This window comes from Pseudoalteromonas sp. BSi20439 (genome assembly GCF_000241165.1).
Lineage (GTDB): Bacteria > Pseudomonadota > Gammaproteobacteria > Enterobacterales > Alteromonadaceae > Pseudoalteromonas.
This window is the reverse complement of the sequence record NZ_BADW01000217.1, coordinates 1-57,671: the sequence shown is the minus strand read 5'-3', so window position 1 is coordinate 57,671 and position 57,671 is coordinate 1. Positions and strand designations below refer to the sequence as shown.

At 40.4% G+C, this 57,671-nt stretch carries 59 protein-coding genes, 2 tRNA genes and 2 pseudogenes (1 of these 63 running past the window's edge); 35 read left to right on the top strand and 28 right to left on the bottom strand.

Going from position 1 to position 57,671, the window contains the following annotated elements:
- The 4 genes in view from hemC to cyaY are tightly spaced (at most 58 nt apart) and all read right to left on the bottom strand, a layout consistent with a single transcriptional unit that may run on beyond the window.
- Positions 1-580 carry the 5' portion of a hydroxymethylbilane synthase gene (hemC, locus tag P20439_RS16700; protein WP_008109042.1) on the bottom strand. The gene continues 359 nt to the left of window position 1, outside the view, so the window shows 580 of its 939 coding nt (coding positions 1-580); the start codon lies at positions 578-580; its stop codon lies off the left edge, out of view.
- Positions 581-638: 58 nt separating this feature from the next.
- Positions 639-1,538, bottom strand: coding sequence for a DUF2914 domain-containing protein (locus tag P20439_RS16695; RefSeq protein ID WP_008468581.1), 900 nt, complete (start codon positions 1,536-1,538; stop codon positions 639-641).
- A gap of 23 nt (positions 1,539-1,561) precedes the next feature.
- Positions 1,562-2,218: an alpha/beta hydrolase gene (locus P20439_RS16690; protein ID WP_008109038.1), complete on the bottom strand. Its 657-nt coding sequence runs from the start codon at positions 2,216-2,218 to the stop codon at positions 1,562-1,564.
- On the bottom strand, positions 2,215-2,538 hold the full coding sequence (gene cyaY / locus P20439_RS16685; protein ID WP_008109036.1) for an iron donor protein CyaY: 324 nt from the start codon (positions 2,536-2,538) through the stop codon (positions 2,215-2,217). The genes P20439_RS16690 and cyaY overlap by 4 nt, the downstream gene beginning before the upstream one ends.
- Positions 2,539-2,686: 148 nt before the next feature.
- Between cyaY and P20439_RS16680 the strand changes: the two genes are divergently transcribed.
- From P20439_RS16680 to P20439_RS16650, 7 genes are all read left to right on the top strand, one after another.
- The gene (locus tag P20439_RS16680) at positions 2,687-2,866 is read left to right on the top strand and encodes a lipoprotein (RefSeq protein WP_008468579.1); all 180 of its coding nucleotides are present in this window, start codon (positions 2,687-2,689) and stop codon (positions 2,864-2,866) included.
- Positions 2,867-4,120 carry a diaminopimelate decarboxylase gene (lysA, locus tag P20439_RS16675; RefSeq protein WP_008468577.1) on the top strand — a complete coding sequence of 418 codons (1,254 nt, stop codon included), beginning with the start codon at positions 2,867-2,869 and terminating at the stop codon, positions 4,118-4,120.
- 64 nt (positions 4,121-4,184) lie between these two features.
- Complete coding sequence (gene dapF, locus P20439_RS16670; RefSeq protein ID WP_008468575.1) at positions 4,185-5,015, top strand: diaminopimelate epimerase; 831 nt, start codon at positions 4,185-4,187, stop codon at positions 5,013-5,015.
- Complete coding sequence (locus P20439_RS16665) at positions 5,012-5,623, top strand: DUF484 family protein (protein WP_008468574.1); 612 nt, start codon at positions 5,012-5,014, stop codon at positions 5,621-5,623. The genes dapF and P20439_RS16665 overlap by 4 nt, the downstream gene beginning before the upstream one ends.
- Entirely contained in the window at positions 5,620-6,564 is a 945-nt protein-coding gene (locus tag P20439_RS16660) for a tyrosine recombinase XerC (protein ID WP_008468572.1), read from the top strand. Before P20439_RS16665 ends, P20439_RS16660 begins: the two co-directional genes overlap by 4 nt.
- A 10-nt stretch (positions 6,565-6,574) precedes the next feature.
- Positions 6,575-7,279, top strand: coding sequence for an HAD-IA family hydrolase (locus P20439_RS16655; RefSeq protein ID WP_008468570.1), 705 nt, complete (start codon positions 6,575-6,577; stop codon positions 7,277-7,279).
- A 74-nt stretch (positions 7,280-7,353) separates the two neighbouring features.
- The gene (locus P20439_RS16650; protein ID WP_008468568.1) at positions 7,354-7,713 is read left to right on the top strand and encodes a HopJ type III effector protein; all 360 of its coding nucleotides are present in this window, start codon (positions 7,354-7,356) and stop codon (positions 7,711-7,713) included.
- Between the two features lie 14 nt (positions 7,714-7,727).
- On the opposite strand, the gene P20439_RS16645 is transcribed toward P20439_RS16650, so the two are convergent.
- On the bottom strand, positions 7,728-8,147 hold the full coding sequence (locus tag P20439_RS16645) for an N-acetyltransferase (protein ID WP_008468566.1): 420 nt from the start codon (positions 8,145-8,147) through the stop codon (positions 7,728-7,730).
- Between the two features lie 40 nt (positions 8,148-8,187).
- On the bottom strand, positions 8,188-8,493 hold the full coding sequence (locus P20439_RS16640) for a DUF6482 family protein (RefSeq protein ID WP_008109023.1): 306 nt from the start codon (positions 8,491-8,493) through the stop codon (positions 8,188-8,190).
- 91 nt (positions 8,494-8,584) lie between these two features.
- Here P20439_RS16640 and P20439_RS16635 point away from each other — a divergent pair, with 91 nt between their 5' ends.
- From P20439_RS16635 to P20439_RS16625, 3 genes are all read left to right on the top strand, one after another.
- A complete protein-coding gene (locus tag P20439_RS16635; protein ID WP_008468563.1) occupies positions 8,585-9,274 on the top strand; it encodes a pseudouridine synthase in 690 nt (229 codons plus the stop codon).
- Positions 9,275-9,391: 117 nt separating this feature from the next.
- Positions 9,392-9,766 carry a BlaI/MecI/CopY family transcriptional regulator gene (locus P20439_RS16630; RefSeq protein ID WP_008109021.1) on the top strand — a complete coding sequence of 125 codons (375 nt, stop codon included), beginning with the start codon at positions 9,392-9,394 and terminating at the stop codon, positions 9,764-9,766.
- Positions 9,767-9,775: 9 nt separating this feature from the next.
- Positions 9,776-10,987, top strand: a complete 1,212-nt coding sequence (locus tag P20439_RS16625; protein WP_008468561.1) for a TonB family protein — start codon at positions 9,776-9,778, stop codon at positions 10,985-10,987.
- Positions 10,988-11,062: 75 nt separating this feature from the next.
- Here the strand turns inward: P20439_RS16625 and P20439_RS16620 are convergent.
- Positions 11,063-11,439 (bottom strand): annotated as a pseudogene (locus P20439_RS16620) (MAPEG family protein).
- Between the two features lie 242 nt (positions 11,440-11,681).
- Between P20439_RS16620 and P20439_RS16615 the strand changes: the two are divergent.
- Positions 11,682-12,563: a DMT family transporter gene (locus tag P20439_RS16615; RefSeq protein ID WP_008468552.1), complete on the top strand. Its 882-nt coding sequence runs from the start codon at positions 11,682-11,684 to the stop codon at positions 12,561-12,563.
- 40 nt (positions 12,564-12,603) lie between these two features.
- On the opposite strand, the gene P20439_RS16610 is transcribed toward P20439_RS16615, so the two are convergent.
- The 4 genes from P20439_RS16610 to P20439_RS16595 form a co-directional block, all read right to left on the bottom strand.
- A complete protein-coding gene (locus tag P20439_RS16610) occupies positions 12,604-12,921 on the bottom strand; it encodes a multidrug efflux SMR transporter (protein WP_008109014.1) in 318 nt (105 codons plus the stop codon).
- The gene (locus tag P20439_RS16605) at positions 12,921-14,453 is read right to left on the bottom strand and encodes a bifunctional GNAT family N-acetyltransferase/carbon-nitrogen hydrolase family protein (protein ID WP_008109012.1); all 1,533 of its coding nucleotides are present in this window, start codon (positions 14,451-14,453) and stop codon (positions 12,921-12,923) included. Before P20439_RS16605 ends, P20439_RS16610 begins: the two co-directional genes overlap by 1 nt.
- An 88-nt stretch (positions 14,454-14,541) precedes the next feature.
- Entirely contained in the window at positions 14,542-15,390 is an 849-nt protein-coding gene (locus tag P20439_RS16600) for an MBL fold metallo-hydrolase (protein ID WP_008109010.1), read from the bottom strand.
- Between the two features lie 75 nt (positions 15,391-15,465).
- Positions 15,466-17,754 (bottom strand): penicillin acylase family protein, encoded by a 2,289-nt coding sequence (locus tag P20439_RS16595; protein ID WP_008468550.1) that lies wholly within the window; start codon positions 17,752-17,754, stop codon positions 15,466-15,468.
- A gap of 156 nt (positions 17,755-17,910) precedes the next feature.
- Here P20439_RS16595 and ycaO point away from each other — a divergent pair, with 156 nt between their 5' ends.
- The 7 genes and pseudogenes from ycaO (at position 17,911) to folX (ending at position 26,493) form a co-directional block, all read left to right on the top strand.
- Positions 17,911-19,671, top strand: a complete 1,761-nt coding sequence (ycaO, locus tag P20439_RS16590) for a 30S ribosomal protein S12 methylthiotransferase accessory factor YcaO (RefSeq protein WP_008468548.1) — start codon at positions 17,911-17,913, stop codon at positions 19,669-19,671.
- A 117-nt stretch (positions 19,672-19,788) separates the two neighbouring features.
- A pseudogene (locus P20439_RS16585) lies at positions 19,789-23,123 on the top strand (ATP-binding protein).
- Between the two features lie 41 nt (positions 23,124-23,164).
- The gene (locus tag P20439_RS16580) at positions 23,165-23,797 is read left to right on the top strand and encodes a YceH family protein (RefSeq protein ID WP_008468543.1); all 633 of its coding nucleotides are present in this window, start codon (positions 23,165-23,167) and stop codon (positions 23,795-23,797) included.
- Between the two features lie 73 nt (positions 23,798-23,870).
- On the top strand, positions 23,871-24,707 hold the full coding sequence (nadE, locus tag P20439_RS16575) for an ammonia-dependent NAD(+) synthetase (protein WP_008468541.1): 837 nt from the start codon (positions 23,871-23,873) through the stop codon (positions 24,705-24,707).
- Between the two features lie 126 nt (positions 24,708-24,833).
- Positions 24,834-25,553 (top strand): dihydromonapterin reductase, encoded by a 720-nt coding sequence (gene folM, locus P20439_RS16570; protein WP_008468539.1) that lies wholly within the window; start codon positions 24,834-24,836, stop codon positions 25,551-25,553.
- 25 nt (positions 25,554-25,578) lie between these two features.
- Positions 25,579-26,133: a GTP cyclohydrolase I FolE gene (gene folE, locus P20439_RS16565; RefSeq protein WP_008108996.1), complete on the top strand. Its 555-nt coding sequence runs from the start codon at positions 25,579-25,581 to the stop codon at positions 26,131-26,133.
- Between the two features lie 3 nt (positions 26,134-26,136).
- On the top strand, positions 26,137-26,493 hold the full coding sequence (gene folX / locus P20439_RS16560) for a dihydroneopterin triphosphate 2'-epimerase (protein WP_008108994.1): 357 nt from the start codon (positions 26,137-26,139) through the stop codon (positions 26,491-26,493).
- Here folX and P20439_RS16555 read toward each other — a convergent pair.
- From P20439_RS16555 to P20439_RS16540, 4 genes are all read right to left on the bottom strand, one after another.
- Complete coding sequence (locus tag P20439_RS16555) at positions 26,470-26,910, bottom strand: YqaA family protein (protein WP_008468537.1); 441 nt, start codon at positions 26,908-26,910, stop codon at positions 26,470-26,472. The two genes, folX and P20439_RS16555, sit on opposite strands and share 24 nt — an antisense overlap.
- Before the next feature lie 123 nt (positions 26,911-27,033).
- Positions 27,034-27,399, bottom strand: coding sequence for a DUF4870 domain-containing protein (locus P20439_RS16550; protein WP_008108988.1), 366 nt, complete (start codon positions 27,397-27,399; stop codon positions 27,034-27,036).
- Between the two features lie 161 nt (positions 27,400-27,560).
- Positions 27,561-29,732: a S9 family peptidase gene (locus P20439_RS16545; RefSeq protein ID WP_008468535.1), complete on the bottom strand. Its 2,172-nt coding sequence runs from the start codon at positions 29,730-29,732 to the stop codon at positions 27,561-27,563.
- Between the two features lie 128 nt (positions 29,733-29,860).
- Complete coding sequence (locus P20439_RS16540; RefSeq protein WP_008468533.1) at positions 29,861-33,331, bottom strand: S8 family serine peptidase; 3,471 nt, start codon at positions 33,329-33,331, stop codon at positions 29,861-29,863.
- A 233-nt stretch (positions 33,332-33,564) separates the two neighbouring features.
- Here P20439_RS16540 and P20439_RS16535 point away from each other — a divergent pair, with 233 nt between their 5' ends.
- Together P20439_RS16535 and P20439_RS16530 are read left to right on the top strand one after the other, a co-directional pair.
- On the top strand, positions 33,565-34,035 hold the full coding sequence (locus P20439_RS16535; RefSeq protein ID WP_008468529.1) for a DUF2721 domain-containing protein: 471 nt from the start codon (positions 33,565-33,567) through the stop codon (positions 34,033-34,035).
- 78 nt (positions 34,036-34,113) lie between these two features.
- Complete coding sequence (locus tag P20439_RS16530; protein WP_008108980.1) at positions 34,114-34,566, top strand: cytochrome c; 453 nt, start codon at positions 34,114-34,116, stop codon at positions 34,564-34,566.
- A 51-nt stretch (positions 34,567-34,617) separates the two neighbouring features.
- Here P20439_RS16530 and P20439_RS16525 read toward each other — a convergent pair whose 3' ends face one another.
- Positions 34,618-35,274: a cytochrome b/b6 domain-containing protein gene (locus tag P20439_RS16525; RefSeq protein ID WP_008468528.1), complete on the bottom strand. Its 657-nt coding sequence runs from the start codon at positions 35,272-35,274 to the stop codon at positions 34,618-34,620.
- A 105-nt stretch (positions 35,275-35,379) separates the two neighbouring features.
- Here P20439_RS16525 and P20439_RS16520 point away from each other — a divergent pair, with 105 nt between their 5' ends.
- The 3 genes from P20439_RS16520 (at position 35,380) to P20439_RS16510 (ending at position 36,961) form a co-directional block, all read left to right on the top strand.
- The gene (locus P20439_RS16520; protein WP_008468526.1) at positions 35,380-36,081 is read left to right on the top strand and encodes an AzlC family ABC transporter permease; all 702 of its coding nucleotides are present in this window, start codon (positions 35,380-35,382) and stop codon (positions 36,079-36,081) included.
- On the top strand, positions 36,081-36,380 hold the full coding sequence (locus P20439_RS16515) for an AzlD domain-containing protein (protein WP_008108977.1): 300 nt from the start codon (positions 36,081-36,083) through the stop codon (positions 36,378-36,380). Before P20439_RS16520 ends, P20439_RS16515 begins: the two co-directional genes overlap by 1 nt.
- An 89-nt stretch (positions 36,381-36,469) precedes the next feature.
- Positions 36,470-36,961 (top strand): glutathione peroxidase, encoded by a 492-nt coding sequence (locus P20439_RS16510; RefSeq protein ID WP_008468524.1) that lies wholly within the window; start codon positions 36,470-36,472, stop codon positions 36,959-36,961.
- Between the two features lie 120 nt (positions 36,962-37,081).
- Here P20439_RS16510 and P20439_RS16505 read toward each other — a convergent pair whose 3' ends face one another.
- A complete protein-coding gene (locus P20439_RS16505; RefSeq protein WP_008108975.1) occupies positions 37,082-37,267 on the bottom strand; it encodes a PA3496 family putative envelope integrity protein in 186 nt (61 codons plus the stop codon).
- 388 nt (positions 37,268-37,655) lie between these two features.
- Here P20439_RS16505 and P20439_RS16500 point away from each other — a divergent pair, with 388 nt between their 5' ends.
- The 5 genes from P20439_RS16500 to P20439_RS16485 all read left to right on the top strand — a co-directional run bounded on the left by P20439_RS16500 (position 37,656) and on the right by P20439_RS16485 (position 40,656).
- Positions 37,656-38,450, top strand: a complete 795-nt coding sequence (locus P20439_RS16500; protein WP_036934532.1) for a YggN family protein — start codon at positions 37,656-37,658, stop codon at positions 38,448-38,450.
- A 758-nt stretch (positions 38,451-39,208) separates the two neighbouring features.
- Entirely contained in the window at positions 39,209-39,349 is a 141-nt protein-coding gene (locus tag P20439_RS18700; RefSeq protein ID WP_008113257.1) for a hypothetical protein, read from the top strand.
- 221 nt (positions 39,350-39,570) lie between these two features.
- Positions 39,571-39,661: transfer RNA gene (locus P20439_RS16495), tRNA-Ser, on the top strand.
- A 54-nt stretch (positions 39,662-39,715) separates the two neighbouring features.
- Positions 39,716-39,808: transfer RNA gene (locus P20439_RS16490), tRNA-Ser, on the top strand.
- 359 nt (positions 39,809-40,167) lie between these two features.
- On the top strand, positions 40,168-40,656 hold the full coding sequence (locus tag P20439_RS16485) for a DUF4124 domain-containing protein (RefSeq protein WP_008468515.1): 489 nt from the start codon (positions 40,168-40,170) through the stop codon (positions 40,654-40,656).
- Here the strand turns inward: P20439_RS16485 and P20439_RS16480 are convergent.
- Both P20439_RS16480 and P20439_RS16475 read right to left on the bottom strand, forming a co-directional pair.
- Entirely contained in the window at positions 40,640-41,764 is a 1,125-nt protein-coding gene (locus P20439_RS16480; RefSeq protein ID WP_008468514.1) for an aminotransferase class V-fold PLP-dependent enzyme, read from the bottom strand. The two genes, P20439_RS16485 and P20439_RS16480, sit on opposite strands and share 17 nt — an antisense overlap.
- Before the next feature lies 1 nt (position 41,765).
- A complete protein-coding gene (locus P20439_RS16475; protein ID WP_008468511.1) occupies positions 41,766-42,935 on the bottom strand; it encodes a monodechloroaminopyrrolnitrin synthase PrnB family protein in 1,170 nt (389 codons plus the stop codon).
- A 137-nt stretch (positions 42,936-43,072) separates the two neighbouring features.
- Here P20439_RS16475 and P20439_RS16470 point away from each other — a divergent pair, with 137 nt between their 5' ends.
- The 3 genes from P20439_RS16470 to P20439_RS16460 all read left to right on the top strand — a co-directional run bounded on the left by P20439_RS16470 (position 43,073) and on the right by P20439_RS16460 (position 47,559).
- A complete protein-coding gene (locus P20439_RS16470; protein ID WP_008468510.1) occupies positions 43,073-43,528 on the top strand; it encodes an Lrp/AsnC family transcriptional regulator in 456 nt (151 codons plus the stop codon).
- Positions 43,529-43,600: 72 nt separating this feature from the next.
- Positions 43,601-46,327, top strand: coding sequence for a CHASE domain-containing protein (locus tag P20439_RS16465; protein WP_008468506.1), 2,727 nt, complete (start codon positions 43,601-43,603; stop codon positions 46,325-46,327).
- A gap of 92 nt (positions 46,328-46,419) precedes the next feature.
- A complete protein-coding gene (locus P20439_RS16460) occupies positions 46,420-47,559 on the top strand; it encodes a GNAT family N-acetyltransferase (RefSeq protein ID WP_008468503.1) in 1,140 nt (379 codons plus the stop codon).
- On the opposite strand, the gene P20439_RS16455 is transcribed toward P20439_RS16460, so the two are convergent.
- Positions 47,536-48,126 carry a DUF938 domain-containing protein gene (locus tag P20439_RS16455; RefSeq protein ID WP_008468501.1) on the bottom strand — a complete coding sequence of 197 codons (591 nt, stop codon included), beginning with the start codon at positions 48,124-48,126 and terminating at the stop codon, positions 47,536-47,538. The genes P20439_RS16460 and P20439_RS16455 overlap by 24 nt on opposite strands.
- A 192-nt stretch (positions 48,127-48,318) precedes the next feature.
- Between P20439_RS16455 and P20439_RS16450 the strand changes: the two genes are divergently transcribed.
- The 4 genes from P20439_RS16450 to P20439_RS16435 all read left to right on the top strand — a co-directional run bounded on the left by P20439_RS16450 (position 48,319) and on the right by P20439_RS16435 (position 51,139).
- Positions 48,319-48,504, top strand: coding sequence for a hypothetical protein (locus P20439_RS16450; protein ID WP_008468498.1), 186 nt, complete (start codon positions 48,319-48,321; stop codon positions 48,502-48,504).
- Positions 48,505-48,720: 216 nt separating this feature from the next.
- On the top strand, positions 48,721-50,100 hold the full coding sequence (locus tag P20439_RS16445; RefSeq protein WP_008468495.1) for a lyase family protein: 1,380 nt from the start codon (positions 48,721-48,723) through the stop codon (positions 50,098-50,100).
- A gap of 108 nt (positions 50,101-50,208) precedes the next feature.
- Positions 50,209-50,727, top strand: a complete 519-nt coding sequence (locus P20439_RS16440) for a hypothetical protein (RefSeq protein WP_008468493.1) — start codon at positions 50,209-50,211, stop codon at positions 50,725-50,727.
- A gap of 10 nt (positions 50,728-50,737) precedes the next feature.
- Entirely contained in the window at positions 50,738-51,139 is a 402-nt protein-coding gene (locus P20439_RS16435; protein WP_008468492.1) for a hypothetical protein, read from the top strand.
- 15 nt (positions 51,140-51,154) lie between these two features.
- Here the strand turns inward: P20439_RS16435 and P20439_RS19060 are convergent, their stop codons facing one another.
- The 8 genes from P20439_RS19060 to P20439_RS16400 all read right to left on the bottom strand — a co-directional run bounded on the left by P20439_RS19060 (position 51,155) and on the right by P20439_RS16400 (position 57,291).
- Entirely contained in the window at positions 51,155-51,340 is a 186-nt protein-coding gene (locus P20439_RS19060; protein ID WP_008468491.1) for a hypothetical protein, read from the bottom strand.
- Between the two features lie 64 nt (positions 51,341-51,404).
- On the bottom strand, positions 51,405-51,725 hold the full coding sequence (locus tag P20439_RS16430) for a hypothetical protein (protein ID WP_008468489.1): 321 nt from the start codon (positions 51,723-51,725) through the stop codon (positions 51,405-51,407).
- Complete coding sequence (locus P20439_RS16425) at positions 51,722-52,360, bottom strand: hypothetical protein (protein ID WP_008468487.1); 639 nt, start codon at positions 52,358-52,360, stop codon at positions 51,722-51,724. The genes P20439_RS16430 and P20439_RS16425 overlap by 4 nt, the downstream gene beginning before the upstream one ends.
- Positions 52,361-52,431: 71 nt before the next feature.
- The gene (locus tag P20439_RS16420) at positions 52,432-53,124 is read right to left on the bottom strand and encodes a PspA/IM30 family protein (RefSeq protein ID WP_008468485.1); all 693 of its coding nucleotides are present in this window, start codon (positions 53,122-53,124) and stop codon (positions 52,432-52,434) included.
- An 89-nt stretch (positions 53,125-53,213) separates the two neighbouring features.
- Complete coding sequence (locus P20439_RS16415; protein WP_008113284.1) at positions 53,214-53,627, bottom strand: YjfI family protein; 414 nt, start codon at positions 53,625-53,627, stop codon at positions 53,214-53,216.
- Positions 53,628-53,707: 80 nt separating this feature from the next.
- Positions 53,708-55,429, bottom strand: coding sequence for a polyamine aminopropyltransferase (locus P20439_RS16410; protein ID WP_008113286.1), 1,722 nt, complete (start codon positions 55,427-55,429; stop codon positions 53,708-53,710).
- A gap of 4 nt (positions 55,430-55,433) precedes the next feature.
- Positions 55,434-56,333 carry a DUF350 domain-containing protein gene (locus tag P20439_RS16405; protein WP_036934523.1) on the bottom strand — a complete coding sequence of 300 codons (900 nt, stop codon included), beginning with the start codon at positions 56,331-56,333 and terminating at the stop codon, positions 55,434-55,436.
- Positions 56,334-56,358: 25 nt separating this feature from the next.
- Positions 56,359-57,291 (bottom strand): hypothetical protein, encoded by a 933-nt coding sequence (locus P20439_RS16400; RefSeq protein ID WP_008113289.1) that lies wholly within the window; start codon positions 57,289-57,291, stop codon positions 56,359-56,361.
- Positions 57,292-57,671: the final 380 nt, after the last annotated feature.

The window sequence follows — 57,671 nt, the reverse complement described above, 5'->3', positions numbered from 1 at the left end:
ACACTTCTGGTTCAATAAAGTCACGAATACGCTCGCCCATCTCTAAACGAATTAGCCCTGCTGCTGCGAGTATAATGGCATCATATTGGCCGCTATCAAGCTTTGCTAAACGTGTATTGACATTGCCGCGTAAGTCACGAATTTCTAAATCCGGACGCAGCGCTCTAATTTGACACTGGCGACGTAAACTTGAAGTCCCCACAATAGCGCCTTGTGGTAGCGCATCAATATTGGCAAAGTTATTTGATACAAACGCATCACGCGGGTCTTCACGCTCACAAATAACGTGCAGTTCTAAATCATCCGGAAACTCTACTGGTACATCTTTCATTGAATGCACAGCAATATCTGCACGGCCATCAAGCATGGCTTGCTCTAGTTCTTTTACAAATAAACCTTTGCCACCAATTTTAGCCAATGGCGTATCTAAAATAATATCGCCCTGAGTCGACATTGGCACGAGCTCTACGCGCACGTCATCATGAAAATGCTCTAGCTGCGCTTTTACAAATTCAGCCTGCCAGAGTGCCAATGCACTTTTACGAGTGGCAATGCGAACTAACTTTGTTTTTTCGGTCATAAAATATCCATTAATAATTACAAGCTTTAGGATTAAAATTTATTCAATCTAAGGCGATTTAATTTGCTAAAACTCTAAATTCTTTTTGAGCGATGAGTAGCCCGTTTTCATCAACTACATCAACGCGCCAATGCCCTATTTGAGTATCCATAATATTTTTAGTTGAGTACGTTCTGTAACGTGGAGAAGTAACCTTAAGTGCCACTGCGGCCATTACTTCACCTTCAAATAGCCACACATGTTTTACCTGCTGGCCCTGTAAATTTTTAAGCTCACTAAAAAATGACAGCGACTCTTCAAATTGATTTAAACGCACATCAGCGGCAAATACGTTAGTTGGCTCACGGTTACTGACACTGCGAGTCAGAACTGCACGACTTATGGTAGCGGTATCTATTTTGGCACCAATGGCCACACTGGCAATATTTGCAGATGCAGCAAATTCTTTTTGCTCAGCGGGTTTTGCACTCACAACGTCAGGGGCTGGAGTGGCTATTGCTGCAATGACTGCTTCTTCAGGCTCAGCTGTGGTCGTTGGCTCTACTTCTTGCTTAATAATATTTTGTTGAACTTCAGGCTCCGATGGTGCCTGTTCAGTAATAGGCGCTGGCATTTGCTCATTGGAGGAAATGGTTTTAGGGTCTGCAATCGCGACACTGCTCACCGGCTCCTCATCAGCATCTGTGGCTTTTTCACTCTCTACTGATGCTGCATTATCATCGCTTAGCGACACAATTGCTGTTTGTTGCTCAGTTAAATCAGACTGCTCATTAGGATGCGGCGTCCCTTGATCAGCATTTACAGCACTAGACAGGCCGTAAATAACCGCTGCAGAGGTCATAATCACCAACATAGAAATACTCACAATCCGACGCCAATGCCACTCATAGCTCACGTTGGGTTTGCTAGTAGATGGTTCGCGTTTTACATTTGCTGTTATTACTATTTTTTGACTCATTTTGACCCTCAGCGGCTCCTAAACTAACTTAAGCGAGAAATTAACCATTGGCGCACAGCTTGTAACTCTTGTGTACAAACCTGATGCCCCATTGGGTATTCTTGCCAACTTACATCCATGTTATGCGTTGATAATACTTCAAACGCACTTCTACCCGCGCTATGCGGTACAACGTCATCTTGGCTACCATGAGCCATAAATATATTTAACTGTGTTTGTTTTGCTTCATCGGCCAATTTATGTGGCACACACATGTAGGTTGACAGCGCCATTACACCAGCCAGTTTTTGCTCTAAACGCGGTGCTAAATGCAGCGATACAACGCCACCTTGCGAAAATCCCGCTAAAATAATTTTACTCGCAGGTATGCCATTGGCAATTTCTTGTGTGATGAGTTGCTCAACTTTCGCTGCTGATTCTCTAACCCCTTGCTCATCGGCGCGTTTATCTAAATCCATAGATTTAATGTCGTACCATGAGCGCATTTGCATACCGCCATTAACTGTAACAGCCTGCATAGGCGCGTGCGGAAAAATAAAACGCACTCCTAACTCAGTAGGTAAATCGAGCTGCGGGGCAACTGGTGCAAAACCATCACCTGAATCACCTAAGCCATGTAGCCAAATCACCGTGGCTTTATGGGCACTTTGTGCCGGGTATTCTACAAACCCTAAACTCATAGCGTTGATTGCCACTTAATTTCTTGACCCGCTTGACGTGTTGACGCTTCATTGATGAAACTCCAAAACTCTGCACCCGAGCGGTTATCAATCCATTGACCATCACGCATTTCAAAATGATGTCCATTGAATTTTGTTGCTACCCATACCTGGTGCAAAGGGGCTTGCTTATTAATCACAATCTTACTGCGATCTGGAAAAATAATTTCTAAAATACCTTGAGCCGATTCATAATCTAAATCTGCTTCACAATCATCAACTTGTTCTTCAATAGTGAACATAAGAGCTTCTGCTAACTGGTGATATTCGTGATCAGTCATCGTTAATTTCCTTTGCAGGCGAGGCGCCTAAATAATGGGTGCATGTTTATAGAGCTAGTGTAACAGGAATAAAATCATCCGCGAATAGCTGCATTTTTTAGATATTCTGTTACTCTGCGATTATAAAGCCAGCAACCGTATTAATCTAATGAAAGCGACATATACCTTACAATTAAAACAACTATTAATCAGCACCGTATTGTTGTGTGCGTTAGCTGGCTGTGGTCAAAGCGGCCCGCTGTACTTACCCGAGCAGCCTACTGAACAAAACCAGTCAACTGACACCCCTAATAAACAAACACCCGTAGAGCAACAACAGGAGCAATAAATGGATTTTTTTAATTATAAAAACAACCAACTATTTGCTGAAGATGTCAGCGTAGCCACTATTGCACAACACTATGGTACGCCGTGTTATGTGTATTCAAGAGCCACGTTTGAACGTCATTATTTAGCGTTTGCTAATGCGGCTAAAGATCACAAAAGCCTAGTGTGTTATGCCGTTAAAGCAAATTCAAATATTGCGGTGTTAAATATATTGGCACGACTTGGTGCGGGTTTTGATATTGTCTCAAAAGGCGAATTAGCTCGGGTGATCAAAGCCGGAGGCGCTGCTAATAAAGTGGTATTTTCTGGGGTTGCTAAAACGGCTGACGAAATTGCTTATGCGTTAGAATTAGGTATTAAATGCTTTAATGTTGAGTCAATCTCAGAGCTTGAGCGCATTTCTGAAGTGGCCTGCGAGCTTAATTTAGACGCGCCAATTTCTATTCGCGTTAACCCCGATATTGATGCCAAAACACATCCATATATTTCTACTGGGCTTAAAGAGAACAAGTTTGGAATTGGTATCGAATCTGCTTTAAGCGTGTATCAACATGCTGCGTCGTTACCTGGCTTAACGATTGTTGGCGTAGATTGCCACATTGGCTCACAGCTTACACAAACCAAACCGTTTTTAGAGGCGCTTGAGAAGCTACTGGCATTAATTGATGAGTTAAAGAATGCAGGTATTGAGCTAAGCCATCTAGATATTGGTGGAGGACTTGGAGTAACCTACGATGATGAGCACCCCCCGCATCCAAGTGAATATGCAGCACAAGTAACGCAACGCCTTGCGAATTACCGTCACCTAGAACTCATTTTTGAACCAGGGCGAGCCATTGCCGCAAACGCGGGGATTTTAGTAACACAAGTTGAGTTTATTAAACAAAACCAAGACAAATATTTTGCGATTGTCGATGCGGGTATGAACGACATGTTGCGCCCATCACTGTATCAAGCATGGCAAAAAATTATTCCTGTATCAGTGCGTGATGACGAAACACCGACCCATAATTACGACGTAGTTGGGCCGGTGTGTGAAACAGGTGACTTTTTAGGTAAAGACCGCCCATTAGCACTCAAACAAGGTGATTTATTAGTACAGCGAAGTGCTGGAGCCTATGGTTTTACTATGAGTTCAAATTATAACTCACGCCCACGGGTTGCTGAAATAATGGTTGATGGTGAGCAACATCACCTTATTCGCGAACGCGAAACTATCGAAAGCCTATACCAAGGTGAGAAAGTTTTACCATAAACGTTTTTGCCAACTAGCTGCTCTGTGGCATGATTAGCACAGAGCAAAACCGAATTAGAGCGCTATGTTAGTTAATTTTTCCAAAATGCACGGCTTAGGTAACGACTTTGTTGTGATTGATAATATTACACAAAACGTTTTTTTATCCCGTGATCAAATCAAAAAGCTGGCCGATCGCCATTTCGGCATTGGGTTTGACCAATTATTGATGGTTGAAGCCCCTTACTCACCGGATCTCGATTTTCACTATCGTATTTTTAACGCTGACGGCCACGAAGTAGAACAATGTGGTAACGGTGCGCGTTGCTTTGCCCGCTTTGTACGCATGAAAGGCTTAACCAATAAACATAAGATTAGCGTGTCGACTAAGTCAGGTAATCTCACCCTGTATATTGAAAAAGACGGTCAAGTAACGGTTAATATGGGCCACCCTAATTTTGAGCCGAGTAAAATTCCACTCAAAGCAACCAAACGTGAGCTGACTTACATTATTCGCGCAGAAGAACATACCGTTTTTAGTGGTGCCGTATCTATGGGCAACCCGCATTGTGTTATGGAAGTAGACGATATAGAAACAGCCCAAGTGGATACCCTAGGCCCATTGCTTGAAAACCATGAACGTTTTCCGCAGCGCGCGAACATTGGCTTTATGCAGGTTATCTCTCAAGAACACATTAAACTCAGAGTATGGGAGCGTGGTGTAAGCGAAACGCTTGCTTGCGGTACCGGCGCGTGTGCCGCCATGGTGATTGGCTTTATCCAAAATAAGCTCACCAGCACAGTACAAGTTGATTTACCCGGCGGTAGCTTACAAGTTCGCTGGAGTGGCGAAGGCCATCCAGTGCGTATGACTGGCCCCGCTGAACATGTATTTGATGGGCAAGTGGCACTATGAGTGAATTAACTAAACAGCAAGTAATAGACTACTTACAACAGCATCCTGATTTTTTAATTAATCAACCTGAGTTATTAGCACAACTTGAGTTACAACAGCAAGTTCAAGGTGCAACTTCGTTAGTGCATATTCAGCAGCGCCAATTACGCGAGCACAATACACAGCTAAAAAATCAAATAGACAGCATGAGCAAAAATGCGACCCAGAATGAACTGGTTTATCGTTTATTTAGCCAATGCCACCGGCAGCTGTGGAGTAATTACGACTTTAATACGCTGGCCAGTAACTTACGTAATATTATTTGTATGAGCCCGACTATTAATGAGTGCAAACTCGTTAGATACGACAGCGCCTTTAAAGAGTTAGTAAAGCACAGACTATCAAATAGTAATCATTATTTAGGCCGTGTAAATCAGCAAGAACGCGACTTACTCTTTAACAATGACACTCAATCGACCGCACTTTATTTAATTGGTGAGCCGAGTAATCCCTACGCAATTTTGGCTTTTGGCAGCCACGATGAAAACCACTTTGAGCCCTCACAAGATAACTTATTTGTATTAGACTTTGTGCGCTCACTGCAAATACGGTTACTGGAACTGGCATGAGCGATAACGCGCCAAATATAAGCGACTTAAGCGATAGCTGGCGTACACCCATTACATTATTTAGTGATTACTTAAAATTTGAACGCCAGTATTCGGCGCACACCGTCAATCAGTATGTCAGCCAATTAGGTTTTGCCGCCTTGTATTTTAATAAGCTATGCGACAATTGGTTCGCGGTACAAAGCGAGCATATTCGCCGTTACAGTATGGCACTGCGGGCAAAACAGTTAAGCGGCAGAACAATCAGCTTAAAATTAAGCTGCATTCGTAGTTTGTATAAATTTTTAAAAGCAAAAAACATTACTGAGCAAGCGCATTACCACAATCCGGCACAGGGTATAAAAGGCCCTAAATTTGCGCGACCTTTACCTAAAAACCTTGATGTTGACCAAATGGCTCGTTTACTCGAAATCCCCGATGATGATCCGCTCGCCATTCGTGATAAAGCCATGATGGAACTGATGTATTCTTCAGGGTTACGTATTAGCGAGTTAGTTGGCACTAACACGCAAGATATAAACACTCGTAGCGGTGAAATATTAGTGCGAGGTAAAGGCGCAAAAGAACGCCTAATACCGGTTGGCTCTAAAGCACTTGAGGCATTAAAAAACTGGCTGGCAGTTCGCCCACTGTATATGGGTGCAGATGAACATGCGGTATTTTTAAGTAGCAAAAAAAACCGTATCTCTGTACGCCAAGTTCGTTTGCGTATGCAAGAATGGGGTATTAAACAAGGTATTAGCTCGCAAGTTCATCCACATAAATTGCGCCACTCATTTGCATCGCATATTTTAGAGTCTTCTGGCGATTTACGAGCAGTCCAAGAGCTATTAGGCCACAGTAGTTTATCTGCAACCCAAGTTTATACCCATTTAGATTTTCAGCACTTAGCTAAGGTGTACGATAACACCCACCCACGTGCTAAAAAAAGAACTGATTAGAGCAGCAACCATGATCCGATTTAATCGCGCAATTTCTCCTTTTTCTGTGCTGAGTTTTGACTTAGACGACACCTTGTACGATAACCGACCCATCATAACGGCGGCAGTTCAAGCGCAGCATGATTACTTAAACGCCTTGCCAGGTTATCGTCAACAAGGAGCTCAATTTTGGCAACAATGCCGTGAGCTCGCGGCGTTAAAGCAGCCAGAGCTTATTGATGATGTCACTCAATGGCGTAAGCATACCTTGCGCTTAGTATTGTCTGAATTAGGTTTTAAAGGTGATGAAATAGAGCATCATGCAAATAAGGCGTATCAAGCATTTGCTGATGAGCGAAGCAATATTACGGTGAGCGAAGACGTACTAATATTGCTTGATAAACTAAGTCAACACTACAAATTGATTGCCATTACTAACGGTAATGTAGAGGTTGATCGATTTAATTTAAAAGATAAGTTTGAACTGGTGTTACAAGCTGGCTTGCATGGTAAAGCCAAACCACACACAACATTATTTGATCAAGCCGCAACACATTTACGTATCAAAAACAGCGATATTTTGCACATAGGTGATAGCCTTGATAGCGATGTGCAAGGTGCTAACAACGCTGGCTGTCAGTCTGTATGGCTGAATAATCAAGAACAAACTTATGCCTACAAAGGGCTGGCTGATATTGAAATAACCAACATTCATGCATTAACCCATTTAATATAACCTATGCTTGTTTTACTAATAAGATAGGTTAGAGTTAGTTAATTAACGACATATTATAATAACAAGGACAGCGTATGACGCTCACAGATTACTTAACAACGCTCGCAGATGAGCCTAAAAGTATTAGCTTTGCTGATACTATGGCCGTTATTGATGAGCACTATACTTTTACAGCATGCAGTTTCAGTAACCATGGGTTATTAAGTTCTGCGAGTGAAAATAACGGTTCGTGCAAAATTTTTGCATTTGCTAAGCTCAACGGTCTTAGCAAACAAAATACCTTAGATTGCTTTGGTAAATTTTACCGTGAAGATGTACTAAACAACCCAAATGCCGATGACCACATGAATATTCGTACGTTTATGTTAGCGCCGGAGGCGACACCATTTTTAGGCATTAGCTTTGATGGCACGCCTTTAACCACAAAAAAATAACGCTTAAAACAGCGTTATTTAGCCACTATTAGCGGTTTTTCCATAAAGTAACGCGCACCGCTAAGCGGGTAATTGTTAAGTTGATATTTAACCTGATAACCGCGCTTTTCATAGAAAGGTTTGGCTTGAAAGTCTAAGGTGTCAAGCTGAGCCTGAACCGCGCCCAGTTCAATTGCCGCGTGTTCTAATGACATTAGTAACGAATCAGCCAAGCCATTGCCTCGTGCGGATTCATCGCACCACAACCAACTTATTAGCAGCCAATTGCCAAATACATGACCGCTTATACCGGCAACTAATTCATTCTGTTTGTTGAGATATTTAAAGCCAAGAGCTTGGCGCTCTGCGTCGAAGTGTTGAGCATTAAACTCAAGCATATTAGCGCGCAGTGCTTGGTTTAATTGCTCAGTATTATCAGCATGCAATAGGTACATTGGGCGTTCCAAATAGACCTATTTTAGCAAATACCTGATGTTAAAACAGGTTATTTTGTCCAAAGGGAACTTCAAGCATATTGCTAGAAATTTTTTCCGGCTGACCACACATTTCATCATAAGCGCTGGTATGCCTGAGCATCATTTGCGCATAAGCAATGTCTTCAAAGCGTTTTTGAATATGTAATGGGCTAACTGCCTTTACAAATTCACCATCACTTTCTTGTACATAGTATTCAACATTATTAATGACAACAGACACTTGATACAAGGCCATTTCCAGTGAATGAACCACCACTTTTTGTAATGGCTGATGCTTTTTTAATTCTGAAAATTGAATACCCATATTAACCTACCTACTGTTAAATTAACTGTCCAAGTAATCAATACGCAGCTTTGCTATAATCGCGATCAGATTTTTTTAATTACGCGCTATCATGGATACAAAAATTCGACTCGCAAAGTACATAGCGCATGCCGGCGTATGCTCTCGCAAACAGGCCTCACGTTTCATTGATGAAGGCGTTGTCATCGTTAATAATCGCCAAGCTAATCATATCGATCATGTGGACGAAAACGACAGTGTTATCGTTAATGGTCACGCCATTAAAGGCCCTGCCGATTTAGTGTACTTTGCCTACCACAAACCGGTAGGAATTGACTGCAAACTCAATCAACACGACCCAAGTAGCCTTATTCATCATTTGCCGCAACTTACCCGTGTTTACCCTATTGGTCGCCTAGATAAAGACTCGCGCGGATTGCTTATTTTGACCAATGATGGGGATTTTTGTAATCAGCTGATCCACCCTGACTTTCATCAGCCTAAGCGCTATTTAGTAACCGTCAATAAACCATTAGACGCGCATTTTTGTGAAAAAATGGCTGCAGGCGTCCCTGTCGATAAGCAAATGACTTTGCCGTGTGAGGTGACTAAAATCACTGACAATCAGTTTAGTATTATTTTAAAACAAGGACTGAATCGACAAATTCGTAAAATGGCGCATTACTGTGGTTACAAAGTGATTGATTTATACCGCGTACAAATAAGTGAATTAGTGTTAGATCATTTAAATTTACCTGAAAACCAGTTTATAAAAATTAATAAAAGCGACATTTTAGGCTAACAAGCTCACGCTACCCCCACCCCCTCACTTTAATGCGATTAAAAAATACAAAATAAACTTGCAAAAGTAGATTACAGGTGTAGTCTTAAATTAAAGATTACATTTGTAGGCAATGAAATGATCGAATTATCCAAAGCAGAATTTGAAGTACTCGATGCGCTATGGATTAGCTACCCCGCTAATGCCAGCCAAATTATTGAGCGCTTGAGTGATGATAAACAATGGCACGAAAAAACCATTAAAACCTTATTAGGTCGATTAGTTAAAAAAGGGGCGCTTAGTTTCGAAAAAGAAGGCCGCCAATATATTTACACCCCCTGTATAGAGCGTGCTGATTACACCCTAAAAGAAAGCCAAAACTTTATTGAGCGCTTTTTTAGTGGCCGTATAGCCCCGTTGGTAAGTGGTTTTGCAAAATCAGAAAAACTCTCTCAACAAGATATAAACGAGCTTAAAAAAGTCATAGATGACTGGGAAAAAAACCAAAAGTAGGGGGTTCGCATGGTTATTCAAGCAAGCTTTAATTGGCTAATAGAACAGCAATTATTATTAAGCATTTTGTTTATAGGGTTTGTTTTACTTGAGCGCTTTGGCTTAAAAGCAATTGGTTCGCAGTTTATTTATAAATTAGCGTGGTTAATACCAGTCTCGCTGCTTATCGCTAATTTACCCAATGCAATTAGACCATTACAAAACAGTCCAATTGGTCATTATATCATTACTCCTAATCAACCATTGATAAGCAGTATTAGTATTAACTGGGCGCTACTGTATGTGGTTATTACGGCGCTACTAGTAATCGTCACTTGGATTATTCATCGCCGATTTGTAAACCACCTGCAGCTTTCTGAAGTAACACATTTGCAAACAGTAATAAGGTCGGGGGTAAAAACCTTTACTAGCCATCAAGTGGCAACACCTATGGTAATTGGGGTACTAAATAGCAAGCTAGTTTTACCACACAACTACAATACTCTGTTTGATAAGGCCACATTGGCGCTTATTTTAGAGCACGAAAATGTGCATATAAAACGAAAAGATAACCTAACAAATGCGCTGCTATTACTGGCTACAATTTTAATGTGGTTTAACCCTTTGGCTTGGATGGCATACGCAAGCATTCGCCGCTTACAAGAGCTGACTTGTGATGAACGGGTACTAAGTAATAAAACCACACAGCAGCAGATTTTATATAGCAAAGCCTTAGTAAACTGCGCTGCCAATGCACCAGCGGGTCTGATGGCTTATTCACACTACGGAGATAAAAAAACCATGTTACAACGACTTACTAATATCAAACATAATGGCGCACATTCACGCCTTGCAAAAGGGAGCTTGTTACTTATCACTGCGAGTTTACTCAGTGGCTTAGCAATTGCAAAACAACCTGAAGTATCAGCTAACAAAGGAACATCTATTGCTCCCGTAATGCGAATCGAACCGCTTTATCCTAAGCAAGCAGCAGAACAAGGCATTAGTGGTTCAGTGGTATTAAAATACGACATAACCCCAGCAGGCGAAACAGCTAACATTACTGTTGTAAAAGCTGAACCAGAAGCAGTCTTTAACAAAGAGGCAAAAAAAGCACTGATGCAATGGCAGTATACGCCTTCATCAATGGGGCAACAGAACGTACTGATACAACTTGACTTTGCAATCAATAGTGCAGTTGCAAAAAGTGATTTAATAGAGCGAATTAAAGTATCGCATTAATAAAAATGAGTGTTTAAGACTATAAAGCAAGCACCCTTTTAGGCTGCTTGCTTTGTGGTTTTTTGCTTATTAACGTTACAAACTGACAGCGATCATGCCAATAGCGGTTCCTATTCCCACCAGCCAAGTGAACGATCGAATAATATCGAGGTTTAAGTAATAAAAAACACAAAATAAAATACGCGCAACAATATGCGTCATCGCTAAAGTTTCGGTTACGGCATTAACATTATTAGTGCCTAATACCACCGCCAAAGCAACGCCAAATACCGCTAGCGACTCAAAACAGTTTTGATGCGCAGCCAACGCCCGAGCCCTGTGAGCTGTGTTTGTTGTTGGCGCGGGTGTTTATTATCGTAACCACCGAGCTTATTCATTTCTATAATCGCTGGTATTCTCGCAACATAAGGCATGATCACTGCCATTAAGGCGCAAACCAATAAAGTTGTCATTATCATTCTCAAGTTATTATTTATAACTCAAAATAACACAGCACATAGAAAAAAGCCGCCAAATATAAATAACCTGAGTTCTGGCGGCTAGCAGTAACATCCCAGACACTATAGCCGATTTAAGCAGTGCGTCACTGTGGCAAATTGTCGCAGGTGATGAATATTCATTATGCCTTTTTGATGGTCGCTTTCATGTCACAGTACTGCTAAATTACTCCTCCACTTATTGTATGTTGTTTAAGATGATTTGGATTTTACTGACTATTTTTGCTGCATTTATGCAGTCATGGCGCAATGCTCTGCAAAGTAAATTAAGCACTCATGTGAGCATTGCTGGCGTTACTCTAGCCCGCTTTATTGTCGCAAGCCCTATTGCTGGGCTGTATTTATATGCGCTTTATTATTACCAAGATGCACCCTTTCCTTCATTTAACCCTTTATTTATTAGCTACATTATTGGTGCCAGCATAGTGCAAATTATTGCCACGGGGCTCATGGTTAAATTATTTAAAATGAATAATTTTGCTGTAGGTGCCGGCCTCGCTAAAAGCGAAGCGCTTATGGCGGCCATACTCGGGCTATTGTTTTTTGGCTCAACGCTGTCATTACTTGGTTGGCTGGGCGTATTTATTGGTGCAATTGCGGTATTACTATTAAGTGGTATTGCCAATGTAAAACACTTTAGCTTAAAAACAGCATTAACAGGACTTGCCTGCGGTACCGCCTTTGCGTTGTCATCATCGTGGATCAGAGAAGCCAGCTTGAGTTCGGGGATTGCTTTTCCGTATGCGCCTGCATGGGTTTTATTGCTTGTTATTAGTTTACAAACACTAATGCTGTGTATTTATATTGCCTTAAAGGAACGCGATACATTTCAAGCTATGCTTCAGCATAAGGGTATGACTTGTACGGTGAGTATATTTAGTTGCTTGGGGTCAATAGGTTGGTTTAGCGCAATGAGCTTACAACATGTAGCCTATGTAAAAACGCTCGGCCAGATAGAGGTATTTTTTACGATGTTAATTGCCGTTTTATGGTTAAAACAACCACTAAAACGCCAAGACAGCGCAGGGCTATTACTGATTGCAGTGGCTGCCATATTGGTTATGCTGCCGAGCAGCTAAAAAAAAGCGCAGCTATAAAGCTGCGCTTGTTTTTTAATAACTAATGACTAATTTTTAGGGTGATCACACCACAAATAATCATTAACACACCAGCAATACGACCAAACGTAGCGGCATCACCGTAAAATAATATACCCACTAAAAACGTACCAGCGGCCCCAATACCTGTCCACACCGCATATGACGTACCCATAGATATTTGCTTTTGCGCTAACCACAGCATAAAGCCACTCGCGACCATAAATGCAACGGCAACTGCTATACCCTGCCAACGAGTTTCAGGGGTTTGAGAGATTTTTAACCCTATAGGCCAACCAATCTCAAGTAACCCTGCAATAATTAAATACATCCACGCCATTAAACATCTCTCTTTTTCAATATCACTTCATACAAATCGTGACGGCGATCTTTTAAGTTACGCACTGTCCCTTCACTGTGAAGAATTTTTAACTTATCCATATCTAAGTCGCTAAATAATAACATTTCTGTATTGGTGGTGGCTTCATTTAGTGTCGCATCATGTGGAAATGAAAAGTCCGATGGGGTTAGTACTGCCGACTGTGAAAACTGCACATCTAAGCTTTCTACTTCAGGTAAGTTACCCACAGAGCCTGCAATAACCACATAACATTCGTTTTCAATGGCACGTGCTTGGGCACAATGGCGTACACGCAAGTAACTATTTTTGGTGTCGGTCCAAAATGGCACAAATAAAATATCCAAACCTTGGGTGGCCAAAATACGTGACAACTCAGGAAACTCAACATCGTAACAAATTTGAATACCAACCCGGCCTGCATCTGTATCGAATACAGCAATTTTATCGCCGCCTTGAATAACCCAGTCATTATGTTCATGTGGGGTAATATGAATTTTACGTTGCTCGTCTATTTTGCCGCTGCGGTGGCATAAATAACTAACGTTATATATTTTATCGTCTTCGGCAAGCGGCATTGAGCCGGTAATAATGTTGGCGTTGTATTCTATCGCCATACGCGACATGGCGTTTTTAAAGGTTTCTGTGTATTCGGCTAAATAACGAATTGCCTCAGTTTGATTACTTTGCTCGGTTAATCCCATTAGTGGCGCATTAAAAAACTCCGGGAATAAAATAAAATCGCTTTTGTAATCAGATACCGTATCAACAAAGTATTCAACTTGCTTAAGCATTTCTTCTACGGATTCAACACAGCGCATTTGCCACTGCACAGCCCCTACCCGCACGATTGATTTAGTTGACTCAATAACGGTGTCGGTTGGCTCATACATAATGTTATTCCACTCAAGTAATGTGGCATAACCGACCGATTCCTGATCTTCAGGTAAGTATTTTTTCAATAATCGTTTAACCTGAAAGTCATTAGCTAATTGAAAGCTGAGTATGGGATCGTATAACTCTTTTTGATCGACCTTTGCAATGTATTCCATTGGGGTCATTTCACTACTGTGATTGTAATAACGCGGAATACGCCCCCCCGCCAAAATAGCGCGTAAATTATACTGACGACACAATTCTTTTCGCGCATCATATAAACGACGCCCTAAACGCATGCCACGGTATTGCTCACTAATGGCAACATCTAAACCGTATAAAGCATCCCCTGTGGTGTCGCTAAATACACGGTCGTGGCCGTCGGCAATATCTTCATAGGTATGCGGGTTTGAAAAACGCGCATAATCTACCTGTACACTCAGCGCTAAACCCACCAGCACGCCGTCATCCACAATACCTATTTGCCCTTCAGGGAACTGATCGATGAGTCTAAAAATAGTATGGCTTGGCCATGCGCCGCCTAGGTCGGGGTAAGCTTCGTCCATCAAGGTTTTAATTTGTGGGTATTGCTCTCGGGTTAAGTTACAAATTTCAAGATGGGTTTTTTCTGCCGACATACGCAACTCCTTGGGGCATGTAAGAATCAAAAAAGCTGAACACATGCTCAGCTTTATTAGGTTTATGCGTTTTTATTCGCGCTGTGCGCTACTTTAAACTGCGATAAAAAAGTGTGGTTACGCGCTCTTTAGGTAACCAATTTGCATATTCAAGGCCAAGTTCTGACAATGGGTCTGCTTTAAGTACCTGCTCTAAACTGGCGTCATTTTGCATTGCTTTTAGCATAACATCTTTCGCTTTTTGCACCAGCTTACGATACGTTATCAGTCCTGAACGGTCACTTAGTGGGCCATGACCGGGAATAACTTGGGTTTTATCATCAATCTGATTAATAACATCATCAACCGCCGCTAATACACCGTCAACACTGCCACCACTGTCTACATCAACAAACGGGAGGCTACCAAAGTTAAAATAAATGTCTCCCATATGCACAATATTATCATTATTGAAAAAAATCACCGCATCGCCATCGGTGTGAGCATGTTGATAATGCACAACATGCGCTTGCTCATTATTAAAGTGCAGTGTTAAATCATGACCAAAACTAATCCGTGGTAGGTAATCAGACCCTTCGCCATGTTTTTCTTTTAAGCGTTTATGTACATTATTGTGGGCAATAACATGAGCACCGGCTTTAGCAAAATTTTCGTTACCCCCGGTGTGATCGCCATGATGGTGGGTGTTAATTACAAACTCAGCACTGCCAGGTTTTAAATCGCTAATGGTTTTTTTAATATCGTCTGAGAGTTTGGCAAACTGATCATCAATAATATATATGCCATCATCCCCTACGCTGGCGGCAATGTTACCGCCTTGTCCATATAGAACATACACATGTTCGCTCAGCTGCTTAGCTGAAACTGGGTTGTCATCCGCTGCCGCGTAGTTACTTAGTAGTAAAGTCGTTATTAATGCCGGTAGTAATTTTTTCATTGTTGTAACCCTATAATTAATAATCATGGTTATAAAACGTGGTAGCGACTTATTTAGCTCACTCTGCACCCAAAGCTAGTCGCTCATCGGCACTATTTCAATTTGATGCATGAATGTTTGCGGTAACAATGGGGTGTGCTTACCCTCTACATATTCATCAAAGCCAGCTCGATAAAATTCAGAAAGTGGGTGACCTGATTGCCCACCTGGCACAGTTAAAATAGCACTTTCTAAATGTCCAGGTTGGGCAATAAATCGCTGTGATGCACCAAAACCGCGTTTTTGCACCGCTGGCATATAACTATCACCAAACCCCGGCGCTGTTGGCATGTTAAGTAACTTACTCAGCATCGGTATTTGTTTAGCAAATGGGTGTTCAATTGTTAATTCGTTTACTTTACCCCATTGCCAGTTTTGAATGTTGTTACCAAACTTTGTTGTTAACTGTGCGAGAGTTTGCTCAAAGGCTCCCTGTAATTGTTGCTCCCAATTAGTAAACTGCGGATTAACCCAACTTGTTGGCTGCGCCTTTATTAACTGCCAAACAGCGGGCTCTAAATCACGTTTCACATATTTTAATGTGCCATCTTGCTGGTTGAGTGTTGTCTCAATACTGCTAAATAAAATATTTATCAATTCATCACGATACGTCTTTACTAAGGTATACCCTATTGATTGCGGGCAAGCGCATTGCTGCCAGTTTTCGAGGGCATTTATGTGATCTTTATAACGCGCGGGCTGCTTTTTTAACTGCTCAAGCAATAAGGCATGCCAAGGCATTAAAAATCGTGCTTGGTTATCTAACTGCAACTGATAAAAATCACTTTCATTAAAGCGTTGTTTTTCAAATAGCCTATCGCGAATTTGCGTTGCACGGGCTCCAAGCGCATAGCCGCCATTACCAAAACGTGCATTATCCTCAGCAGAAACCACTCGCGAATTCCCTGTCCATAGGCGCCCACTCTGAGGGTTTTTAACAAACGGGCGAATAACTTCATTTTGCTGCCAAGTTGCTGAATACTCATTTTCATTAATGGCTAACTCACTGGGTGCTGTTCGCGCAGGAATACCACCCATGTGTTTCCAAGCGGCACTGCCTTGGCTATCTACCACCATTAAGTTTTGTACTGGAATACCCACGTTACTTGCAATGTTAAGGGCATCATCCACTGTTTCAGCCTGCTCAAGCTGCAACAATTGCATATCAACGGCATACGGCTGATGCGCTGCCCAACTTAATGCATAAGGCTGATTGTTGATGTATTTAACAGGGCCATACTCGCTTAGCGTTAATGGATAGGTTTCACTGTTGCCATTAGGTAAGGCAATCACTTCATTTACTTGCCACGTTTTACTGCTATCAGTTAATGCCACCCAGTCGGCTGTATCTATATAACCATTAGTAAATCCCCATGCAATTTTATTATTACTGCCAACCACAATGGCAGGCGCCCCTGGTAACGAAACACCGGTTACTTGATAAGCTTGATTGTCATGGGTGTAATTAAGTTGTGCGCGATACCAAATAACCGGCACCGCCATTGATAAATGCATATCATCTGAAAGCATCGCAGCTTGGGTATTAGTTAAGTCTGCGGTTACTGCCCAGTTATTACTGCCTACTTCTAAATTAGCGGTAATAGTTTTAATCGCCGCTAATGACTGCGTTGGTAACTGGGGTATAGTTTGGGTATAAGGTGTTAAAACACTGCCATCTAATGCTGCTTGGTATTGGCTTGGTTGAGTTAAAAATTCAACCATTTTTGCGCCGTATTGCTGCTGTATTTGAATTAAAGCTTGGTCGCGTTCAAAGGTGGCGGTTTGTAAGTCTAGGTACATGCTAAAAATAACTAACAGGCTATCTTCACTTTGCCATGGCTGTTGCTCAGCCCCTGTGAGTAAGTATTCAAAGCTTGGGTACCCTACTTGCGCAAGTCCTTCGTTTACTCCTTGAGCATAACTTTTTAGTAGTTGCTTATCGGCTTCAGGGAGAGTTTTTAAAATAGCTTGGCTACGTTTACGTAATTGATGAAAGCGCATTTTTTTATCAAGAGCAAGCGCAGCTTTACCAAATAGCTCACTGAGCTCACCAGCGGCATTACGTCTAAGTAAATCCATTTGAAAAAAGCGGTCTTGCCCGTGGGCATAACCTAAGCCATAGGCAGCTTCGTGGCGAGTTGCTGCAGTAATAACAGCTTGGCCAAGGGTATCTCGAGCAACTTTAACAGGCTGTGTCACCGCATCGCTTCGACCTTTACCATCAAGGGTAGGTAAACTTAAGGTCAAAACGCCGTAAACAATGGCAGTACCAGCGAGCGCTAAAACCACAACAACCAATAGCAACCGCTTGATTACTTTAAACATAAACATACCCTGCAACTATTTCAATAAACTATTATTAGCATATATTCATAATCGTTCTATTAAAAACGCTACGAAAAGCGGGTAAAGGGTGAAATAAACATCAAAATCCACGATAATACACAGTTCATGTATTGTGCAGACCTAGTTGAGATCAAAATGACTGAAAAAACATTTATTAAAGGTAAAGACCGCGATTTAGAGTCGTCTATCTCTACCATGCAAAACAAGCTAAAAGCGCTAAATATTAATATTGAAGAAGCGCTATGGCTTAACCCTGTAGCAAACTGTTATTCAGTTCATATAAAAGATAGCGACTGTGGTGTGATGTTTACTAACGGTAAAGGTGCCACTGATAAAGCCTCTATCGCTTCTGCGTTAGGTGAATATTTTGAGCGCTTAAGCTGTAACTACTTTTTTGCTGATTTTTACTTAGGTGAAGAATTTGCCAATGGTGACTTTACCCATTATCCGAACGAAAAATGGTTTAAAGTAGCAGAAGATGAAGTACCACAAGGGATTATGGATGAGAGCTTATGGGATTACTTCGACCCAGAGCGTGAATTAACCGCTTCACACCTTTATGACTTTAATTCTGGCAATTTTGAACGTGGTATTTGTACTGTACCTTATACTCGCCAGCGCGACGGCCAAGAAATTTATATTCCGGTGAACGTGATTGGTAATATTTTTGTATCCAATGGTATGAGTGCTGGTAATACTAAATTTGAAGCCCGTGTACAGGGGTTATCTGAGGTATTTGAACGCGCTATTAAAAACCGTATTATTGCCGAAGGCATTAGCTTACCTATCGTGCCTGAAGAAATAGTAAAACAATACCCTAAAATTCATGAAGCCTGTGAAGAACTTCGTAGCCATGGTTTCCATTTACGTATTGCGGATGCCTCACTTGGCGGTAAATACCCTGTAATGAGTGTTACGCTAATCAACCCAGTAGATGGCTCTGTATTTGCTTCTTTTGGTGCTCACCCTTCATTTGAAGTAGCGCTAGAGCGTACCGTTACCGAATTACTGCAAGGTCGTCGCCTAGATCAACTAGACGTATTCCAACCTGCTACTTTTGACAACGACGAAGTGGCCACACCTGAAAACATTGAACTGCACTTTATTGATTCAAGCGGTTTAATTTCACATGACTTTTTCCGTTCTGAAGCTGACTTTGAATTTGTACATTGGGACTTTAGTGGCTCAACTGAGCAAGAATATAACTTCTGTACTGATTTAATTCACAGCATGGGCCATGATATCTACATCATGGATTACACCCATTTAAATGTGTATGCATGTCGTATTTTAGTGCCTGGCATCTCTGATATTTATCCGGTAGATGAGCTTATTTGGCGTAATAATAACGAAGGGGCTAAATTCCGTGAAACCTTCCTATCACTAGATCAGTATGACACTGAGCAACTGATGGAAATTTACGATAGCTTAGAAGAAGCTGGCCACAGCGATATTATTCGCGCAGCTGAATTTATTGGCTTAGCAACTGATGCTGACACGCCTTGGCATACCCTACGCATTGGTGAACTGAAAGCGCACCTGTGCTTAGCGGCAGGTAGCGAAGAAGCGATTGATTGGGTTGACTGGATTTTACATACCGGCCAAGTTAATGAAGATGCGATGCGTCATTTCCGTTGTTTAAAAGCAATCCTGGAAATTAAATATGATGACGAACGTGAGTATGCAAGCTACCAAGACGCTTTAGGGCTTATGTTTGGCGCTAACAATGTAACCCTAGCGATTGAGATTGCAGAAGGTCGCACACGCTTTAACGGCTTAACCTTCCCAGGTTTATCGCTTGAAGGCTTTAAAAAGCATGCCGCATTACTGGATGGCTACCGTAAGTTACATGTTGCGAAACAGCAGCATTGGGCACGAGAAGTCAGTGATTCATAATATCTGAGCTTGTTTAAAGTTAAAAAGAAAATGGCGCATATTTCACTGCGCCATTTTTGTTTCTGGTGTTAATTAGCTATAGTTAAGCTTTCTATATTAACAATTTAATTACACCCTATGTGGCAACAGCGTAAAAGTAAACGCACATCTGTTTATAATCTTAAACTTACCTTTTTATTTGCAATCAGTTTAATTGTAATAACAAGCTTAGTGCTTGATCGGCTGAACTATAATCGTGCAAAAGATGCTTACCGTTTACAAGTACTTTCTCAAGTAAGCACCTACAGAGCCCAGCTTGAAGCTACTTTAGTCTCGAATATTCAGTTAATACGTGGTTTGGCTGTAGCCGTTGCTGCCGAGCCTAATTTGAGCCAAACACGTTTTGGGCAAATTGCCGCTCCGCTGTTTAACACCTCTAACGAACTACGTAATATTGGTGCTGCACCTAACATGGTCATCACAATGACCTACCCGCTTAAAGGGAATGAAAAAGCTATTGGACTCAATTTTTTAGAAAATAAAGCGCAACGCGATGATGCTATTAAAGCACGCGACACTAATACTATTGTAATGGCTGGGCCGCTCACGTTAGTCCAAGGTAGTGAAGCTTTGATTGCACGAGTGCCGGTTTATTTACCTGAAGACCAATCTTTTTGGGGGCTGCTTTCTGTAGTGCTCGATATAGAGAAAGTCTATAACAACGCAGGGATTTTCGAATTACAAAAAAAATACACTGTTGCTATTCAAGGGCGTAACGGGTTAGGTAAACAAGGTGAGTTTTTCTTTGGCGACCCAACAATTACCAGCCAAAATCCGCTTGAGTTTAGCCTAAACTTCCAAGGCGGAGCTTGGCAGCTCTATGTAGTGCCAAAAACAGGTTGGCAGCCAGCATCGTCGTCTATCTGGCCATTACGTATCGTTATCATTGTTATTTTGAGTTTACTTATTTTTGCATTTTTATTGTTTTTAAAAATGCTCAATAGAGAACACGAAAACGAAAAAATGCTCGAGGTAATGAGTAACCTAGCGCAAGTGGGTGCATGGTCATTTAATTTAGAAAAAAACAGGTGTTTTGGTCAGACATGACCAAAAAGATATTTGAATACCCTTTAGATAAGCAACCTAAATGGTCATCCGATTTATATTATTTTAAAGAAGGTAAAAGCAGAGATAAGGCAGCTGAACTAATTACTAGGGCGGTTAAATATGGTGAAAGTTACGAAGCCGAACTAGAAGTTATTAATGCCAAAGGCGAAGTGATTTGGGCGCTAATACATGGAGAAGCAGAGCATAAAAATGGGCGTTGTATTAGAATATTCGGCTCATTACAAAATATTGATGCCCGTAAAAAGGTAGCAATAGAAGATCAAAAAATAGCTCGCTTTAACGAAACCTTAGCATCGCTAACTATTAGCGATCACATATTAAATGGCAAATTAAGCGAATCAAAAGAGCTTATAACTCGTGCGGTGTGCCGTGCACTTAAAGTGAATACTGTGAGTATTCGCGTGTTTGATAAGCATAAAACTCAGCTGAGTCCTATTGCAAGCTATAGCCAAAATAACAGTGATAACAATACCCCTTGGCGCCAGCAAGATATCCCTGATTTTTTTACCAGCTTAGAGAACAAAGCCGTTTTTAGCGCCCAGAACGCTCAGCAACAAGCTTCCCTCGCCCCTATAGCAAAAAGCTATCTAGAGCCATCATCCATTAAAGCAATGCTCTGTGTGATGATCCCCGCGGGCAGCGGCTCTATAGGTGTGGTGTGCGCAGAGCAAGCAACCGTTAGAGCATGGACGCAAAACGAAGAAGGTTTTTTAATTGCCATCGGGGCATTAATAGGAAGTCTTCACTCTAGTGAACAACGCATAGAGACTGAAGCAGAATTAGTCAAAGCAAAAGAAGCCGCAGAACAAGCTGTGATTGCTAAAAGTGAGTTTTTAGCTAGCATGAGTCATGAAATTCGTACCCCGATGAATGGGGTTTTAGGCATGCTTAACCTTATTCAAACGACCTCGCTTGATCAGCAGCAACGTCACCATATCAAACTGGCTCAATCGTCAGCGGAATCTCTATTAGGAATTATTAATGATATCTTAGACTTTTCTAAAATAGAAGCTGGTAAGTTAGACATAGAAAACATTCAATTTAATCTACCCAAACTACTCGGTGAAATTGTTGAGTCGTTTGCGCTCAAGGCCGAAAGTAATAACACCCAATTAATTTTAGATACTACGCATGTAAGCACCAGTGAGATTGTGTGCGATCCAAATAGGTTGCGACAAATTTTAAATAACTTGATTGCCAATGCCATAAAGTTCACCCAAAACGGACAAGTACTGGTAACCGCTACCATAGAAAAAACTATCGACAATACGACTTTAGAATGCGCGATAATTGATACCGGCATTGGTATTAGTTTAGATAAGCAAAAACAGTTGTTTGACTCTTTTACTCAAGCTGATGCATCAACAACGCGGCAATATGGCGGCACTGGTTTAGGTTTGGCAATAGTTAAGCAGCTGTGCGAACTCATGGGAGGCGAAGTAAGTGTAAATAGCTTACCCAATGAAGGCAGCACCTTTGCTTTTTCAGTCAAAATTACCTCAGTGATAGACCAAGCATTTGATTTAGATTGCCAACATATACAAGCAAAGCGGATCCTGATTGTTGATAATAGTGAAATGAATGCCACCATCACCGAGAAGCAATTAATGCTATGGGGCGCAGATGTCAGCGTAGTGTGCGACTATGAAGAGGTTGAAACTTATATCAGTAACCATCAACAAATGCCCCCAGATGTGGCAATTATTGACAGTAGCTTTTTGGAGCCTGTAGCACACCCTCAGGCTGAAAAGCTGAAACATTTTTTAGAGAAAAGCCACATTTTGATTATGGCTCCAATGAGTTCTTCAAAAAGCAGTTTATTTTATGGAGACAAGGAAACTGCCTTAATTTTTAAACCACTCACCGCTATTGGTTTATATGACACGCTGGTAAAAGGAACATTGGCAGAACAACCCAAAGAGGTAGAGCTCTCTGCGATGAATACCCCGAAAAAAGCGAAAGGCCATGTATTGTTAGTTGAGGATAACAAAGTAAATCAAGTGGTTGCCGGTGCATTATTAAAACAAGCCGAGCTCACTTTTGATATTGCAGAGGATGGCGAGGATGCACTAACTAAATTAAACCAAGCAACTGCAAACACTTATCAACTTATTCTAATGGATTGCCAAATGCCTATTATGGATGGTTACCAAGCAACCATGGCTATTAGAGAGGGCCTTGCGGGTCAAGAGAATCGAGCCATTCCCATTATTGCTCTTACGGCTAATGCAATGCACGGAGATAAAGAGAAGTGCTTAAACGCTGGTATGAATGACTATTTAAGTAAGCCTCTCGATGGCCCCGCTATGCATGCTAAATTGCAACAATGGCTTAGCGCTAAATAACAGTGTAAGCTTAAAATAGAATCGATGAAGTAAGGGATATTATGCAGTTATCAGTTGAACAACAAAGAGTTATTGGCTGTTTATTGGAAAAGCAAACAACAACGCCTGAACATTACCCGCTATCATTAAATGCTTTAACGAATGCCTGTAACCAAAAATCAAACCGCGCTCCTGTGCTCGACTTAAGTCAACAGCAAGTTCAGGCGACTATCGCCGAGCTAATCGACTTGCGCATAGTAACAGAAGATGAAGGCCTCAGTGGCCGCGTATCTAAGTACGACCATCGCTTTTGTAATACCCCATTTAGCCACTTACAATTTAACGCACAACAACGCGCTATTATTTGTTTATTATTATTGCGAGGTGCCCAAACACCTGGTGAATTAAAAACCCGTTGCGCTCGCTTAGCTGATTTTAACAATGTTGACGACGTTGAAGCAGCGCTTGCACAATTGATTGAAAATAGCCATGTTAAGAAGCTACCTCGTGAGTCTGGTAAACGTGATAGTCGTTATATCCATTTATTTGCAGCTCCTTCTTCAGAGAACGATGACCCTGTAGCAACACAAACCATGACAGACGAGCTAGAAAACCGAGAGCTCAATGACCTACTCGCTGAAATTGACGAACTAAAAGCTCAACTTAAACAAATAAAAGAGTATATAGGGCTTTAATTGTGTAATTTGAAATCACATAATAGCTATTCTTTTTTGAGCATTAAAACTTTTTAACTTTAAGGAGCGGGCCATGCGCGCCGAAATTATGGCTGAGATGAAAGTTCAGCCTAGTATTGATGTAAACGCTGAAATTAAACGCCGAATAGACTTTATTAAAGCACGTTTAAAAGCCGCATACTCAACCTCACTGGTACTGGGTATTAGTGGTGGCGTAGACTCATCAACCTGTGGCCGATTATGCCAACTTGCTATTAATGAACTTAATCAAGAGCACCAAGACACACAGTATCAATTTATTGCTGTGCGCTTACCGTATGGAGTGCAAGCAGATGAAAGCGAAGCACAAATGGCGGTTGATTTTATTAAGCCCAGCACCCGTATGACAGTTAATATTCAGCCTGCAACCGACGCACTGCATGAGCAAACGATGGCAACTTTAGCTGGCAATAATCAGCCATTGCCAACACAAGAAAAAATAGACTTTATTAAAGGCAATGTGAAAGCACGCCAACGCATGATTGCACAATATGAAATTGCTGGGTTTTGCCAAGGGCTCGTTGTAGGTACCGACCATAGCGCCGAAAACATTACTGGTTTTTATACTAAGTTTGGCGATGGCGCCTGCGATTTAGCCCCTTTGTTTGGTCTATCTAAACGTCAGGTTAGAGCATTGGCAGCAGCATTAGGTGCACCTGCTTTGTTAGTTGAAAAAGCACCTACTGCCGATTTAGAAAGTGATAGACCAGGTTTAACTGACGAGGAAGCACTAGGCTTAAGCTATGAAGAAATTGATGACTTTTTAGAAGGTAAACCAGTCTCTGAGCATGTGGAGCAAACACTGATTGCAATTTACCAACGCACGCAACATAAGCGCCAGCCTATTCCAACAATATATGATGCTTTTTAAATCAATATTATAAGTGTGATTTAACTGATCGAGCCGCTTATATTTTACGTAAAAATGGCGTGAAAATAAGTGGCTTAAATTTTAACGGTTAACCTTAACGCTTGCCAACAGAGAGTTTTATATTTTATGACCCCCCCTATTTTGATTACTGGTGCAGGACAACGTATAGGACTTGCGCTTGCACAGCATTTTATAGCCCAAGGGCAAGCGGTCATTATTACTTATCGTACCCGCCATAAAGCGGTAGATTTGCTAGAACAACAAGGGGCGATCTGTCTTTATGCTGACTTTAGTTCTGATGAGGGTATTAATACTTTTATTACATTACTTAAAGCACAGACTGACTCACTAAGCGCGATAATTCATAATGCATCAAGCTGGGACTGCGAAGCTAACAACCCTCAGTTTGAGCAGCTGTTTGACAATATGATGCGCATTCATGCAAAAACACCGTACTTGGTAAACTTACGCTGTGCAGATTTACTATTAAATTATCAGGCGTCTCATGCAAAGCCCGCTGACATTATTCATCTAACTGATTACGTAGTGGAAACTGGTAGCCCAAAACACTTAGCCTATGCGGCCAGTAAAGCCGCCTTGGATAACTTAACCAAATCATTTAGTGCTAAATATGCACCGAATATTAAAGTGAATTCAGTCGCACCATCATTAATTATTTTTAATCAACATGATGATGAGCAATACCGAGCAAAAACATTGAAAAAATCATTAATGGGCATAGAACCTGGATGCCAAGAAATTATCAATAGTATTGACCTACTACTGAACAGCCATTACATCACAGGCCGCGCTTTACCTGTTGATGGTGGTCGCCATCTTAAGTAAGTCATCTAATAAAACTGAGAAACTTATGCATAATGAATTAAAAGAAAGCTATCAAAAAATTATAACCGCGGTAGGTGAGGATGCAGAACGCGAAGGGTTGCTAGACACCCCAAAACGCGCAGCAAAAGCGATGGAGTACCTAACTCAAGGGTACCGCCAAACGCTTAACGAAATCACGAATAATGCCGTGTTTACCTCAGATGCTGACGACATGGTATTGATACAAGATATAGAGCTTTACTCTATGTGTGAGCATCACTTATTACCATTTATTGGTCGTTGCCACATTGCTTATATTCCTGATGGCAAAGTATTAGGTTTATCTAAGTTTGCACGTATTGTGGATATGTTCTCTCGCCGTTTTCAAATTCAAGAGCAACTTACCCATCAAATTGCCAAAGCGGTCGAGGAAGTAACTGGTGCCAAAGGTGTAGGCGTCATTGTTGAAGCAAAGCACATGTGTATGATGATGCGTGGCGTAGAAAAACAAAACTCAAGTATGCGTACCTCGGTTATGCTTGGTAACTTTAGAGCCGATCCGAAAACACGTAATGAGTTTTTACAGCTGATCAAAGGATAATGTATGGCAAACGCAATAATTAATGTAACTAACTTACGACTACGCACGTTTATTGGTTTTAACCCTGATGAACGAGAGAAAAAACAAGATGTAGTTATTAATTTAGAAATTCATTATCCGGCAGATCAAGCTTGTGAAACAGATGAAGTAGAGCAAGCACTTAACTACAAAGTAATAACTAAAGAAGTGATTAGCTTAGTTGAGCAAGGCCACTTTTTATTGCTAGAAAAGCTAGTTGCTGAAATTCTTGCTGTTTGCCACTCACATCCAAGTGTAAATTATGCCAAAGCCCGGGTGGATAAACCCCATGCGCTGCGCTTTGCAGACTCCGTGTCGCTAACTCTCGACTGGCACAAATAATCCAACGGCAAGGGCTATTACAGCTAAATAACGTAGCCCTTTGCCGAGTGTTACCAGCACTAAAAACATACTAAAGCGCACTTTAAACACGCCGCCAATAACGGTTAGTGGATCGCCAACAATAGGTAACCACGCGAACAGTAAGCTATATACCCCATATTTATTAAACTGCTTTTGGGCTTTTTCAAGTCCTTTTTCAGATACTGGAAACCATTTTTTATCTTTAAAACGCAATGCCTGTGTTCCCAACCAATAATTAACGCAACTGCCTAATACATTGCCTAAAGTTGCCGAAAGCCAAATTAATCCTAGGTGAGTATTGCCTTGTACTATCATGCCGCCCATTAACACTTCAGACGAGCTGGGTAATAAGGTAGCCGAAATAAAGGCAGTTAAAAATAAGGTGATATAAAGCATGTTACTCTTATGGCTAACAATAAAACGAGGGAATAACGCTGATAAGCTAATAACCTACAGCAAGCGTAATACGCCGCAGCTTTGCAATCTTACAAACAAAGCCTTGGCTAGATTGCATGGCTGTTATTTTATTAAATTTAAACTCAGCGGATAATTAAATTCTTTACCATCATTAGCTTTTACGCTAGCAATAATAACCATCACAAATGAGAAAATCGCTACCATTGGTAACAAAATCAAACCAATCACTGCAAAAATAAGTAAAAAACACACAAAATAAGCTATAGCCATAGTGATCTGAAAATTAAGTGCTTTTTTACCATGCACATCAACTATAGGCATTTCATCTTTTTTAATCAGCCAAATAATCAATGGGCCTAATACTGAGCCAAACGGGATGATAAACCCTGCCAGCGCACTTAAATGACATAACATAGCCCATGTTCTGTCATCTTTATTCACCACTTTAATCTCTTGATTTTGTTCCATAACACTCTCCCTTATCGTTTTTATTTTGCGCTAAAATGACATTCATACTCATTAGCCACCTTAATGTAAATGCTTATTTATCCAATGCAAAGCATTTGTGTATATTTAAAAATAAAAAAGACGCAGCCAATAGCTGCGCTTGTTTGTTTTGCCTGTATCAATTACTTATTAACACCCGCTAAATCAAGCATAAACGCATAGTTAAGTGCCGTGTCTTCCAAACGCTTAAAACGACCTGACGCCCCTCCATGCCCTGCTTCCATATCAATTTTAAACAGTAGCTTGTTATCATCGGTTTTGTAATCTCGCAGCTTAGCCACCCACTTGGCAGGCTCAAAATATTGTACCTGCGAATCATGTAAGCCTGTTGTTACTAGCATATTAGGGTAGTCTTGCTTGCTTACTTGATCATACGGTGAATACGACAACATATACTCATAGTATGCTTTTTCGTTAGGGTTACCCCACTCACCGTATTCGTTAGTTGTCAGAGGAATGCTCTCATCTAGCATAGTGGTTACTACATCAACGAAAGGGACTGCCGCTACTATGCCTTTATAGAGCTCAGGCGCTTGATTTGCTACAGCGCCCATTAATAAACCACCAGCACTGCCACCTTGAGCAAAAATTAGCTCTTTATCGCCATACCCTTGGGCTACCAATGATTTAGTAACATCTACGAAGTCATTAAAGGTATTCTTTTTAGTCAGTAATTTACCCGCGTCATACCAAGGACGCCCTAACATTTGCGAACCACGAATATGCGCAATGGCAAATACAAAACCACGGTCAAGCAAACTTAACCGCGTACTAGAAAAGGTAGGATCCATGGTCGCTCCATACGAGCCATAACCATATTGTAGCAACGAATTGGTGCCATCTTTTTTAAACATGTCTTTACGATAAACTAAGCTCACAGGAACTTTAATGCCATCTCGAGCCGTTACAAACAGTCGTTCTGATGCGTAGTTATCTGCACTAAAGTCACCCAACACTGTTTGCTGTTTTAATAATGCTTTTTCGCCAGTGGCCAAATTAACATCATAAGATGAACCCGGCGTCGTCATACTGGTGTAATAAACACGCAGCGTATCGCTGTTTAATTCGTTATTACCGTACGCATTAATTGTGTACGCACTGTCGTTAAAGCTTAGTGGTAACTCTTTGCCTGATATTAAATTACGCGCAATCAGTGTTGATTGTCCCATTTCACGTTGTTGGTATACTAAGTAGTCATCAAATAACTCAACGTCTTCGAGTTTAATATCCTCGCGGGCAGGGATCACACTCTGCCAATTTGCTTTATCACCGGCTTTATCAATATCAACTTTCATAAGCTGAAAGTTAACCGCATTTAAATTAGTCACAATGTAATAAGTATTGCCTAATTTTGAAATGCTGTATTCAAGGTTGGCTTCACGCTCAATTAAACGCTTTGGCTTAGCATTTACATCATCTGCACTAAGCACTGACAAACCCGATGCATCAGTACTGCTATGCCAAATATAAATTTCTGAGCCGTCTTTGCTCTTGCTCATACCAGTGTAATAGCTTGTGTCTGTTTCTTCGTAAACCAGCTCATCATCGCTTTGTGGTGTACCAAGCGTATGACGATAAACTTGATAACCAAGTAAGGTTTGCGCGTCTTTTTTGATGTAATACACCGTTTTATTGTCGTTCGCCCACACAACATAACCACTCGTACCTTCAAGCGTGTCATCTAATAATTTACCAGTGCTTAAATCTTTAATTTTTATGTTGTAAACACGGCGACTTACCGTATCTTCACCATACGCCATTAAGTTATCACTTGGGCTTACATTAAGACCACTAACTGCAAAATAGTCATGACCTTTAGCTAGTTCATTGACGTCTAAAATAACGTCCTGATCGGTGCCTGCAAAATCACTACTGCGCAAGTAAGTAGCATACTCATTATCGCCGCGAGTTTGCGACGAATAATAATAGTTACCTTTTTTAACTGGCACTGAATCATCATCTTTTTGAATTCGCCCTTTTAGCTCTTCAAATAAACTACTTTGCAGTGTTTTAGTATGCGCAAGCATTTCATCTGTGTAAGCATTTTCAGCCTCAAGGTAACTAATTACCTCAGGAGCTTTACGCTCATCATCACGCATCCAATAATAATTATCGATACGCGTGTCGCCATGGACTGTCATTTTATACGGTACTTTCTTCGCAATAGGCGGCATGACTGCGTTTTGAGCAGCTGCGTTTTCAATTTTTGCTGATTGCTCAACGTCAGGAGCTTTGTTACATCCCCCTAAAATAGCTAAGGAAATAAAAGTAAGAACAAATGGGGTATGTTTCATTGATTGGAATCTCTGTAGTTATTATTTTTATTAAATATACCTAATATTTAATAGCACGGAGATTTAGTTTGTGAAGCTATGTAAAAAGGGAGCCGAAGCTCCCTTTAAATAACATTTAAGTTAATACACTACTTTTGCTTACGACGACGCATAAATGCAAACGGCGCAACTAGTAATGTTAGCCAAGCTAATGAGCCTGACGAGCTTTTCTTCGCTGGCTCTGGAGTAACAACTACAGGTGGTACTACTTTCGCTGTAATACTTACCGCTACCATTACAGGTTCAGATACATTACCACGAACATCAATCGCAACAACTTCCATTTCTGCAGATGTATCACCCGCTAATAAAGTGGTATCTGCAACCACAATTTGACCTTCTGCATCAACAGCAAGACCAAGGTTTGTATTAGATTGAACATAGTACTCTGAAATAGCTAAGTCTAAGTCTGATTCTTCAATGGTAAGCGCACCTACTACAGTTCCATCAGCTGCATCTTCAGAAACACTAAACTCACCACCAACCAGCATTGGTGCTTCAACGTCTGGTAACTCTAGGTCTTCAGCTGCCATTACTTTAATAATGTTAGTACCTGAACCTTGCGATAATGCAAACGGGCCGCTTGCAGAAACAACCGCTTTCTCACCAGGTTTAAGTGAAGAAATTGCTTCACCTGTCTCATAAGAGGTCATTTCAACTGCTGGTTGTACGCCAAATACTGTTGAACCTGTTACGCTGTCTGTTTCACTGTAAACACCAGTTTGGTAACTAGGGTAGCCTACCGATACTTTGAAGTTCATTTGCTCACCAAGAAGCGAAGCATCAATATTCATTAACTCTGAACAGCCTGAGAAAGTAACTGTGTCTTCACCTGCAGCATGGAAAAGCGGCGTACCCCATTGCCATGCATCATTACCAGCGCCATCAGTCATACCAATTAATGTGCGGCTACGACCTGGGAATGCAGTTGAGCGACCACGGTCATTTAAGTTTTGCATGAACTGATCAGATACACCGTCATTGTTGGTATCTATTTCAATTCTATAACCCGCTTGGAAAGTATGAGTTAACGGATCGCGTAGTTGTATTGATGACGTAATATAAATTCCTGAATCACAGAAATCTGCATTGAATGCAGAGAATGTAGTAGACAGGATATTAAACTCAGCATCTTCAACTGATTTTTCTGTCCCCATTGCAACAATACTTTCAGCTTGTGGAGAAATTTCAGTTTGACCTGTATTTTCAATAACCAATGCCATTTCATTGTTAACAATTTCAGGTGAGTAGCTCAACTGAGTCGCAGCTTTTGGCATTGCATGATAAACAACATGTAAATCGTGATCGCCATCTGTAGATGCATCATCAAATACTAACGCACCATCAAACTCTACTGATGTTAATGCAGCGCTTCTTGCTGCAATATCCTCTGCACTGAATGGATTTTCCAATTCCCATGCAGGTAATTTACTTGGATCAACTGTCATTGTAATGTCAAAGTTAATCGCTTGACCTGCCGGTACTGTTATAGATTCAGGGAAATCCCAACTAACTGCGCCCGTATCAATATCATTTTGGTAACGTGCCTCTGTGCGAAGGTTATAAGTTTTTGCATCTGCAGAGAAGTTCTTAACCGTCACTGTTTTAGTAATTGAACCTGATTCAGCTAAACTTACTAAACCATAAGATAGTGCAGCTTGTTTAGTGTCAAACTCACTATTATGAACCCATGCAGCAACTGGCAAGTTAGCCGCCTTAGTCACATCAACTAAACCAGCGCCTATCATACTTATTGGCGCAAGCTCTGAATCAGGATTAATCGCTAGAGGCTCATTAGTTACGTTTAAGTTTGCTGCATTCATGATTGTTGCTTTAATCTCAAACGCATTACGCTCTGGATGCGCTTCACGGATCATTGCAACAGCGCCTGCTGTAATTGGGCCAGAGAAAGATGTGCCTGAAACAGGGTTTGTGCCTGTTTGCGTGCCTGCTGCTGCTACGTCAATGCTCGTACCTGGCGCTGTAATTTCTGGTTTTAATAACCCATCCATAGAAGGACCACGAGATGAGAATGTTGCAACCGCACCTGCCGTTGTTTTAATTTCAACGCTAATATCAAATGTTGCAGGGCCGCCAGCAGCTAATTGAGCTTTTAAAGCTGCACCTGCAGCAAAGTTAATGCCTACGTTTTTAATAGTTACGTCCGCATCAAAACCACCCATAGGTGCTGGGGTACCATCGTCGGTGTTGTTTGCAATCATTACAAACTCAGCACCGTTTGTTTGTGCATTCAATACTTTTTGTGTAAATGCACACGTACCACGGTCGATTAATACTGCTTTACCAGTAAAATCTACGTCCGCAGCGAACGCATCACAACCATTCTGATTCGCATCAGGGTAAACCAAATCAATATCTGCACCTGAAATTGTATATGCTTCTTGTGGGCCAAAACTTGATGGCTGAATATTACCTTCAACGCCAGCAACAGTACCTGTTGCAACACCGATTTCAGTTGTTGGGTGAGTCATTGCACCTACAGATAGTGCATTAGGTGTTGTACTTGGACCACCTACACGGAATGGATTGTCACCGTCATTGCCGGCAGAAATAACCATGTTTACACCTAAATCAACGGCTCGTTGAATTAGGAATTGCGTACCGCCACCCGTGTAAGTATCACCAAACTCACCACCTAATGACATATTCATTACATCAACACGGTCTGAAATATCACCATCTCCATTTGGATCCATTGCAGCTTCTAAAGCGGCTGCTTGTGCAGCGCCCGGACAACCGCCACCACACACTGAATAAGCGTAAAGCTCAACGTCAGGGGCGATACCATTTACAGAGTTTGCAGATGATGTACCGTGGTTGGTTGGATCACCTGTAGAAGGTGAATTAGCGGCATCATTTTCAATAGGATCAGCATCATCGCGAATAAAATCATAACCACCTTGCACAATACCTTGTGGCCATGCAACTGATGTTGGATCAGCTTGAGCCGCTTCATAAGCCTCAACCGTGCCAGCACCACCAAACGCTGCGTGCGTGTAGTCAATACCTGTATCAAGTACTGCAACACGTTGACCTTTACCACTTGCAATTCCATCAGTTATAAGTGGTTTTGCATTGATATATTCTGAGCTTGCTGCAACATGTAGCTCGCGATCGAACATTGGTAAAACTTTAGCAACACGATCATCTTTTGCAATTTTTGCTAACGCTTCAGGCGTTGCTTGAACTATTAACGTTGGCGCTAAAATTTTAGTTTTGCCAATTACCTTAGCATTAAAATCTAGGCTGCTAAGCTCAACCGCCATTATGTCCTGAAGCTGCTCAACCTGAGCGGTTACTTCACGGTTAGATGATACTTGGTAAGTCCCATCTGCCACTGCATCAACTGAAGTTTTTGCTTTTAAAACAATCATATGAGCTGAAGGCGCTTTTTTATCAGCAGCTATTTCTTTTACTTGCTCTACTTGCTTGTTAGTCATTGTAGCATTTGGCAAAGTCGCAGCACTGGCAAGTGTTGCCACAAATGCACTTGATACAGCAGTCGCGATTGCTGTTCTTTTAATTATATTATTAGACATCGTTTCCCCTAGGATAGGTTATGTATTATTGTATTTACTAGTTTCAATTCCATTGATTGATAACTACGAATATAAAACGTTAACCTTTGCAGGAGCAACAGCATTGCTACATTTAAGTTACAAAAAAGCACACACCAACAAAAATAACAACATAAAACATTGATTTTAATGCAATAAAAAACAAAAACTAATTGTGAATGATTGTAAATGATACAGTTTTAATTGAGAGTAAAATGAACAACGATGTAATTAATATTTTAACTATGGCTAAGGTCATTCAAACAGCCGTTGCACCCGTTTTTTTAATTACCGGTATTGCGGCAACACTCGGGGTATTATCAAATCGCTTAGCACGTATTACAGACAGAGCAAGGCAGTTAGAGCGAAAGTTAAAGGTCAGTGTTGATGAAGTATTTAACCTGTCTTTAACTACTGAGCTGAGAGCACTCCTAAAGCGTTCACGGTGTATCCATATTGCATTTAGTTTAAGTGTCTTAAGTGCATTATTAGTATGTGCCGTAGTTATGTTGTTATTTTTATCGCACATACAATCGGTTAATTTAGGTGTCACTATCGGTAGTTGTTTTGTTGGTGCCATGGCATTACTAATATGTGCATTTATGTCATTGCTTGGCGAGGTATTCTTGGCGACACGTAGCATGCGTCGAGGAATGATATTTGCTGATATTGATATAAATGATTAAAACCAGCTCTTTAACTTGAACTAAAGCCTGAGCTAAGATACAAAGATAATTAAAGAACCCTTAAAGGAGTAGAGTAAAGTGAAATTGAAGCAAGTATTTATCGGGGCATTACTATCTACATGCGCACTTAGCGTATCTGCAAATTCTGCATTTAAAGAGCCAAGTGATGCGATTGAGTATCGCCAAGCTGCATTTTCTATGATTTCAGTTCAAATAGGCGACATGGGTGCCATGCTAAAGGGTAAAATTCCTTTTGATGCAGAGCAATTTAAGCAGCGTGCAAATAACGCAGCGGCATTGTCTAAAATGCCTTGGGAAGCTTTTTATGCAGGTACTGATAAGGGTGATACATCAGCACTTCCTGCGGTATGGTCTGAAAACGATACTTTTATGAAAAAAGCGACAGCATTTCAACAATATGCTGATGAACTTGCTGTAGCAGCTCAAACCGGTGACAAAGCTGTTATTGGTAAAGCGTTTGGTGCATGGGCTAAAGGCTGTAAAGATTGTCATAAGCAATTCAAAGACTAATATATACGGTGTATTAAAAACAAAAATGGCGCTGTATTAGCGCCACTTTTTTTAACTAAGCAAATAACTTAAATGCTCACTTCCCCAGGTACTCATTAATAAAACCAGTAGTACCAAAAATATAACCCATGCAACCCATGGTGACTTTGTCTCTGGCTCTGACCTTTGTGTTGCTAGTGCTTTATTACCGGTGATCATTGCTTTGACTAATGGTTTGCCCTTGATTTTATAAGCAATAATAGCCACAACATGCAAAATAATCGCATAAAATAAAATATCAAAATTGATATGGTGCAACCAATTGGCAAAATCAATGGTATCACTTGATACATACTGCGCTAACGGGCCATCAGTTAAAATGCCATCACTGCTCATTAAACCACTAATCAGTTGTGTAATAATCAGAATAAAAAATAATAACACCATATAACTGCCTGGTGCAGAATGGCCTACATCATTTGTTTTTTTGCCACTAAAAGAAGCAAGCACCGATTTAGGAGAGTGCAGTAATGCGGATATTCTTGCCGTTTTACTGCCTATAAGACCCCATATAATCCGTGTTGAAATAAGCGCTAAAGTAAAAAAGCCAACCACAAAATGAAGTTCGATCATGCCCTCTTCTGCACTAAAATAAAGCGCAGCAATACTCAATACTAATAACCAATGAAAGCTTCTTACAAAACCATCCCACACTTTTACCTTAAACATTGCACCTTCCCTAAAAAAAAGTATCATCTAAAACGCTAACTATTATAGCTTCTCAATATTAAGGTATCCCGATGAGTCTTTCTACCAGTGCGCAGAGTAAAACACATGCAATCAATTAAAAAACCAATATTAAAAGGCTTTTTAGATATGCTGCCACTGTGTTTAGCGGTTATTCCTTGGGGAATTTTATGTGGCTCGTTAGCAATACAAAATGGCTTTACCCCTTTTGAAACTCAAGCCATGTCGCTACTGGTATTTGCAGGCTCAGCGCAGCTGGTTGCAATTGAGCTCATTGCTGGTAATACCCCTCTACTGACCATTCTTTTTACCACGTTTATTATTAGCTCTCGCCATTTTTTATATGGCTTGGCGGTTCGTCACAAAGTGATTGAGCAACCCATGCGATGGCGTCTTCCTGTCAGCTTTGTGTTAACTGATGAACTGTTTGCCTTCTCGCACCACCCTCGCGCCTATCGTACTAAAACCCGTTTAATTTATGCATTGAGCGCAGGTTTTAGCTTTTACATTGCGTGGAATATTTGGACTCTAATTGGCATTGTAGCCGGTACTATGCTTCCAGATCTCACTAATTTAGGACTCGATTTTGCAATTGCAGCAACTTTTATTGCCTTAGTAATTCCAGGGATTAAAAACTTAGCCACTTTAGTCACGGTCATTGTTGCAGGGATCAGTGCCACTTTATTAAAAAGTACAGGCTTTGAATTGTGGTTAGTATGCTCAGCGCTACTCGCGATGAGCGCAGGTTACGCTGTTACCAGATTAGTGCAAAATAAGGATGCCAAATAATGATGACCACTATTTTGCTAATGGCATGTATTACCTTTTTTACTCGTTATTTATTCTTACACCGCGCATTACCTTTTAAAGTAGGGCCTAAAATGCAGCAATTTTTAAGCTTTAGTGCACCTGCGGTTTTAACGGCGATTTGGGTGCCTATTGTATTTATAAATGACGAAGGTATAAACCTAAACTGGCAAAACCCTTATCTCAGTGCAGCTATAGTCGCTATTGTTGTTGCTTACAAAACTCATAATATTTACTTAACTACCTTGGCCGGTATGGGGCTATTTTTAATTTTAAATTAGCAGCAAGCGCTGTAGAAGTGACTTAGACTTTGTAGATCATCACGCAAAGGTTAGACTATGCAAAATAAACCAATAATAAGCGTATTTATATGCACCCATTCCATCAACTAAAGACTACCAGCCTGCAAGGCCAGCCTATCGACTTTAAAGAGTTTGAAGGTAAAGTTGTACTAATAGTAAATACCGCGAGTGAGTGTGGATTCACTTATCAATATAAGTCGTTGCAAGCATTACATGAAAAGTATGCAAGCCAAGGCTTAGTCATTATAGGTTTTCCTTGTAACCAATTTGGTCAGCAAGAGCCCGGTGACGCGGAGCAAATAGCGCAAGGTTGTTTAATAAATTATGGGGTTAGTTTTTTAATCGCAGAAAAAGTAAATGTAAATGGCCAGCACACAGATTCAGTTTTCCGCTATTTAAAATCTGTACTGCCTGGATTTTTAACACGAAAAATTAAGTGGAACTTCACAAAGTTTTTAATAGCAGCTGATGGCACACCCATTAAGCGCTTTGCGCCTATTACCAAACCTGAAAAACTAGAAAAAGTAATTAAAAAAGCATTGCTCAAAGCTAAAGCTTAATCCTTAAAAAGTATAAAGAGGCTCAAAGCCTCTTTATTGCCAACCTACAGCGCTTTTAAACAACCACCTAAGTAATGATTAAATGCTAATATGTTGGCGCTTATTTGTACTAGCGACAGCCTAATCAATATAATCGTTTAAGTCATCTTCGCCTAGGTTTTTACGCAAGCGTTTTTGCTCAAGGTAATCCTCTAACTTTCTTTTTACCTTTTGCTTTTTCTTGTCGTGTTGATTACGCCCGACCATTTCGTATTCGTCTTCAACAAAATCATCATCTAGCGCATCGTAACTAAATGTCTTACCCACAACCCACTCCATAAAGTGTTTGAGACCAACCTCGGATTTTTATATCGCGATAATTGGTGAAATTAAAATGTTCAACATAAATTCACTGTACAAATTTACGTCAAAATAAAGCCACATCGCTATCCTAAATAGTCTCTGTGTCAGTATTGTGAATAAATAGCGCTAAATTTCAATTGTGGAAAGTGAGAGTTTTTTATCGTATCGATAAATTTTATTTATTAGTATTTAATTATTGGTTATTTTGACCAAAACTTAGCCTTTCCTTTAAGTTTGCTTTTAACTACACCTCAGCCAAAAACACTCAACCAACTGTTTTTAAACACTAAAAACTATTGGCATCAAACTTGTTATAAGTTAATTATCATCAGCAAAAAAACAGAGAATAAACATGAAAAAATTATTATTAGTTAGCGCAATACTGTGTACCCCAGTAGCAATGGCCCATAACAATAGCGACTCTTCAATTTCATTTAGTAACGATGAATGTAACGTTGAATTTAAAAACGATGTACGCATCAAACCCAATGAGTTAGAAATTTTTAAAGCCGATAACCAGCGCATGTTATTTACCGCTGAAGGTGAGCTGTCTATCAATGGCGAGCAAGTAGCATTAAATAGTACACAGCGCCAAGCATTGACCGACTACACTGACAATTTACGCGTGCAATTACCTGAAGTAGCTAATATTGCCCTTGAAGGGGTTAAAATTGCAGGTGTGGCATTAGAAGAAGTTGCCAATGCGTTTAATATTGACGGCCTCGATAATATTTCAACCCTGATGGAGGATATTCATCAAGAAGTTGAAGGCACTTTTTATCAACAAGGTACTTTTGTGATGGGTCAACAAAGCTTTACTCAATTTGGTGAAAATTTTGAACAGCAGTTTGAACAACAAATAGAAACAGCTGTTGAATCAGCAGTAATGGAATCAATGGGCAGCATTTTAGTGGCATTGGGTTCTGAGTTAATGAGTTCAGGCGGTGACATGCAAGCATTTGAAGAGCGCATGGAAAATATGGGCGCACAAATAGAAGAAAAAGTGGAGCTGCATGCCAAAACACTTGAAAAGCGTGCAAATTCATTATGTGGTGATTTTGTTGCAATAGCACAACAAGAAACGCAACTAACCGCTCAAGTTCCTGCAATTAAGGGTTATGAGTTATTTACTATTAAACAGCACTAAGCCCTAAATTGACATTAATCTCCCTGTGCGGCATTTACTTTTAAGTTATGCCGCATTTTGCGTTTTATACCCTCTTTAAAACCATTTAACTCAAATAATAGACTATTGAGCGGATCTACCCTTGCTGAGCAGCGTTGTTTTGTGGCTTCATAGTAAAATACAAACCAAAGTATAATCTTCGCTTCGCTCTAGAATAGTTAAAATGCCACCCAAGCTGATGATTGTAAGCCCAAATTGCAAACATAATTAAACCCATCTTTTTAGATTTATATTCATGAGATGGTACGTTCCCCAGTTAGAAGCGTTTTAAAACGCAACTAACTCCAAAGTGCCTAGTAATCTAGGCACTTTTTTTATGCTTATAAACTATAAAATGCTCTTTTTGTAAGTTTATTTAGCGCCTCTTTTACGATAAATAATTAACCAACTATAAATAACATGTTAAATCTTATAGCAGAGTCGCTCCCGCCACTTAAATTAAAGATATTTTAATCTGAATAACTATTCGCAAAAAGTCTTTATAATGCAGAAAAACAATTAAACAAATCAAAAAACCCCGATATAAAAGCAAGATAAAGAAAATTTAAAATGAATAATTATACAATTTAAAATAAAAAACCGATTAACTGCCAAGCAAATAAACCCACTTCAGATTAAAAAAACTAATAGCTCACCAGCAATTTTTATCGCTTTATTTTTAACCATATCGCGGGCAATATGCGCATGTTTTCAACAGACACAAACTCGGAGCGAATAAAATGAACCCAATTAATACACTTAACCAAACAGCCACAACTCACGTTGCCGTTAAGCCAACTAATCGCAAAGCAAGAATGCTTGCTAAACTTAACCGTTACGGAAAAAAATTAGCACTTGGCGGTGCAATTCAATACAAATAATCACCCAACCATGATTTTGTATTGTTGCAGCAAACACCCAACCTCTAAATGAAGACTCTTCTTTAGCTCCTCCTGTTTGCTGCCAGCCACCTCATAGCTAAAAATCACCTTAAATCTTCATTATTTATAAAAAAACCGCATTTACGCTCACTTTTTAAGCAAACGATCTTTTTGCTATTTACACAGACTACTCACCTAAGTATTATCCTGCATCACGACGTGGAGAGATGGCAGAGTGGTCGAATGCACCGGTCTTGAAAACCGGCAGGGGTTTATAGCCCCTCTAGGGTTCAAATCCCTATCTCTCCACCACTTATTTGTATTAATTGGTTTTATTCCGATTAATAACACGCAGAATAATGCGTCGGAGAGGTGTCCGAGTGGCCGAAGGAGCTCCCCTGCTAAGGGAGTATAGAGTTTGTAGCTCTATCGAGGGTTCGAATCCCTCCCTCTCCACCATTACTGAATATAAGCCACTTAATTGTGGTTTTTTTGTGCCCAAAAATAAGCTTTGCTGCTAATTGGGAGGGTGAGAGCCCTCGACTGGGTTCGATAAAGTGTCTGGAACAGTTTAGGCCGCTGCAAGCGTCGCGTAGCGATTGATTACAGGGATGTAAGCAAGTCTATCCCTCCCTCTCCACCATTACTGAATACAAGCCACTTAATTGTGGTTTTTTTGTACCCAAAAATTTAATAACTTTCATTAGTTTATACGTTTTAAATGGCCTACTTGGCTTAGGCTATTAAATTAAACAAATTGTATGGTGTTATAACTTAGTGCATTATAAATGGTACTTTAAACCAGCTTAGGTTTAACCATGACAAAGCTAATATTACTACTGTGTTGTTTAGGTGCCTGCACTGTCAGCACAGCAAGTGAAGTAACCATTTATAAATGCACCATTAAAGGAGTACCGACCTTCAGTCAAACTCCGTGCGCTAAAGACGCTAAAGTGATCACGCTTAAAAACGTCAACATTATGCAAACCAATGCATCTAAATCTGAAAACACGCCAGTTACCGACACCTCAGTTGATGACTACCTAGAAATGCAACAAATAGAGCGCGATATTGTGCAGCTTGAGCTTAAAATAAAGCAATACCAGCAGGAATACGCGCAAAAGAAACAGCAAGTCGGTTACATGACCCAAGATAAAGCAAATCGTTTAGGCGCTGATTCGATTGCAGATGCAATTGCGACAGAAACTGCGGCACTTAAACAACGATTTGATCCGCAAATTAAACAAGCACAGCAACAAATAGCGGCACTCACTCAAAAAAAACAACAGCTTAGTCAGCAGCCTTAACTGCCTTTTTCACCGTAGCAATAAACGTTTGGATCTCTGACGCTGTATTGTATATGTGCGGTGAAATACGGATACCGAGTTTGCGCACATCCACACTTATGTTTGCTGCCTCCAATACCGCTAATACGGTTTGTTGATGCTCTGCAAAATCTAAAATAGCGGTACCACTGCACTGTTCTTTATCGTTTGGCGATACTAAAAAAGTCGCCAGCTGCTGCTGGATCAACGTTAACAACGCTAAATTATGCGACCTGACGTTATCGACTCCAAACTGGGCAATATATTCAATGCTATTAGCAGCAATAACATAAGGGAGTATAGAAGGCGTACCACCCCAAAACCTGAGTGTTTTAGCGCTATATTGAAAATGCGTTATATCAAACTCGAATGGATTTTGATGTGAAAACCAGCCAACATCTTTTGGTTCACATTGCGTTATTTGCTTTGGATTTACCCATAAATAGGCCGCACCTGGCCCCCCGCATAACCACTTCACACTTGAGCCAATCATAAAGTCAACATTTAACGCCGTTAGATCGACAGGGATAACCCCTGCCGATTGCGCCACATCAATTATTGAGAGTGTATTCGTGACTTTACTAAGCGCCACAATATCGTTTAAAGGAGCTTGTACACCCGTATTAGAATAAACATGGCTGACAAACACACCATCAATCTCTGGAGTTAAATATCGCCGCCATACCTCCCTGTCACTTAAATCTTCATCCTCGGGGATGTAACGTATTGTTGCACACGCAGGGAGTGCTTTTTGCATTACAAACCCCATACTTGGAAAATCGGCCTGCGCCATTAATACTGTGCAGTGTGGTTTATTAAACACGGGATGTGACATAAGCAATTTAGTTAAACCGCTAGATAAGTTAACCTGAGGACAAAACTGCTCACTTGGCGCATTAAATAGCTGCCCTAAAGCACCCGTAAACTTTTCTATAGCCGGTAGCCATTGCTGCCATGGCTCTTTGGCACTTTCCTGCCAAGGAGTAAAAAAATGCTCAGTAGCATTTTCTAAAGTACTTTTTAGAGGACGACCAACAGAGTGGCTTAATAAATAGCAACCCTGCGGCATGCAAAAATCATTTTTAGCCATATTAATTAATCCACTGTTTTAACGTATTTAAGTCATCAAAGCGCGTATTAATATCGTCTCGCTTAGCTGCTGCACGTCTATCCCTTAATTTAGCTAAGGAATCGAGTAATACTGGCAATGGCGGTCCACTGGCAGTGACTTTATCAATATGCTGTTGTTGCATTTGCTGTGACGGTTGGGCAATAAACTTTTCGACCAATTGGTTATGATGACCGATAGCGGTGTCACCATGTAATTTACACACTTGTATAAATAGTTTGCCGTGCTTTTGAAACCACTCTGTGTGTTTATATTGTTCGGCTTTTAAGAAGTCATCCATAAAGCTTTGCATACGCATGGCTTCTCGCAGTATTTGTTGATCTTCTGGCATCATATATAAAAATTTATCCACCAGCATTTGCGAGTAACTCGGCTCATTGGCACTACAAAGTCCTAACAGCATATCAATAACATTAATGCCGGCAAAATCTCCCGCATTTGCACCACGGTAAACCTCTTTACCTACCCGGTAAGGCTTGTAATATGGACGTACGCAATTAAAAAAACGCTCAGTATCAAGTTGAGTATACAAGGCATTATTCGACGCTATTACATCAATAAGTGCCGTTTTAACCACCTCAAGTAGTTCAGCCGTGACAGGATGTGAAATACCTAATGACAGTATTTTTAGTAAAGCATCACTCGCGCGCTTATACGCTAAAATACCTTGGGTGTTGTAATCTAAAAAAAGGGCTTCATCATCAAGATTTGTAAACCGTTTATAGGTGCCATTAATGGCTTTATTATGGGTGGTTAAATGTGCGGTTGCAAAACGAGGGGTTACTCCAATAGAAGCACCAATATGCATAGCAAGCGCCGATGCTTCTATCAGCGGTGAACTACTCTCTCTGCTTGGCTCTGTAATTTCATGTCTACGACAAGCCGCCATAAACAAACCTACATTACCAAGTAAATCAAATGCGCTATCAAATCCTTCGTCGGTATTACCTTCGGCTAATAAATCGCTAATCAACGCGTTACCTTGCTCTTTCAAGGTCTGCTTTAAGTTATCCCCGACCCCTTCAACATTTGCCTTATCTGCTTGCTGCCAATACAACTCCTCTAATTGAGAGTTTAGGGCAACAAACTCAGACCTAATCCAATTATCAAATTTAGCTGTGTAAGAACTCATGACTACATCCTGTTATTATTATTTTTTTAATGCTAGCAAAGATCCCAGAGGTTAAAGCGCTAAAAAAAATAGTAAAAACAACTATTGTTAGCAATAATCACTATTACTAGACAAATAATTAATAAGATTCTACAGCCATGTTAGATAACAAAGATCAGCAGCTACTCGTTGCCTTGCAATCGCAAGCCCGAATGTCGGTATCAGAATTAGCCAATACTATTAACCTATCGGATACCCCTACTCTAAGACGCATTAAAAAGCTTGAGCAAGAACAGGTTATTATTGGTTATCACGCTGCTATTAACCCTAAGTCACTCAACCTTAATGTACTGGTTTATGCTTTCGTGCGACTGTGCCAAAATTCAGTGAGTGCCGCACAACAGTTTGAACAACATGTAGAAAAGCTACCGCATGTACTTGAGTGTTCTGTGATCTCAGGCAGCCACGATTATTTATTAAAAATAATCTCTCACGATTTAGAAAGTTATGAGCAGTTTGTAAAGCACCAACTGGGAAGCTTAAGCTGTATCGCCAACATAGAATCAACCGTTGTATTAAAGCAATCATTCAGTAAAAAACAGCTACCACTTTAAAAATAATACTATTTACTGCCGATTCGCTATACTGAGATTTCACTATAAAAATAATATTTAACAAGGATGCATGTGAAGATTTTTGGTTCAACATCCAATTCTTTTGTTTTTTACATATCGTTTGCGGTTGCTTACTTTATAACTGGTAAGTTATTAACTAATTTTGCCTTTCAATCACAAGTCATTCCTATATGGCTCCCTGCAGGTATTGCCCTAGTGGGCTGTTTCATCTGGTGGTGGCGCTTTATCCCAGCATTATTTATTGCCTCCGTCGCCTTTAATTTAAGTACCGGTGATAACGTTATCACTGATCAAGTTTTAATTGGCAATACATTAGAGCAGGTGTTACTAATCGGCTTTGGCGCTGTGCTGCAAGGGATGATTGGCGCTGCTCTTTTAAAGTACTGGCTAGGCCATCCACTGTACTTAAAGAAGCGCCAATCAATAATTTATTTTATTTTTGTCGTCGGTATTGTTGTTAGCCTCATATCGGCCAATATTGGCGTCTATGCTTTGAGCCAATTCAACCCCGCTTACAGCATTGAAAACCATTGGGAAAATGTTATTTTTTGGTGGCTAGGTGACTCTCTCGGCGTGCTGATCGCAACCCCCTTTTTATTGGCGTTATTACAACCTAAATTTAAACGACAATATGTCACCCCATTACCTACTATCGCAGTATGCTCGGTGTTATTCATCTCTGTAGCCTTAACCACTAAGCTATATAATCAAGAGACTTATTCAAATTCAATACAAATTGCCAAGCGCGAAACATCTATCATTGAAAACAGTTTACTGAGCAATTTAAACCTCAGCCAAATAACCGTACAAAGCCTTGCAAGCCAAATACAATCAACGCCAACTTTAAGCAGGCAAGAGTTTAATAGCTACAGTGCCCAACTATTGGCTGAGCATTCATTTATTAAAGCATTCTCATGGAACCGTAAAATTGACCCTGCTCAGGTCAGTGTCTTTAACAAACAGCTTGATGAAATTTATAACGCATACAACTTTGATCCAAGCATTAAAGGGGCACCATTATCAAACAATGACCCATTGGTGGTTATTACCTATATTGCCCCTTTTACAGAAAACCAATCAGCGATAGGTTTTAATCTCAATTCTCGAAAAGATCGCCGTGAAACCTTGCTCGACCCACGTATCAAAATTCGCCCTATAGGGACTAAAATAATTCAATTAGTTCAAACACAGCAACCTGAACCCGCGTATTTATTATTTGCTCCCGTGTATCAACAAAATAATGAGATTGCATCAATTAAAGGTTACGCAACAGGTGTATTTTTAGTAAAAAACATACTTGCTCAGTCGCTTACGCAAGCACAAAATAAAATGTTTAATATCGCTATTTATGAAGCTAATGCTACCAGCCCGTTTTATTCAAATACCGAAAATATTCCAACCAAAAGCAATAAGCTTACAACTATCAAAATTGATTTTGCAGGGCAAACATGGTTCGTTGATTTAACCATTAAAGATGAATTTCTACCGCATCAAACTAATAACATGACACTCTTTTTGCTTATTTTACAGGTCATTGTCAGCTCACTCATTTTACTGATATTACTGTTGTTTAATCACCAACACCTTGCACTTTCACGTTTGGTAGCAGAGCGTACTCGCTCGCTGGTTAAGGCTAAAAAACAATCTGATTTAGCAAATCAAGCTAAAAGCCGATTTTTAGCAAATATGAGCCATGAAATTCGCACTCCGCTTAATGCCGTGATCGGCTTTTCAACCTTAGCTAAGAGTGAAGATAGTCCTGAAACCCTCACTGGTTATTTAAATAAAATTAATTTAGCCTCTAAATCATTGTTAAGTTTAATTAATGATGTACTCGATATTTCTAAAATTGAATCACAAAAGCTTACTTTAGAAGTCGCCCCTTTTGATTTAAATGCTCTTCTTGCTCGGATCAGTAGCATGTTCGAACAAAGCGCTGAACAAAAAGGTATTAGCTGGAAAGTTGATAACCAATTACCAACCGATCTTTGGTTTGAAGGTGATGTTATGCGAATTGAGCAAATTTTATTAAATCTGTGTAGCAACGCCATAAAGTTTACCTACGAAGGTGAAGTAAGTATTAGCGCATACAGCAAAGAGATTAGCGATAAACGTAGACAAGTGATCCTTGCTATTAAGGACTCGGGTATCGGTATTTCCGCCTCAGAGCAAAGTACATTATTTGATGCATTCACCCAAGCTGATAGCTCAACATCGCGTAAATTTGGTGGTACTGGGCTTGGCTTAGCAATCGCAAAAGAACTTAGCTTATTAATGTCTGGAGATATCAGCGTACAAAGTGAGTCAGGTAAGGGCTCAACCTTTACCCTGTCTGTAGAGTTAAATACCTGTGATGCGCAACAAGTAACGACGAAACACACGCAGCAGCATGTTGATTTAAGTAAACTAAAAATACTGGTTGCAGAAGATAACAGCGTCAATCAATTAGTGATAAAAGCAATGCTTAGCTCTTTGGGGATCACCCCAACATTGGTTGAAAATGGAGAGTTGGCAGTAGAACAAGTTAAAATACATGACTTCGATTTAGTGTTAATGGATTGCCAAATGCCAGTTATGGATGGTTATCAGGCCACAGCATTGATACGGAAAACTAAAAGTGCTGAACAATTACCAGTGATCGCCTTAACCGCTGATGTAATGCCAGAAGATAAAGCCAATGCCTTCGCAATTGGTTTTAACGAACATCTTGCAAAACCTCTCGAACTCGATAAGCTCACACAATGTTTATCTCAATATATAGAGCAGGATGAACCATAAGGTTTTATCCACAATAAAAAACCGAAAATGGCTGCCGCATTCATATAAAAATTAGCAAATAACACACTTTCAATAATAGTAGGCAAAGTATTATGAGCCACTTTTCTCACCAATGGTTTAATAGCATCAACCAGGTTGACGCAACACAATGGCATCAATTTTTTGGCGATGATCCTTTTACTCAACATGCTTTTTTATACGCACTTGAGCAAAGCCAATGTGTAAGCGCAAAAGCAGGTTGGCAGCCTAATCACTTAGCCGTTTATGATGGTGATAAACTCATTGCGCTTGCCCCAGGCTACTTAAAAGCGCACTCCTACGGTGAATATGTATTTGACTGGGCATGGGCTGAAGCTTATGAAAAAAATGGCTTAGATTATTACCCTAAATGGCTGTGCGGTATTCCTTTTAGCCCGATTGAGGGACAAAGAATAGGTATTATGCATAGCAATCCAAAGCTAGTGTATAAGTACATAACAGAGCAACTTAATAGCCACTGCGCAGAACAGACATGGTCAGGCTGGCATGTAAACTTTTGCGATAAAGCACAAGCCATCCACCTTTATGATACCGGCGCGATGCGAAGAACCGGCGTGCAGTTTCAATGGTTTAATAATAACTTTAAAGATTTTGACGATTTTTTAAAAACCTTTAATGCCCGTAAGCGTAAAGCCGTTAAAAAAGAGCGTGCTAAAATTACACAACAGAATATCAGTATTGAATGGCTCAAAGGCGAGCAAATTACTACCGCTACAATGCAGCTTTTTTGTGAGTTTTATCAACGCACTTATTTAAAACGTTCGGGCCATTTAGGCTACTTAAACAGTGAGTTTTTTAGCTTGCTACACGCCTTAATGGCTGACAAATTGCTCATTATGCTAGCCAAAAGAGACCAACACGTCATTGCCGCCACCTTAAGCTTAATTGGTGACAATACCCTTTACGGCCGCTATTGGGGCGCTAGTGAGGAGATAGATTCGCTTCACTTTGAGCTGTGTTATTACCAAGGGATTGATTATGCTATTAAGCATAACATTCAGTGCTTTAATGCCGGTGCACAAGGAGAGCATAAAATAGCACGTGGTTTCCAACCGATAACCACTTACTCTGCCCATCACATTGTTCACCCCGATTTTAATAATGCCATTGCAGATTACTTAGAACGCGAATGCCAACATATCGACATTTACAAACAACAATGCAACTCTTTATTGCCGTTTAAAAATGAGTAACTGATTATTTGCAGGCATCGCCGTATCGCTGAGTAACTTAAGCCCTGATTGCACTGCAAGTTGCTCAATCGCTTCGAAATCACGGATACCACTAAGTGGGTCGCGACTTTGCAGTAAACTGTTAAATTCATCATTACTGGGGCTGGTAAATTCCCCTTTATATTTGAAAGGGCCATATATACACACCACCCCTTGCTGATTTAAGTGCTGATTTACTCCAGCAAAAAAACGCGTGATTAACTCCCAGCTTACTATATGAAAGGTATTGGCAGTATAAATTGCATCCACTTTATTTACTGGCCAAGGATCGTTTAGGTCAAGTAATAAGGGCAGGTGCAAATTTGCCAGTTGCACCTCATCATGCCATAACTTTATTCCTTGATGATTAACCTCTCGGTCACTGGTATACCATTGTAAATGTGGCAATTTTTTGGCAAAGAAAACGCTATGCTGACCCGTCCCTGAGCCTATCTCGAGTACTGACGCTGCATTTTGCAATGCAGGCTGCAAAGCCTTAAGTATATGATTTTTATTATTTTCGCAGGCTTGTGAAAACGGTTTGCTCATGCTGGTGCACCTAAATTGCAAATGAATGCACAATAGTAAAACAAATTTCAGCTATTCTGTCGTGATTAAATTAACCAAAATAATAAAATAACTTTAATTTCAATACGTTAAATTATATTTACCGAGCTGGTACGCTATATGCTTTTATTAAACTACTCACTTAATGAGTACTAACTAATAAAGGATAACATTATGTATATTTCAACCTATTCCGCTGTAGACGCTGTAATGGCTGTTGCAGACAAAAGCCTAGATAAAACGAGTTATGAAACAGATTGTAGAGCAACGGCAATCGATTTACTCTCTCATGTAAAAAATACTCAAAAGGCACAAAACAAACATGAAACAGACCAAATATTTATTCTTGGCTACAATTAAAATTCTGTTGAGCCTTATAACCGGCTGTTTATATAAAGACATTATTTAAGTCGACTTAAAAATCAGTTTAAGTCGACTTTTTATTTTTAGTTCCATCATTAGCTTACCTTGACGCCCTCTACTTTTTAGCTATACCGTTGTAAATAGCAACAACAGCACCATATCTTTTTATATAGCGTAGTTAATTGTCATATATTCTCTTTTATAGGAGTACTAATGAGTAACTTTAGAACAGAATCAGATAGCATGGGCACACTCAACGTACCCGCTGACGCACTTTATAAAGCACAAACCCAACGCGCCATAAATAACTTTACAATTAGCAGCCTCACAATGCCGCAGCAATTTATTATTGCCTTAGCGTATATCAAACAAGCCGCTGCAATAACCAATTTAAAACTAGGCCATTTAGATAAAACGAAAGCAAATGCGATCGACCACGCCTGCCAAGAAATTATTGATGGAAAGCATTATGAGCATTTCCCCGTTGATATTTTTCAAACTGGCTCAGGTACTAGCTCAAATATGAATGCTAATGAGGTCATTGCGAGCTTAGCCTCAAAACATGCTAACCAAGCTATTCACCCAAATGACGATGTGAATATGGGGCAAAGCTCTAATGATGTTATTCCCACTGCGATTGCTTTGAGTAGTGCGATCAGCGTTGATAAAAAATTACTGCCAGCACTAGCAAATTTAGCAGACGCCTTAGAGCAAAAAAAAGCAGACATCGGTCACATAGTTAAAACTGGGCGCACTCATTTAATGGATGCAATGCCAATAACTTTTGAGCAAACACTCAGCGCATGGCAATCGCAGGTAAAGCATGCAGCCAGCGGTATTGAGCATGCACTACAACGTGTCTGTGAGCTAGCGCAGGGTGGCACAGCAGTAGGTACAGGTATTAATGCCGACCCACAATTTGCCGCTCTATTTGCCACACAGCTAACTGAAAAGGTAGGGATTCAATTTACCCCTAGCGATAACTTTTTTTATAATATTGGATCGCAAGATGCGATTGTCGCTTTATCAGGACAGCTAAAAGTCTATGCAGTTGCACAAATGAAAATAGCCAACGATTTACGTTGGATGAACTCAGGCCCACTTGCGGGACTTTCAGAAATTGAACTTGAAGCATTACAGCCTGGCTCATCAATTATGCCTGGTAAAGTGAATCCGGTGATCCCAGAAGCCGCTGCAATGGTTAGCGCCCAAGTCATTGGTAACGACGCAACTATTACGGTTGCAGGCCAAGCTGGCAACTTTGAGCTTAACGTAATGCTGCCGGTAATCGCTTACAATATTTTGCAAAGTACCGAGATACTCGCTAATAGCGCGCAAGCGTTGGCAGATAAAGCCATTGCTAGCTTTAAAGTTAATCAAACTCAGATTGATAAAGCATTAACTAAAAACCCGATTTTAGTAACCGCGCTAAACCCTGTTATTGGCTATGAGAAAGCAGCAAAAATTGCCAAGCAAGCCTACCAGCAAGCGCAGCCAATTATTGATATCGCCGAGCAAGAAACCGACCTATCTCGTTCAGAGTTAGAAGCACTTCTCAATCCGGCTAAATTAACGCAAGGCGGATTAACATAAAAATGCTCGTTCCCGCCTCTTTAATTTGTTGATAGTAGAGTTTTTATTGCTGTAATGAATGCACCGTGTATGATAGTGATGAATAATTCATCACTATCAGGAACGATTATGCGTACTCCATTACTCGCTCTACTGCTACCACTTTGCTTAACAGCTTGCTTGGAAACAACCTCAACTAACACTGAGCAAACTAAAACCAATGCGGTAGAAAACACGTCTACGCCAATACCTCAACAAAAACTACCACAAGCGAATAAGCAAAATAAAATTGCACAGCCGTTACCAGCTGATGCTGCAAAAGAAGTGTCGCTTGATGATATTAAAACGGCAAAAAATAAGCTTAACAACTTAATTGCAGATAAACAGTGTTCAACGAGTTCACAGTGTAAAGTAAATGCAGTGGGTAGCCGAGCATGTGGTGGTCCAAGCGATTATATTGTGTACTCTACGCAAAGCGCATCTCAGGAGCAGGTTTCAGCCCTAAGCGATACAATTACTCAATTGGAAAGTACTTATAATGCGCAAAAAGGCATGATGAGTATTTGCCAACATTTAACTGCGCCTAGTACCCAGTGCGTTGAAAATAAATGTGTTAAACTTGAAGGCTCTGCGGTAAGTGTATTTTAAGGATTAGATTATGAGTTGTTTGTCATCCGTAATTAAACTATCAGCTGCCAGTGTTGTCATGACTATGCTGCTTAGCGGTTGCAGTAGCGCACTAACACCAAGCACAGCTCAAAACGCGAGTGAATCTGTTTTAAATACTCAGCTTAATGAGCTTACAAGTAATAAAAGCTGCACAGCCAGTTATCAATGTAAGGTGTTAGGTGTTGGCTCGCGTGTCTGTGGAGGGCCGAGTAAGTATGTTGTATATTCAACATTAAATAATTCTCAAAAAAACGCCGAGCAATTAGCACAAAGTATTACCCAACAAGAACAGCAAAAAAACTCAACTCTTGGGTCAAATCAATGCTCACCTGTACTTGAAGTACACTCTTTGTGTATTGATAACCAATGTCAAACCGTTAATTATCAGTAGCAGTTCGTTTCGGTGTTAACTCAACAGTGGTATTAACACCGAAATAACCACTACTATGAAAATACATACACCTGCCTTAAAAATGTATTCCAGTGGCATTTTTTTCTGTACCCAGTAAGCATATATAAAACGCACGAAGTAACTTGCCGCCGTACCAAATAAAGCAAACATGAGTAAGTAGGCAATCAATATAATATTCACAGCGGCACTTCTTTAGAAATAATAAACCTCAGTGTAAGTATTTTATATAAAGAAGGCAAAAGGGTTACTTAGCCTTTTTTGTATGCTCAATGAGTAGATCTGCTACCTGTTGCTTTACCGCTCTTTTATCATCTACTGCAACTTCAAACCGGCTAGCCAATTGCGCTATTTCATCATCATTTAAATTAAACGATAAACGTTGCCGTGTTTTTTTAGACTTTACATCAAGACCTAAAATTTTACGGATCATGTCTGAGGGAGTGAGTTCTTGATCGATAGCTTGTTTTTTTATCGACTTTTGTACCTCACTACTCAAATCAAATGCCATTTGTGTGGCGCGCACAGCTTGTTCTTGGCGCAACCACTTGTCTTTAGCATCACTCACTGGGCATCTCCAGGAAACAAGTCAACAATGTCGCTAATTGGGCGAGTTAACGTCAGTGATACTTCTGTTTCACCTCCCTCCCAAATTTCGATATTAACGCTATGTGCTTCATCGGGTGACGCTAAACAAATCATTTCACACGGCTCACCACCGTCTTGCTCATAACGAGGCAGCGTTTGGCCACGAAAGTCTTTATTATGGAAATAACATACATAAGGTGATTCGCTTTGTTGATAACTGTCAGCTAAAAACTGCATAAAACGCTCAGGCGTATTTTTAACTGTAATATGCGTTAGCGACTCTTCATCAAAAATACGTGAAAACTCATCCAAACCAAATACTTCATCAACATCATCACGCTGAATCTTTATTGAGAAATTAGCCCACTGCTCACCATCGTTTTGTTCTATTTGTAAAAACACCACTTGGCCTGTGTTAGTTTCAAGTACAAATTCAGTATCACTGCTGTGTTGGTACTGATACGTTTGTACATCAATAACGCGAAGTGTTTGGCCTTTAAGCCATGCAGGATAAGCAAACGAATCAATCACTGTAAACATGTCGCCTTTCTTAAGGTCACTCGCGTGATTAAGCTGACGTTCTGGCTTTTTTTTAGATTTGAAAAAATTAAACATATAAGGTGCCTCTGTAAGCAAAAAAGGTAACGGAGCGAAACTCGGTTACCTTTTTAATATGGTTCTAAATGTTAGCTATTTTGCTTCGCTTTAATGCGCGCTAAAATATCAGCACTTTTTGGATTGGTATCACCAATACCCGCTTCAGCCATTTTAGCTTTTAAATCGTCGCCATTAACATCTGCTTCTAGAGACTTTGCAGCACCTAGCTGATCACTACGATCTTGCTGACGTTGCTTAATACGCTCAAGTGACTGACGCGCCGATGTCATCGACGAGCTATTAGTATTCAAGGTGCTATTTACAGCCATTGTCGCTTGCTGAACACTTTCTGTGGTTTTAACCATAGTAAGCTGACGCTGATTTTCTTTAATTGATTTTTCAGCATCTTTAACTTGCTGTTTCAACGTCACTATGTGATTACTAAAGCCCGATAACACTTGCTCGTGTTCGGCTTTCTCAGCTTCAAAGTCACCAATTTTTTCTGCAATTTCTAATGCTAATGCTTCATTACCTTTTTCAAGCGCTTGTCCTGCATACGCTTCGTGCTCAGCAATTGATGCATCCACCGCGCTAATTTTACGCTTAGTTTGCATTTCTTTAGCCATCACTTCTGTTAGGCTTTTTTTAGCACGATGTAGTGCATTTTGCGCATCGGCAATTTCTTGTTCAAAAATACGAATACCATTCGCATCAACAATTGCTTCGCCCGCTTCACGCGCGCCGCCACGTACCGCTGTAAATAATTTTTTTAAAATACTCATAATCTTAACTCCAAAAACTTGTTTATATCCTATTAGGTAAAGCGAGAGCCATATACTATAAGCTATCAGCATTTACCTATGCGGGTATCCTAATCGTTTAAATACAAGGTCACGGCTTCTAGTGCATCAATTGCGTTATCGGCTAATGTCACTAGCTCGTGGGTAACGTCATCTAATGATGAATTTACCGACAGTGCACCAAAAATCGCATATTTATTATCAATTTTAGCAAATGCACTTAGCGGAATTGGCACGTTTAAACGCAGTAGTGTTTCGTTTAACTCGTCGCGTAACTCGCTTTTTACTTCGTCTTCACCAAACAAATAGCTAATACATAATAATTGCTCTTGTGTTTGGGTAACAAAAATTGGAAGCTCATCGTTTCCATCAACAATGACTTGTAAAACATCTTGCTCACCTGGATTGGCAATCAAGAAAGACTCAAAGTTAGCACCCTCGGTTTCAAAAGACGCTAATTTTATTGAAAGTTCATTTAATTCCATGTCTCTGCCTTTTTGTCGTTTGACATATTATGTCTGAGTTAAGATTCGCATGGTCGACATATTATGTCAACCATGTTTTATTAATTTTTATACAATTCACTTTCTATTTGCCAAGCAGCCCGGTAATAATCATATAAGCGACCAGAACCTAACCTATTGACTTCAATATCGTTAACTTGTTCAAAATAGTTATTAGGAAATGCAAAACTGGCTAGTAAATATTTTTTACTAATCCACCGAGAGGGCACTGGCATATCAGTCACATTGCTAATACGCGTACTCGGTGATTGCCCCATTTTAGTGGCAATTGTCCATCCCCACTGACCAAACGAAGGTATGTTTTGCTGATATTGCTCTACATAGTCAAAACCGGCCGCTTTAACGGTTTTAGCAATACTTAAAAACGCCTTTTTTGCATGATAAGGCGAGGTTGACTGTACTGCCATTGCGCCATCGGGTGCCAACAATTGACGTACATGATTATAAAAATAGTCGCTGTACATCTTATTCAGATCGGGGTGATTAGGATCAGGTAAATCAATTAATATAGTATCGAACTGCTTAGCCTGATCCAGCAGCCTTTCAACTTCTAAAAATGCATCGCCCACAATAATATTTGCTCGCGGGTCATGCATCGATTCATTATTGAGTGCCACTAGTCGCTGTTTAATATCTTCAGGCGGTGTGTATTGGTTATTTTTATGACCAAATAAATTAAGTAGCTGTCCATCTAAATCAATTAAGGTTACTTCCTCAACCGGCCACTTTAATACATCTCGCATGGCTAACCCGTCGCCGCCGCCAATAATCAAAACACGGTCATGACGATTAGATGCCAGCATGGCAGGATAAACCAGCATTGAGTGATATATTTGCTCATCTACACTAGAGAACTGCAACCGACCATTTAAGTATAGATCGGTGATAGGCTGTGGCTGATTTTTACTTAAGCGTTCGGTTAACACCACATGCTGGTATTTCGTTGCTTGGGAATAAATAACTTTATCTTTGTATAGTACGTTACTTAGGTTATCCATCCAGCTACTACCAAACTGTAAAATAAAAGCGAATAACACCAGCAGTAATATATGGCAAACCAATAGCAACTTAGCAAAGCGTACATAGCTATGGTAACGCCATAAAAAGGCAAGGCCGGCAATAATATTAAATAGCGCAGTCCAAGCGGCGGCTTGCATTATTGGCATCGCGAGCATAATACTCACCCAAATTGCCGCGCCAATACCAGCGCCAATATAGTCAGCCCCATATATAGTGCCGGCGTTATTTTCTAAAAAACGTCCATAAACATGCTGGCGAATACGCGCAATAAGCGGTATTTCCATACCAATAAATAGCCCTAATATTAAGCCAAATACATAAGGTAAAAAGCGCGACCACTCTTGCAGCTTTTGAAACACATAACCATTAAGAATAACGTCAGGGGGAATATTAAAAATGCTTGAGAATAAATGAGGAAGTGAATAACTTACAGCAATAATACTGGCAATGGCTAATATACAGCCCATACCTATGAGCGCAATAATGCTTTCTAGCCAGGCAAATGCGGTAAAGGCATCTTTAAACCAACGCGCTAAGAATGCCCCCATCCCCATAGCTACAATCATAGTGCCTATCATGGCGTAAATTGCACTCTCAACTGAACCAAGTACTCGGCCAGCGTAATGAGAAAGTAAATATTCATAAATAAGGCCGCACCCAGCGAGTACGGCCATAACAGTGATCAGTAAAATATCATGCCCAAGTAAATTAAATTTACTTGGGGAAGCTTGAGTTGATGACACGTGATTATGCACCCAGTAGTGTGGCCATAGTGATCCCGACGGCAAATGATACAGCTGCAGAAATAGCGGCAACACCCACATTCTTTTGACGGTTCACTTCATCTGAAATGTTACATCCAGACAAGATGATTTTAATCGTCAGTAAGTGCAGTAAAATGAAAGCAACCAAACAAACAACGGCACTTAGCGCCCAGTAAAGTAAACTCGCGTTAATATTATCAGCGGCATAAGGAGCGATGCCTGTTGCAGCAGTAATGGCTAATGCACTACCAATTAAAAAGCCGGCATAGCGAACACCTACTGCTAAATTACCATCAACAATAGCTTGTTGTAGGCAATCGCCACTTTTATTGGTGCGCTTAAATAACTGCACTCGGTATTGGCTTACTAACAGTAATACCACACTGCCAATTACAAAAGCGGCGATAACAATAGGAATGCCATGCCAGCCTTCGGTAGCAACCCACAATAGTGCAGAGCGAATAACCACTGCAACACTTACTACATGGCCAAAATCAATAATTGATGCAGTAACGTTACCTTTGACTATTTCGTTATGTAAGCTCACTTTACGCAGCGCCACTTTATCTTGAAAAAAGTGACCCAGCTTTATAAGCAAAATTGCTAATGCGCCATAGCCAAGCATTAACAGAGCTTCTTTTTGTAACGTAGCAGCAAAGGCACCACTACTCACGCCAGTTAACACAATCGCAAGGGCAACTAAGCCAGCGGCAAAGCTTATTCCGAATGCAAAGTTATCGCGCTCGGTAATTTCATCATTGGCATGTAAATTAGACACCCAACCTTTAATATACTTTAAGCTGACAAACAGTAAGATGATAATTGCAAAGTCTACAGCCAGTGCTTGCAAAGACCACATAGTTATTCCATTAAATTCATACATATTATTCTAACTCCAACGTTATTCTTTACTTACCACGACTTACGCCGCGCGAGGTTCTGCTACTGCTGTTACGAACCGATCCTGAATTATTGCTGTAACTACTCGCTCTTGAGTAACTGCTACGACTTTTAGGCGGCGTATAACTGCTGCGACTCAAACCTGATGCACCTGTTTTTTTACTCGCATAAGGACTAGTGAACTGCTTGCCTTGGCGTTGGTAAGATTGTCGTGTACGTGTTTCTAAGGCACTTTGGGTTTTTATTTGTTTAGGGCTTGAGTAACGAGTACGACCATAATCATTGTAGTAACTGTACTTACGGCGCTTACTCCAACTTCCGTATTCAACTCGGTCAAATACATCACCCAAAATACGGTACATGCCGTACCACTGCCAAAAGCTAATACCACTACTATTCGTTTGCCAATTACCATAGTTAGGGTTACCTACCATTTGGTTACCCACCCCTTGGCCTTCAGCTTTTTGGCTTATAGCACCGACTCGTGCTAAAGAGCCATTCGACATATCCGCAAGCATATTTATAGGATCGGTTAAGGCATCAGAAAATAACGTTGGCTTTGCTGCTTCACGCAATAAATCAATATTGTATAAAGTGTCTTCGTAAGGAGGAATTAAGTAATTACCCTTAATATCATCAAGACGTTGGGTTAAGCCACTATAAAGGGCTCCTTGGCGTGTGGCATCAAGGCTAACGACATCAACAACCTTACTGAGTTCAGGCTGCTGTTGTTTAAGGATACGACTGTATTCTTTAAGAATAATCGCATTACGTATACTACCATTATCAAGTGCTTTACCAAGCTGAGTAAGCTCGACATCGGCCTTTTTAATGGACTCTTGAATTGTTTGTTGTAGCTGTTCTTCTTTAGATTGACAACCAATCAGTGCTGTAAACAAACAAAACAGGCTGAGAAGTTTCCAAGCTTTTATATTCGACATTCATGTCACCTGATTTACTAAATTATCTTCGATAGTTTTACACAGGACAGTTATTAAACCAACAATGAAATTGCAACAAGATGATAATTTGGGGACTAGTTTAAAGTACAAGGTGAATAACTCAGATCAGTAAAGAGTAGCAGGGCTGATAATGATACTTCAAAACTTTTAGAGCATGACTTAAACACTGACTTGTATTTGGAGTCGGTGCGCTACGCATTAGAATGTCGTAGTGCCCACAGCGCTAGAGAGCCACATAGCAAATGCTGAACTCTTTATTCGTCGGGAGTCGCTTCGCTCGCCCAACATACGCGATAGATGCTGGATGAGTGTGCGCATTTCACTTTCCTACAGACGTAAAAAAGCCCGGCTCTTTCGAG

Bases quoted from the DNA above. Each gene is read 5' to 3' on its own strand.
- P20439_RS16600 (WP_008109010.1), bottom strand. From the start codon at position 15,390: ATGAAAAAATTACTACCGGCATTAATAACGACTTTACTACTAAGTAAC.
- ycaO (WP_008468548.1), top strand. From the start codon at position 17,911: ATGACTGAAAAAACATTTATTAAAGGTAAAGACCGCGATTTAGAGTCG.
- P20439_RS16665 (WP_008468574.1), top strand. From the start codon at position 5,012: ATGAGTGAATTAACTAAACAGCAAGTAATAGACTACTTACAACAGCAT.
- P20439_RS16475 (WP_008468511.1), bottom strand. From the start codon at position 42,935: ATGAGTTCTTACACAGCTAAATTTGATAATTGGATTAGGTCTGAGTTT.
- P20439_RS16540 (WP_008468533.1), bottom strand. From the start codon at position 33,331: ATGTCTAATAATATAATTAAAAGAACAGCAATCGCGACTGCTGTATCA.
- P20439_RS16500 (WP_036934532.1), top strand. From the start codon at position 37,656: ATGAAAAAATTATTATTAGTTAGCGCAATACTGTGTACCCCAGTAGCA.
- P20439_RS16405 (WP_036934523.1), bottom strand. From the start codon at position 56,333: ATGTATGAATTTAATGGAATAACTATGTGGTCTTTGCAAGCACTGGCT.
- P20439_RS16520 (WP_008468526.1), top strand. From the start codon at position 35,380: ATGCAATCAATTAAAAAACCAATATTAAAAGGCTTTTTAGATATGCTG.
- P20439_RS18700 (WP_008113257.1), top strand. From the start codon at position 39,209: ATGAACCCAATTAATACACTTAACCAAACAGCCACAACTCACGTTGCC.
- P20439_RS16400 (WP_008113289.1), bottom strand. From the start codon at position 57,291: ATGTCGAATATAAAAGCTTGGAAACTTCTCAGCCTGTTTTGTTTGTTT.
- P20439_RS16650 (WP_008468568.1), top strand. From the start codon at position 7,354: ATGACGCTCACAGATTACTTAACAACGCTCGCAGATGAGCCTAAAAGT.
- P20439_RS16440 (WP_008468493.1), top strand. From the start codon at position 50,209: ATGCGTACTCCATTACTCGCTCTACTGCTACCACTTTGCTTAACAGCT.
- P20439_RS16460 (WP_008468503.1), top strand. From the start codon at position 46,420: ATGAGCCACTTTTCTCACCAATGGTTTAATAGCATCAACCAGGTTGAC.
- cyaY (WP_008109036.1), bottom strand. From the start codon at position 2,538: ATGACTGATCACGAATATCACCAGTTAGCAGAAGCTCTTATGTTCACT.
- folM (WP_008468539.1), top strand. From the start codon at position 24,834: ATGACCCCCCCTATTTTGATTACTGGTGCAGGACAACGTATAGGACTT.
- P20439_RS16555 (WP_008468537.1), bottom strand. From the start codon at position 26,910: ATGCTTTATATCACCTTATTTTTAACTGCCTTTATTTCGGCTACCTTA.
- P20439_RS16695 (WP_008468581.1), bottom strand. From the start codon at position 1,538: ATGAGTCAAAAAATAGTAATAACAGCAAATGTAAAACGCGAACCATCT.
- lysA (WP_008468577.1), top strand. From the start codon at position 2,867: ATGGATTTTTTTAATTATAAAAACAACCAACTATTTGCTGAAGATGTC.
- P20439_RS16630 (WP_008109021.1), top strand. From the start codon at position 9,392: ATGATCGAATTATCCAAAGCAGAATTTGAAGTACTCGATGCGCTATGG.
- P20439_RS16580 (WP_008468543.1), top strand. From the start codon at position 23,165: ATGCAGTTATCAGTTGAACAACAAAGAGTTATTGGCTGTTTATTGGAA.
- P20439_RS16610 (WP_008109014.1), bottom strand. From the start codon at position 12,921: ATGGCGTGGATGTATTTAATTATTGCAGGGTTACTTGAGATTGGTTGG.
- P20439_RS16680 (WP_008468579.1), top strand. From the start codon at position 2,687: ATGAAAGCGACATATACCTTACAATTAAAACAACTATTAATCAGCACC.
- P20439_RS16655 (WP_008468570.1), top strand. From the start codon at position 6,575: ATGATCCGATTTAATCGCGCAATTTCTCCTTTTTCTGTGCTGAGTTTT.
- P20439_RS16595 (WP_008468550.1), bottom strand. From the start codon at position 17,754: ATGTTTAAAGTAATCAAGCGGTTGCTATTGGTTGTTGTGGTTTTAGCG.
- dapF (WP_008468575.1), top strand. From the start codon at position 4,185: ATGTTAGTTAATTTTTCCAAAATGCACGGCTTAGGTAACGACTTTGTT.
- P20439_RS16445 (WP_008468495.1), top strand. From the start codon at position 48,721: ATGAGTAACTTTAGAACAGAATCAGATAGCATGGGCACACTCAACGTA.
- folE (WP_008108996.1), top strand. From the start codon at position 25,579: ATGCATAATGAATTAAAAGAAAGCTATCAAAAAATTATAACCGCGGTA.
- P20439_RS16510 (WP_008468524.1), top strand. From the start codon at position 36,470: ATGCACCCATTCCATCAACTAAAGACTACCAGCCTGCAAGGCCAGCCT.
- P20439_RS16550 (WP_008108988.1), bottom strand. From the start codon at position 27,399: ATGGAACAAAATCAAGAGATTAAAGTGGTGAATAAAGATGACAGAACA.
- P20439_RS16635 (WP_008468563.1), top strand. From the start codon at position 8,585: ATGGATACAAAAATTCGACTCGCAAAGTACATAGCGCATGCCGGCGTA.
- P20439_RS16690 (WP_008109038.1), bottom strand. From the start codon at position 2,218: ATGAGTTTAGGGTTTGTAGAATACCCGGCACAAAGTGCCCATAAAGCC.
- P20439_RS16425 (WP_008468487.1), bottom strand. From the start codon at position 52,360: ATGTTTAATTTTTTCAAATCTAAAAAAAAGCCAGAACGTCAGCTTAAT.
- P20439_RS16605 (WP_008109012.1), bottom strand. From the start codon at position 14,453: ATGTCGGCAGAAAAAACCCATCTTGAAATTTGTAACTTAACCCGAGAG.
- P20439_RS16515 (WP_008108977.1), top strand. From the start codon at position 36,081: ATGATGACCACTATTTTGCTAATGGCATGTATTACCTTTTTTACTCGT.
- P20439_RS16615 (WP_008468552.1), top strand. From the start codon at position 11,682: ATGATTTGGATTTTACTGACTATTTTTGCTGCATTTATGCAGTCATGG.
- P20439_RS16470 (WP_008468510.1), top strand. From the start codon at position 43,073: ATGTTAGATAACAAAGATCAGCAGCTACTCGTTGCCTTGCAATCGCAA.
- P20439_RS16535 (WP_008468529.1), top strand. From the start codon at position 33,565: ATGAACAACGATGTAATTAATATTTTAACTATGGCTAAGGTCATTCAA.
- P20439_RS16640 (WP_008109023.1), bottom strand. From the start codon at position 8,493: ATGGGTATTCAATTTTCAGAATTAAAAAAGCATCAGCCATTACAAAAA.
- P20439_RS16420 (WP_008468485.1), bottom strand. From the start codon at position 53,124: ATGAGTATTTTAAAAAAATTATTTACAGCGGTACGTGGCGGCGCGCGT.
- folX (WP_008108994.1), top strand. From the start codon at position 26,137: ATGGCAAACGCAATAATTAATGTAACTAACTTACGACTACGCACGTTT.
- nadE (WP_008468541.1), top strand. From the start codon at position 23,871: ATGCGCGCCGAAATTATGGCTGAGATGAAAGTTCAGCCTAGTATTGAT.
- P20439_RS16660 (WP_008468572.1), top strand. From the start codon at position 5,620: ATGAGCGATAACGCGCCAAATATAAGCGACTTAAGCGATAGCTGGCGT.
- P20439_RS16450 (WP_008468498.1), top strand. From the start codon at position 48,319: ATGTATATTTCAACCTATTCCGCTGTAGACGCTGTAATGGCTGTTGCA.
- P20439_RS16525 (WP_008468528.1), bottom strand. From the start codon at position 35,274: ATGTTTAAGGTAAAAGTGTGGGATGGTTTTGTAAGAAGCTTTCATTGG.
- P20439_RS16480 (WP_008468514.1), bottom strand. From the start codon at position 41,764: ATGGCTAAAAATGATTTTTGCATGCCGCAGGGTTGCTATTTATTAAGC.
- P20439_RS16455 (WP_008468501.1), bottom strand. From the start codon at position 48,126: ATGAGCAAACCGTTTTCACAAGCCTGCGAAAATAATAAAAATCATATA.
- P20439_RS16645 (WP_008468566.1), bottom strand. From the start codon at position 8,147: ATGTACCTATTGCATGCTGATAATACTGAGCAATTAAACCAAGCACTG.
- P20439_RS16485 (WP_008468515.1), top strand. From the start codon at position 40,168: ATGACAAAGCTAATATTACTACTGTGTTGTTTAGGTGCCTGCACTGTC.
- P20439_RS16415 (WP_008113284.1), bottom strand. From the start codon at position 53,627: ATGGAATTAAATGAACTTTCAATAAAATTAGCGTCTTTTGAAACCGAG.
- P20439_RS16625 (WP_008468561.1), top strand. From the start codon at position 9,776: ATGGTTATTCAAGCAAGCTTTAATTGGCTAATAGAACAGCAATTATTA.
- P20439_RS16435 (WP_008468492.1), top strand. From the start codon at position 50,738: ATGAGTTGTTTGTCATCCGTAATTAAACTATCAGCTGCCAGTGTTGTC.
- P20439_RS16545 (WP_008468535.1), bottom strand. From the start codon at position 29,732: ATGAAACATACCCCATTTGTTCTTACTTTTATTTCCTTAGCTATTTTA.